The sequence below is a fragment of the Pseudoalteromonas sp. SR43-7 genome (assembly GCF_014163785.1).
GTDB lineage: Bacteria > Pseudomonadota > Gammaproteobacteria > Enterobacterales > Alteromonadaceae > Pseudoalteromonas > Pseudoalteromonas distincta.
On record NZ_JACJDY010000010.1, the window covers coordinates 57,672 to 115,342 of the forward strand.

Annotated in this window: 50 protein-coding genes (2 of these 50 cut by a window edge); 24 read left to right on the plus strand and 26 right to left on the minus strand. The window is 40.2% G+C overall.

Annotated features, from left to right (window positions below):
• From H5087_RS09485 to H5087_RS09500, 4 genes are all read left to right on the plus strand, one after another.
• Nucleotides 1-570, plus strand: partial view of an OmpA family protein gene (locus tag H5087_RS09485; RefSeq protein ID WP_182671867.1) — the 3' portion only. Its footprint begins 492 nt before the window's first position; only the last 570 of its 1,062 coding nucleotides appear in the window; its start codon lies beyond the left edge, outside the window; it ends in the stop codon at nucleotides 568-570.
• 292 nt (nucleotides 571-862) lie between these two features.
• Nucleotides 863-3,460 (plus strand): bifunctional aconitate hydratase 2/2-methylisocitrate dehydratase, encoded by a 2,598-nt coding sequence (acnB, locus tag H5087_RS09490; protein ID WP_039488618.1) that lies wholly within the window; start codon nucleotides 863-865, stop codon nucleotides 3,458-3,460.
• Between the two features lie 200 nt (nucleotides 3,461-3,660).
• Nucleotides 3,661-4,293 carry a 2OG-Fe dioxygenase family protein gene (locus tag H5087_RS09495; RefSeq protein WP_002958808.1) on the plus strand — a complete coding sequence of 211 codons (633 nt, stop codon included), beginning with the start codon at nucleotides 3,661-3,663 and terminating at the stop codon, nucleotides 4,291-4,293.
• Between the two features lie 11 nt (nucleotides 4,294-4,304).
• Entirely contained in the window at nucleotides 4,305-5,540 is a 1,236-nt protein-coding gene (locus H5087_RS09500) for a cysteine desulfurase-like protein (protein WP_182671868.1), read from the plus strand.
• 21 nt (nucleotides 5,541-5,561) lie between these two features.
• Here H5087_RS09500 and H5087_RS09505 read toward each other — a convergent pair whose 3' ends face one another.
• On the minus strand, nucleotides 5,562-6,266 hold the full coding sequence (locus H5087_RS09505; protein ID WP_182671869.1) for a 2OG-Fe(II) oxygenase: 705 nt from the start codon (nucleotides 6,264-6,266) through the stop codon (nucleotides 5,562-5,564).
• Between the two features lie 33 nt (nucleotides 6,267-6,299).
• On the opposite strand from H5087_RS09505, the gene H5087_RS09510 reads away from it, so the two are divergent.
• From H5087_RS09510 to H5087_RS09540, 7 genes are all read left to right on the plus strand, one after another.
• Nucleotides 6,300-6,698: a thioesterase family protein gene (locus tag H5087_RS09510; protein ID WP_182671870.1), complete on the plus strand. Its 399-nt coding sequence runs from the start codon at nucleotides 6,300-6,302 to the stop codon at nucleotides 6,696-6,698.
• A gap of 200 nt (nucleotides 6,699-6,898) precedes the next feature.
• Nucleotides 6,899-7,873, plus strand: coding sequence for an aldose epimerase family protein (locus H5087_RS09515; protein ID WP_182671871.1), 975 nt, complete (start codon nucleotides 6,899-6,901; stop codon nucleotides 7,871-7,873).
• Nucleotides 7,874-8,060: 187 nt separating this feature from the next.
• The gene (locus tag H5087_RS09520) at nucleotides 8,061-10,808 is read left to right on the plus strand and encodes a TonB-dependent receptor (protein ID WP_182671872.1); all 2,748 of its coding nucleotides are present in this window, start codon (nucleotides 8,061-8,063) and stop codon (nucleotides 10,806-10,808) included.
• 192 nt (nucleotides 10,809-11,000) lie between these two features.
• The gene (locus H5087_RS09525; protein ID WP_182671873.1) at nucleotides 11,001-12,527 is read left to right on the plus strand and encodes a tryptophan halogenase family protein; all 1,527 of its coding nucleotides are present in this window, start codon (nucleotides 11,001-11,003) and stop codon (nucleotides 12,525-12,527) included.
• 12 nt (nucleotides 12,528-12,539) lie between these two features.
• Entirely contained in the window at nucleotides 12,540-13,301 is a 762-nt protein-coding gene (locus tag H5087_RS09530) for a SapC family protein (protein ID WP_182671874.1), read from the plus strand.
• Nucleotides 13,302-13,354: 53 nt separating this feature from the next.
• Entirely contained in the window at nucleotides 13,355-14,833 is a 1,479-nt protein-coding gene (locus H5087_RS09535) for an SLC5 family protein (RefSeq protein ID WP_182671875.1), read from the plus strand.
• 326 nt (nucleotides 14,834-15,159) lie between these two features.
• Nucleotides 15,160-17,292 (plus strand): alpha-galactosidase, encoded by a 2,133-nt coding sequence (locus H5087_RS09540; RefSeq protein ID WP_182671876.1) that lies wholly within the window; start codon nucleotides 15,160-15,162, stop codon nucleotides 17,290-17,292.
• Between the two features lie 160 nt (nucleotides 17,293-17,452).
• Here the strand turns inward: H5087_RS09540 and recG are convergent, their stop codons facing one another.
• From recG to asnC, 3 genes are read right to left on the minus strand one after another with little or no spacing between them, the layout of a single operon-like run.
• Nucleotides 17,453-19,534 carry an ATP-dependent DNA helicase RecG gene (gene recG / locus H5087_RS09545; protein WP_182671877.1) on the minus strand — a complete coding sequence of 694 codons (2,082 nt, stop codon included), beginning with the start codon at nucleotides 19,532-19,534 and terminating at the stop codon, nucleotides 17,453-17,455.
• 58 nt (nucleotides 19,535-19,592) lie between these two features.
• A complete protein-coding gene (gene trmH, locus H5087_RS09550) occupies nucleotides 19,593-20,279 on the minus strand; it encodes a tRNA (guanosine(18)-2'-O)-methyltransferase TrmH (protein ID WP_007580009.1) in 687 nt (228 codons plus the stop codon).
• Between the two features lie 41 nt (nucleotides 20,280-20,320).
• A complete protein-coding gene (asnC, locus tag H5087_RS09555) occupies nucleotides 20,321-20,779 on the minus strand; it encodes a transcriptional regulator AsnC (protein WP_024595831.1) in 459 nt (152 codons plus the stop codon).
• 197 nt (nucleotides 20,780-20,976) lie between these two features.
• Between asnC and asnA the strand changes: the two genes are divergently transcribed.
• Nucleotides 20,977-21,972 (plus strand): aspartate--ammonia ligase, encoded by a 996-nt coding sequence (asnA, locus tag H5087_RS09560; RefSeq protein ID WP_182671878.1) that lies wholly within the window; start codon nucleotides 20,977-20,979, stop codon nucleotides 21,970-21,972.
• 39 nt (nucleotides 21,973-22,011) lie between these two features.
• Here asnA and H5087_RS09565 read toward each other — a convergent pair whose 3' ends face one another.
• The 5 genes from H5087_RS09565 to gmk form a co-directional block, all read right to left on the minus strand.
• Nucleotides 22,012-23,619 carry a DUF342 domain-containing protein gene (locus H5087_RS09565; RefSeq protein ID WP_182671879.1) on the minus strand — a complete coding sequence of 536 codons (1,608 nt, stop codon included), beginning with the start codon at nucleotides 23,617-23,619 and terminating at the stop codon, nucleotides 22,012-22,014.
• A 151-nt stretch (nucleotides 23,620-23,770) separates the two neighbouring features.
• The gene (locus H5087_RS09570; protein WP_002958826.1) at nucleotides 23,771-24,163 is read right to left on the minus strand and encodes a RidA family protein; all 393 of its coding nucleotides are present in this window, start codon (nucleotides 24,161-24,163) and stop codon (nucleotides 23,771-23,773) included.
• 12 nt (nucleotides 24,164-24,175) lie between these two features.
• Nucleotides 24,176-26,281, minus strand: a complete 2,106-nt coding sequence (spoT, locus tag H5087_RS09575; RefSeq protein ID WP_002958827.1) for a bifunctional GTP diphosphokinase/guanosine-3',5'-bis pyrophosphate 3'-pyrophosphohydrolase — start codon at nucleotides 26,279-26,281, stop codon at nucleotides 24,176-24,178.
• A 387-nt stretch (nucleotides 26,282-26,668) separates the two neighbouring features.
• On the minus strand, nucleotides 26,669-26,944 hold the full coding sequence (rpoZ, locus tag H5087_RS09580) for a DNA-directed RNA polymerase subunit omega (protein ID WP_002958829.1): 276 nt from the start codon (nucleotides 26,942-26,944) through the stop codon (nucleotides 26,669-26,671).
• Between the two features lie 124 nt (nucleotides 26,945-27,068).
• Nucleotides 27,069-27,689 carry a guanylate kinase gene (gmk, locus tag H5087_RS09585; RefSeq protein WP_024596677.1) on the minus strand — a complete coding sequence of 207 codons (621 nt, stop codon included), beginning with the start codon at nucleotides 27,687-27,689 and terminating at the stop codon, nucleotides 27,069-27,071.
• A 239-nt stretch (nucleotides 27,690-27,928) separates the two neighbouring features.
• Between gmk and H5087_RS09590 the strand changes: the two genes are divergently transcribed.
• Nucleotides 27,929-29,404 (plus strand): NAD(P)H-hydrate dehydratase, encoded by a 1,476-nt coding sequence (locus H5087_RS09590; protein ID WP_182671880.1) that lies wholly within the window; start codon nucleotides 27,929-27,931, stop codon nucleotides 29,402-29,404.
• A 22-nt stretch (nucleotides 29,405-29,426) separates the two neighbouring features.
• Here H5087_RS09590 and H5087_RS09595 read toward each other — a convergent pair whose 3' ends face one another.
• The 8 genes from H5087_RS09595 to H5087_RS09630 all read right to left on the minus strand — a co-directional run bounded on the left by H5087_RS09595 (nucleotide 29,427) and on the right by H5087_RS09630 (nucleotide 37,125).
• The gene (locus H5087_RS09595) at nucleotides 29,427-29,858 is read right to left on the minus strand and encodes a VOC family protein (protein WP_182671881.1); all 432 of its coding nucleotides are present in this window, start codon (nucleotides 29,856-29,858) and stop codon (nucleotides 29,427-29,429) included.
• A gap of 92 nt (nucleotides 29,859-29,950) precedes the next feature.
• On the minus strand, nucleotides 29,951-30,115 hold the full coding sequence (locus tag H5087_RS09600; RefSeq protein WP_182671882.1) for a hypothetical protein: 165 nt from the start codon (nucleotides 30,113-30,115) through the stop codon (nucleotides 29,951-29,953).
• 383 nt (nucleotides 30,116-30,498) lie between these two features.
• Nucleotides 30,499-31,239, minus strand: coding sequence for a retron system putative HNH endonuclease (locus tag H5087_RS09605; protein ID WP_008138819.1), 741 nt, complete (start codon nucleotides 31,237-31,239; stop codon nucleotides 30,499-30,501).
• Complete coding sequence (locus H5087_RS09610; RefSeq protein ID WP_182671883.1) at nucleotides 31,236-32,882, minus strand: AAA family ATPase; 1,647 nt, start codon at nucleotides 32,880-32,882, stop codon at nucleotides 31,236-31,238. The genes H5087_RS09605 and H5087_RS09610 overlap by 4 nt, the downstream gene beginning before the upstream one ends.
• Nucleotides 32,875-33,825, minus strand: a complete 951-nt coding sequence (locus tag H5087_RS09615) for a retron St85 family RNA-directed DNA polymerase (RefSeq protein WP_182671884.1) — start codon at nucleotides 33,823-33,825, stop codon at nucleotides 32,875-32,877. The genes H5087_RS09610 and H5087_RS09615 overlap by 8 nt, the downstream gene beginning before the upstream one ends.
• A gap of 736 nt (nucleotides 33,826-34,561) precedes the next feature.
• Nucleotides 34,562-36,202, minus strand: a complete 1,641-nt coding sequence (gene groL / locus H5087_RS09620) for a chaperonin GroEL (protein WP_182671885.1) — start codon at nucleotides 36,200-36,202, stop codon at nucleotides 34,562-34,564.
• Between the two features lie 48 nt (nucleotides 36,203-36,250).
• Entirely contained in the window at nucleotides 36,251-36,538 is a 288-nt protein-coding gene (locus H5087_RS09625) for a co-chaperone GroES (protein ID WP_002958836.1), read from the minus strand.
• 110 nt (nucleotides 36,539-36,648) lie between these two features.
• Complete coding sequence (locus H5087_RS09630) at nucleotides 36,649-37,125, minus strand: FxsA family protein (protein WP_002958838.1); 477 nt, start codon at nucleotides 37,123-37,125, stop codon at nucleotides 36,649-36,651.
• Nucleotides 37,126-37,303: 178 nt separating this feature from the next.
• On the opposite strand from H5087_RS09630, the gene cutA reads away from it, so the two are divergent.
• The 5 genes from cutA (at nucleotide 37,304) to accC (ending at nucleotide 42,004) form a co-directional block, all read left to right on the plus strand.
• The gene (gene cutA / locus H5087_RS09635; protein ID WP_149601987.1) at nucleotides 37,304-37,624 is read left to right on the plus strand and encodes a divalent-cation tolerance protein CutA; all 321 of its coding nucleotides are present in this window, start codon (nucleotides 37,304-37,306) and stop codon (nucleotides 37,622-37,624) included.
• Nucleotides 37,624-39,453 carry a protein-disulfide reductase DsbD gene (locus tag H5087_RS09640; RefSeq protein ID WP_182671886.1) on the plus strand — a complete coding sequence of 610 codons (1,830 nt, stop codon included), beginning with the start codon at nucleotides 37,624-37,626 and terminating at the stop codon, nucleotides 39,451-39,453. Before cutA ends, H5087_RS09640 begins: the two co-directional genes overlap by 1 nt.
• Nucleotides 39,454-39,681: 228 nt before the next feature.
• Nucleotides 39,682-40,134, plus strand: coding sequence for a type II 3-dehydroquinate dehydratase (gene aroQ / locus H5087_RS09645; RefSeq protein WP_002958841.1), 453 nt, complete (start codon nucleotides 39,682-39,684; stop codon nucleotides 40,132-40,134).
• Nucleotides 40,135-40,172: 38 nt separating this feature from the next.
• Complete coding sequence (gene accB, locus H5087_RS09650) at nucleotides 40,173-40,637, plus strand: acetyl-CoA carboxylase biotin carboxyl carrier protein (protein WP_002958842.1); 465 nt, start codon at nucleotides 40,173-40,175, stop codon at nucleotides 40,635-40,637.
• 26 nt (nucleotides 40,638-40,663) lie between these two features.
• Entirely contained in the window at nucleotides 40,664-42,004 is a 1,341-nt protein-coding gene (gene accC, locus H5087_RS09655) for an acetyl-CoA carboxylase biotin carboxylase subunit (protein WP_002958843.1), read from the plus strand.
• Nucleotides 42,005-42,375: 371 nt separating this feature from the next.
• Here the strand turns inward: accC and H5087_RS09660 are convergent, their stop codons facing one another.
• Entirely contained in the window at nucleotides 42,376-43,077 is a 702-nt protein-coding gene (locus H5087_RS09660) for a FadR/GntR family transcriptional regulator (RefSeq protein ID WP_182671887.1), read from the minus strand.
• Between the two features lie 199 nt (nucleotides 43,078-43,276).
• On the opposite strand from H5087_RS09660, the gene H5087_RS09665 reads away from it, so the two are divergent.
• Complete coding sequence (locus H5087_RS09665; protein ID WP_182671888.1) at nucleotides 43,277-44,035, plus strand: SDR family NAD(P)-dependent oxidoreductase; 759 nt, start codon at nucleotides 43,277-43,279, stop codon at nucleotides 44,033-44,035.
• A gap of 3 nt (nucleotides 44,036-44,038) precedes the next feature.
• Nucleotides 44,039-44,989 carry a 2-dehydro-3-deoxygalactonokinase gene (locus H5087_RS09670; protein WP_182671889.1) on the plus strand — a complete coding sequence of 317 codons (951 nt, stop codon included), beginning with the start codon at nucleotides 44,039-44,041 and terminating at the stop codon, nucleotides 44,987-44,989.
• 59 nt (nucleotides 44,990-45,048) lie between these two features.
• Here H5087_RS09670 and glpD read toward each other — a convergent pair whose 3' ends face one another.
• From glpD to galE, 7 genes are all read right to left on the minus strand, one after another.
• A complete protein-coding gene (gene glpD, locus H5087_RS09675; RefSeq protein WP_182671890.1) occupies nucleotides 45,049-46,554 on the minus strand; it encodes a glycerol-3-phosphate dehydrogenase in 1,506 nt (501 codons plus the stop codon).
• A gap of 211 nt (nucleotides 46,555-46,765) precedes the next feature.
• The gene (gene glpK / locus H5087_RS09680) at nucleotides 46,766-48,265 is read right to left on the minus strand and encodes a glycerol kinase GlpK (protein WP_033013631.1); all 1,500 of its coding nucleotides are present in this window, start codon (nucleotides 48,263-48,265) and stop codon (nucleotides 46,766-46,768) included.
• A 204-nt stretch (nucleotides 48,266-48,469) separates the two neighbouring features.
• The gene (locus H5087_RS09685) at nucleotides 48,470-49,795 is read right to left on the minus strand and encodes a dienelactone hydrolase family protein (RefSeq protein WP_182671891.1); all 1,326 of its coding nucleotides are present in this window, start codon (nucleotides 49,793-49,795) and stop codon (nucleotides 48,470-48,472) included.
• Nucleotides 49,796-49,824: 29 nt separating this feature from the next.
• Nucleotides 49,825-50,829: a Gfo/Idh/MocA family protein gene (locus tag H5087_RS09690; RefSeq protein ID WP_182671892.1), complete on the minus strand. Its 1,005-nt coding sequence runs from the start codon at nucleotides 50,827-50,829 to the stop codon at nucleotides 49,825-49,827.
• A 19-nt stretch (nucleotides 50,830-50,848) separates the two neighbouring features.
• Nucleotides 50,849-51,997, minus strand: a complete 1,149-nt coding sequence (gene galK, locus H5087_RS09695; RefSeq protein WP_182671893.1) for a galactokinase — start codon at nucleotides 51,995-51,997, stop codon at nucleotides 50,849-50,851.
• The gene (locus tag H5087_RS09700) at nucleotides 51,987-53,051 is read right to left on the minus strand and encodes a UDP-glucose--hexose-1-phosphate uridylyltransferase (protein WP_182671894.1); all 1,065 of its coding nucleotides are present in this window, start codon (nucleotides 53,049-53,051) and stop codon (nucleotides 51,987-51,989) included. The genes galK and H5087_RS09700 overlap by 11 nt, the downstream gene beginning before the upstream one ends.
• A gap of 1 nt (nucleotide 53,052) precedes the next feature.
• Entirely contained in the window at nucleotides 53,053-54,066 is a 1,014-nt protein-coding gene (gene galE, locus H5087_RS09705; RefSeq protein WP_149601995.1) for a UDP-glucose 4-epimerase GalE, read from the minus strand.
• 267 nt (nucleotides 54,067-54,333) lie between these two features.
• On the opposite strand from galE, the gene H5087_RS09710 reads away from it, so the two are divergent.
• A complete protein-coding gene (locus H5087_RS09710; protein ID WP_182671895.1) occupies nucleotides 54,334-55,164 on the plus strand; it encodes an SDR family NAD(P)-dependent oxidoreductase in 831 nt (276 codons plus the stop codon).
• Nucleotides 55,164-55,520: a putative quinol monooxygenase gene (locus tag H5087_RS09715; protein ID WP_182671896.1), complete on the plus strand. Its 357-nt coding sequence runs from the start codon at nucleotides 55,164-55,166 to the stop codon at nucleotides 55,518-55,520. The genes H5087_RS09710 and H5087_RS09715 overlap by 1 nt, the downstream gene beginning before the upstream one ends.
• A gap of 62 nt (nucleotides 55,521-55,582) precedes the next feature.
• Here the strand turns inward: H5087_RS09715 and H5087_RS09720 are convergent, their stop codons facing one another.
• Nucleotides 55,583-55,825 (minus strand): YdcH family protein, encoded by a 243-nt coding sequence (locus H5087_RS09720; protein WP_007580070.1) that lies wholly within the window; start codon nucleotides 55,823-55,825, stop codon nucleotides 55,583-55,585.
• A gap of 550 nt (nucleotides 55,826-56,375) precedes the next feature.
• On the opposite strand from H5087_RS09720, the gene H5087_RS09725 reads away from it, so the two are divergent.
• Nucleotides 56,376-56,957: an aminodeoxychorismate/anthranilate synthase component II gene (locus H5087_RS09725; RefSeq protein ID WP_024596662.1), complete on the plus strand. Its 582-nt coding sequence runs from the start codon at nucleotides 56,376-56,378 to the stop codon at nucleotides 56,955-56,957.
• A 43-nt stretch (nucleotides 56,958-57,000) separates the two neighbouring features.
• Nucleotides 57,001-57,671: the 5' portion of an HDOD domain-containing protein gene (locus H5087_RS09730; RefSeq protein ID WP_002958858.1), read on the plus strand. It continues 490 nt past the right edge of the window; 671 of the gene's 1,161 nt are visible here — the first part of the coding sequence; the start codon lies at nucleotides 57,001-57,003; its stop codon lies off the right edge, out of view.

The following is a 57,671-nucleotide window of genomic DNA, read 5'->3' on the forward strand; positions in this document are numbered from 1 at the left end:
GCTAAAATTGGTATTAACTACTTATTTGGCCAAAACTCTGCTCCTGTAGAGCCAGTAAAACCAGCTCCAGAGCCTAAAGTAGTTGAAGTAGCTGTAGCTCCTGTAGACAGCGACAACGATAACATTCTTGACGCAGATGATAAGTGTCCTAACACACCTATGACTGATGCTGTAGATGGTACTGGTTGTACTTTATATGAAGATAAAGAAGTAACAGTAAGCTTATTAGTGACTTTCCCTAACAATGCTTCTGCAGTATCTACTCAATACTTAAATGATATTGAAAAAGTATCTGCATTCTTAAAAGAGTACCCAGATACAACAGTACTATTAGAAGGTCACACTTCTGCTGTAGGTAAAGCAACTTACAACAAATGGTTATCTAAAAAACGTGCTGATGCTGTAGCTAAGCAACTTGTTGCTGATGGTATTGCTGAAGACCGTATTACTACAGTAGGTTTAGGTGAAGAGCGTCTTAAAAATGATGCAAACACTAAAGCTGCAAACGCAGAAAACCGTCGTGTAGAAGCGCATATCAAAACTATCAAAAACGTTAAAGTTTTACGTTAATTAAATAGTTTGTAATAAAGACCCAGCCAAGTGCTGGGTTTTTTTATGCCTGTAATAAATTAATATTAGTTAATGGTAATGATTCTTACTTAATAAGTATTCATGAAAATAGTTTTTACCACAACCACTATTCATAGTATTTATAATCGGTATAATCAGTTGCGCAACTGGATGGATTTTCATCTATCCATAAAAGCTTTATAATTACGCGTTAGAATACTATAAGTATTGGGTAACTTATTTGCGCCCAAAGCGCTACCGGATACTTTCACGTCACCAAGAGGGCAATATTGTGCTACAAGAATATCGTAAACACGTAGAAGAACGTGCCGCGTTAGGTATCGTACCAGCGCCATTAGATGCTCAGCAAACTGCTGATCTTATTGAATTAATAAAAAACCCACCTGCAGGTGAAGAAGAATTCATTTTAGATTTGTTCATTCAGCGTATACCAGCTGGTGTTGATGATGCTGCTTATATTAAAGCGGGATTTTTAGCAGCTGTAGCTAAAGGTGAAGCTAATTCTCCACTTGTTTCTAAAGAAAAAGCGGCAGAATTATTAGGTACAATGCTGGGCGGTTACAATATCGCGCCAATGATTGACCTACTTGATGACGAAACACTTGCACCAATCGTAGTTAAAGGCCTTTCAAATACATTACTTATGTTTGATGCGTTCTACGATGTTGAAGAAAAAGCAAAAGCGGGTAATACATTCGCTAAGCAAATTATTGAGTCTTGGGCAAATGCAGAATGGTTTACTAATAAACCAGCTGTTGCTGAAAAGATCTCAGTTACTGTATTTAAAGTAACTGGCGAGACAAATACTGATGACTTATCACCAGCACCAGATGCATGGTCTCGTCCAGATATCCCACTTCATGCTTTAGCAATGCTAAAAATTGAACGTGACGGAATTACACCAGACAAGCCAGGCGAAGTAGGTCCAATCTCTCAGCTTGAAGAATTAAAAACTAAAGGCTTACCACTTGCATATGTAGGTGATGTTGTTGGTACTGGTTCTTCTCGTAAGTCTGCAACTAACTCTGTACTTTGGTTCATGGGCGATGATATCCCATTCGTACCAAACAAGCGTGTTGGCGGTGTATGTCTAGGTAATAAAATTGCTCCAATCTTCTTTAATACAATGGAAGATTCAGGTGCATTACCAATCGAATTAAATGTTGATGAGCTTAACATGGGTGAGCAAATCGATATTTACCCGTACGAAGGTGTTGTTAAGAGCCACGGTACTGACAAAGTAATCTCAACTTTTGAACTTAAATCTGATGTAATTTTAGATGAAGTTCGTGCTGGTGGTCGTATACCACTTATCATTGGTCGTGGTTTAACTGATAAAGCACGTACATCACTTGGCCTAGGTCCAACTGATGTGTTTAAAGTACCAACAGTGACAGAAGTGTCTGAAAAAGGCTTCACACTAGCGCAAAAAATGGTTGGTAAAGCGTGTAACGTTCCAGGTATTCGCCCAGGCCAATACTGTGAACCTAAAATGACAACTGTTGGCTCGCAAGATACAACAGGTCCTATGACACGTGACGAACTTAAAGACTTAGCATGTTTAGGTTTTTCTGCAGATTTAACAATGCAGTCTTTCTGTCATACGTCGGCTTACCCTAAACCAATCGATGTAAACACTCACCATACGCTTCCTGATTTCATCATGAACCGTGGCGGTGTGTCACTTCGCCCAGGTGATGGTGTAATTCACTCATGGTTAAACCGTATGTTATTACCAGATACTGTAGGTACTGGTGGTGATTCACATACACGTTTCCCATTAGGTATTTCATTCCCAGCAGGTTCGGGTGCAGTAGCATTCGCAGCAGCTACAGGTGTTATGCCTCTTGATATGCCTGAGTCAATTTTGGTTCGCTTTAAAGGTGAAATGCAACCAGGTATCACTTTACGTGACCTTGTACATGCAATCCCTTACTTCGGTATTAAAGAAGGTTTATTAACAGTTGAGAAAAAAGGTAAAATTAACGAATTCTCTGGTCGTGTACTAGAAATTGAAGGCGTTGAACACCTAACTGTTGAGCAAGCGTTTGAACTATCAGATGCATCTGCAGAGCGTTCTGCAGCAGGTTGTGCGGTTAAACTTTCTAAAGAGTCTATCGCAGAATACCTAGAATCAAACATTGTTATGCTTAAATGGATGATCTCTGAAGGTTACGGCGATGTACGTACTATTGAGCGTCGTATTACTGCAATGCAAGATTGGTTAGCTAACCCAGAACTAATGGAAGCTGACGCTGATGCAGAGTACAAACATGTACTTGAAATCGATTTAGCAGATATTAAAGAGCCAATCCTTTGTGCTCCAAATGACCCAGATGATGCACGTTTATTATCTGATGTTACTGGCGAGAAAATCGACGAAGTATTCATCGGTTCTTGTATGACTAACATCGGTCACTTCCGCGCAGCAGGTAAGTTACTAGATGGCTTTAAAGGTCGTATCCCAACTCAGCTTTGGGTTGCCCCGCCAACTAAGATGGATAAAGATCAGCTTACAGACGAAGGTTACTACGGTATCTTTGGTCGTGTAGGTGCACGTATCGAAACTCCAGGTTGTTCACTATGTATGGGTAACCAAGCACGTGTTGCAGACAAAGCAACGGTTGTGTCTACCTCTACACGTAACTTCCCTAACCGTTTAGGTAATGGCGCGAACGTATTCTTAGCTTCAGCAGAACTTGCTGCAGTAGCGGCTATTTTAGGTAAACTACCTACTCCAGCTGAGTACCAAGAATACGCAGCGAAGATTAATGCAACGGCTGCAGATACTTACCGTTACTTAAACTTCCACCGTATGCCTGCTTACACTAAAAAAGCAGACAACGTGATTATTCAACAAGCTGTATAACTTTTAGAGTTTGTTTAAAAACCCGCTTCGGCGGGTTTTTTATTGGCTAAAATAAATATTAGATAGTTCATGCTTCTTTTTTTGTATTATTGTATTAACTCTAGTCTTAAATTGCTTTTAAAGTAATTAATCGCGCAAAAATTCCTATCAAAATGCATTAAAATCCTTATCAATATTCTCATTATTTTAGGCGAGATTTTATGACAGCATTAAACAACCAGAATTTATTGCAACTACGTTTTGTTAACCAAGCAAATATTGATTTGGTTAAACCTTCTTTTGATAACCTTCCTGCAAACCTTTATGCAGATGGTGCCTTTCGTAAACGTCGTTATTCAGTAGTAAAAATGCAAAATGGTGAAATAAAGCTACAGCAAGCCAAAGCATTTGTTCAAGATGATTCAATTAATACTTTTCAAGGTAATGTAGAGCGTACTTACGAAAATTTAGAGCAAAGTTTACTTGAGTCAGAGGGCATGAAAAGCATTGTAAATGAGTTTCGCCAACTTACCGGTATTGATGAGCAGCGTGATATTGAAATTCATCAGTTCCGTATGCTTGCCATCGATAGCGATACACCTGCAGCGCCAGAAGGCGTGCATCAAGATGGTTTTGACCATGTATGTATATGCGGTGTTTCTCACGAGAACTTAGAAGGTGGCGAACTGCTTGTATACGAAAACAAGCAAGCTGAGCCTTGTTTTAAAATGGAAATAAAAGACGGCATGTTTGCATTAATAAACGACCGTCAAGTGTGGCATAACGCAACACCTATGAACAAAATTGATGCTAGCAAACCAGGTTACCTGGATTGTTTTGTATTAACGTCTTAAGGAAGTTAGGCATGAACATAACGCAATTACGTGAGCAGTTTCCAGCATTAATGCAGAACGTTGATGGTAAATCGCCAATATTTTTAGACGGACCAGGTGGCTCGCAGGTACCAACATCGGTGCTTACTGCGATGACAGCTTATTTAGGTCATTATAATTCGAACTTAGGTGGCGCGTTTTTTTCAAGTGATAAAACGGTTGAGTTGATGGCGAATGCGCGCCAAGCCGCTGCTGATTTACTTAATGCACCTAGCTCACAACAAATTGTGTTTGGTCCAAACATGACCAGCCTTACGTTTAGTTTTAGCCGTGCAATTTCACGCGACTGGCAGGCTGGCGATGAAATAATTGTAACCAATGCCGATCACTTCTCGAATGTATCGTCGTGGCAACAAGCTGCAGAAGATAAAGGCGTTAAAGTCAATACGGCTTTAATTAACGAAGCTGATTGCAGCTTAGATATGGTGCAATTTGAAAGCTTATTAAACAGCAACACTAAGCTTGTAGCGGTCACTTATGCTTCAAATACCACAGGTTCAATTAATAATATTAAACGTATTGTTGAGCTTGCTCACGATGTAGGTGCACTTGTTTATGTTGATGCCGTACATTATGCACCGCACGAACTTGTTGACGTGCAAGCACTTGATTGCGACTTCTTAGCGTGCTCTGCGTATAAGTTTTTTGGCCCGCATTTAGGTATGGTTTACGGTAAAAAAGAACATTTAGACGGGTTTACGCCTTACAAGGTTGAGCCAGCTAAAGACGTAGCACCAGGTCGCTGGGAAACCGGCACGCAAAGCTTTGAAGCAATGGCTGGTTTTATCGCAGCTGTTGATTACATTGCGGCGATTAGCGAACTTGATGATAGCCATTCACGCCGCGAAAAGTTAAGCGTTGCTTTTGCTAAAACTAAGCAGCACGAAATGGCGCTTAGCGAACACTTTTTAACGCGCTTAGTTAATTATCCACGTATTAAGTTATTTGGTATTGATGATTTTGATCGCCTTAATGAGCGTACACCTACTTTTGCTTTAATTTTTGAAGGGCTTGAGCCGCGCGCCGTTTCAGAATTTCTAGGTAAGCAGCATATTTGCGTGTGGGATGGTAATTTTTACGCGCAAGGGTTGTGCAAGCAATTAGATGTGCTTGATAAAGGCGGTGTAGTGCGCATTGGTTGTATGCACTACAACACCATTGAAGAGCTAGATCAGTTGTTTAATTTATTTGATGAACTGCTTGGTTAAATAATACTGATTTTTGGTGCGCTAACTCTTAGGCGCACCATATATTTGTTCTGCACGGTTAAACAGTACCCACGAGGTTAAAATATACTTATCGTTTGATACTGGCTTATTGCCTCTATGAGTATGTGTAAAGTAGCCAGGTGCTATTACCATAGTGCCTTTTTGAGGGGCGATTTTACGGTTTTGATAATAAAACTCTGTTTCACCACCTTCTTCTACATCGTTTAAGTAAAACATAAATAACAACACGCGATGCAAAGCTTCATTGTGCTGTAGCTGCGGATAAACTTCACTATGCCAGTAAGGATAGCCACCTTTGTTTACTTCGTATTTTTGCGCTTGAATATTACCAAGTCTAAAAATTTGCTGAACTAGCAAAGGTAATTGCGGTTTACCCACTTCTTCAAAATTTTCTTGGGTTAAATCGACTACTTCGCCTGTTTTTGGATGATAAACCTTTAAGCCAAACGCCCCAATCATCATAAAAATATGCTCTTCAACATACTTAAAAACATGCTGTGCAGTCGTTTGTTGTATATGTTTTAATTGTTGTGCATATTCGGGGTGATTATTTAAGTGTAGGTCGTGGCTGTCTTTTTTCTTTAAGTCGACACCGCCCGATGTTACCCCTTGTCTTACATGCGGGCTTTGCGCGAATGTGGAAATAAATTCATCGCAAAACTCATCGCTTAATGCGTTATCAATAACGCGTATAAAGTCCGTCATGGTTTACCTTTATATAATTATTATTGGATTTTTATGTTTATTGAAAAAGTGATGCCGCGCTTTAGCGAAACAGATGCACTCGGACACATCAACAATACCGTACTCCCTGTATGGTTTGAAGTCGCGCGTGGACCTATTTTTAAGTTTTTTACACCAGACTTAAATCCACATGATTGGAAATTGATTATCGCCAAAGTTGAAGTGTCGTTTGTAGGCGAATTATTTTATGGCCACGAAGTGACAGTTAAAACCTCTGTAGAGCATATAGGCACTAGCTCTTTTACACTTAGGCAAGAAGCATGGCAACACGATAAATGCTGCGCAATAGGCAAAGCTGTGATGGTGAGGTACGATTTTATTGCTAAATCAAAGCAAGCGCTTAGCATTGACGAAAAAACGGCGCTTAACGAGCATATTTACCAAAGCAGTTAACTTTACGAGGCTTATATTTTACATAAGCCCATACTGAGCTGAATTATTGTAAATATATGATGGCAGCTGTAAATTTTTGTCGTGATTTTTTAACGCATTTAGATTGAGTTGCAGGCTCCAATTATATACTATTTATATTATATATTGTTGCGCCGTTATAACAGGAAATGTTAATTCGGTAATTTGATTGGAGAATGCGTGTGACATCTATTGCCAATAACCAACCTTTACAAGTTATTCAGCTCAGTGATGGTCAAAATTTAACAGCTGAAATTTTGCCATTTGGCGCAATAATAAAAAGCATTAAATTCAAAAAACATGAAATGACGCTTAGCGTTGACGACCCGCAATACTATCTTGAAAACCCATTTTACTTAGGCGCAACTGTCGGTAGATACGCTAACCGCATTGCTGGTGGACGTTTTAGTCTATCGGGTACTGAATATCAGTTAGATACTAATAACGGACCTAATAGCCTGCACGGCGGTGTTAAAGGCTTTAATAAAGTACTTTGGCAAGTAAGTAAACAAACTGAAAGTGAAGTTGAGCTTTATTATTGCTCGCCCGACGGAGAACAAGGTTTCCCCGGGGAGTTGCAGGTTTGGCAAACGATTAGCGCTAAAAACGGCGAGCTTACTCTGCACTTTAAAGCGATAACGAATAAAGAAACGCTCGTTAACTTTACTAACCATTGCTACTTTAATCTTGATGGCAGTGAATCAATTAATGAGCACCTTGTTCAAATTAATACCGATCGTTACCTTCCTATTGATACAACTAGTATTCCACTTAATGAACCCGCTTTAGCTACAGGCACCTGCTTTGATTTTACTAAGCCAGCTCAAGTTGGTGAGCCCTTAAGCGCCGTTCACCCTCAGCTAGAAGCTGGTAATGGCTTTGATCACTGCTATATTTTCAATGATGACAGCAGTTTAAAAACGATGGCTACATTAACTTCGCCACACACGAACGTTAGTTTAACCCTTAAAAGTACGCAGCCAGGCATGCAACTTTATACCGCAAACTTTGTAGGTGCGCCTTTTAAAGCACGGCAAGCTTTGTGTTTTGAAGCGCAAAATTGGCCAGATGCGCCAAACCGGACAAATTTTCCAAAAGCTAATTTATTGCCGGGAGAGGATTACGAACAGGTTATTATTTACTCTTTTTCTGAGTGAATACAGCATTCTAATGTTAATTTAAAGAAAATTAAAAGCAAAAATATAGTGATTAAATGCTATCCATAATTCAGGAAAAGGTTGCACTTTTTGCTGGTTTAAAGTATTTATAATATAAATAGTATTTGAAACTATATGCACTACCACAACGACACAACGACTACACACAATCAGGAGTTTTTAAAAAATGATAATTAACAATAAGTTATCGTTCAACAAGAAAACCGCGCTCAGTATTGCTATCACTGGTATATTGGCAAGCGGAAGCGTTGCAGCTCAAGGCGCTGAAGGCAATACGCCTACAGTAGTAAATGAAGATGTTGAAGTTATCGCAGTAACGGGTATCCGCAGCAGCTTACGTTCATCAATGTTAGATAAAAAAGCATCTAATGTTGTTACAGACGGGATTAAAGCAGAAGATCTTGGTAAATTTCCTGATTTAAACGTAGCAGAGTCTCTGCAACGTATTACAGGTGTAGCAATTGACCGTAGTGGTGGTGAAGGCCAAGCGGTAACTATTCGTGGTTTTGGTCCACAATTTAATACTGTACTTGTTAACGGCCGTCAAATTGCGACAGACAGTGCAGGTCGTGAATTCAATTTTGATGTATTAGCGGCAGATCAAATCACCGGTGCTGATATTTATAAAAGTAATACAGCAACGCTTCAAGAAGGCGGCATTGGTGGTACGGTTAACGTAACTACAGCACGTCCTTTTGATTTTGGCGGTTTACATGTTTTAGGCTCTGTTAAAGGCATGTACGAAAGCCTTTCTGAAGAAGTATCTCCATCAGCATCATTTTTAATTAGTAATACGTTTAACGATGACAAGCTAGGTGTGCTTTTTGCCATCACTAATCAGCAACGAAAGCTTCAAAATAACCAAATTTTAACGGCAGGTTGGCGCGGCGGCCAAACAATTTCTAACCCTACTGATGGTGTACTGTTTGAAAATGCATACATTCCACGTAACTGGGATCAAGTAGTTGATGAGCAAGACCGTGAACGTACAAACGCAAGTTTAGTGCTTCAATATGCACCATCTGACGATGTTACAATTACTGTTGATGGAATGATTTCAAAATTTGAAGTTGATTCGTCAGTGCGTGATTTAGCATCTTGGTTTGAACCAGACCGTGTAGGCAGTGCAACAATTGATGCTGAAACGGGTACGCTTTTAACTTTCTCTCAAGAAGCTGGCTTAGGCGCGCCAAGTGGCGACCCTGCAAGTGATTTTGTATCACACACGCGTAACTCACGTGATGTAACTAACAAAGCATTTGGTATTAATGTTGATTGGCAAGTAAACGAGTCATTAAAAGCAAAATTTGATGTATCTCGCTCAACAGCTGAAAACGACCGTGCAGGTAATGATCGTTTTAACGTAGTGGGTATTATTAACAGCTATACTTTTGACGGTACAGGCAGCATTCCTACCGTACAGCATGATGGCTTTGAAAATGGTTCATTGCCAGATCCAAGCCTAGCGCGTCTTCACTACAATGAAATTGGTAACCAATTTACTGATGAAGATGAAATCACTGAAGTAAAAGCCGATTTTGAATACGTGCCAGATAAAGGCCCAGTAGAGCGTATTAACTTTGGTGCTTATCGCCAAGAGCGTGAAAAATCTAGCTTCCAAATTTTTGGTAGCCAATGTCAATTTTGTGGTTACGGTACACAAGCACCGCTTGATGAAATTGATTTTGAAGCATACACAGCGAGTAATTACTTCCCTGGTTTAATCGATACATTTTATAGCTACGATGGCGATAAAATGCTTGATTACTTAGCCGATCAAGGTTTTCCAGTAGAGCCAACGCTACAAAATAACCGTTACACAATTAACGAAGACATCACTAGCTTATACATGGACTTTACGCTTGGTTTTGACCTAGCTGATATGCCGGTAACCGTTAATATGGGTGCTCGTTACTCTGAAACCGATATTGAAGTTGCTGCTATACAAAGCTTTATTAGCGATGTAGTTCCAACGTCAGATGCGACATTGTTTGCTAACGTATTTGGTCCTGCGACTAATATTGAACAAGGTACTAGCTACTCAAACTTACTACCGTCTTTCAACGTTAAGCTTGAGCTACAAGATAATATGATTTTACGTTTTGCCGCGTACGATAGTATTACTCGTCCAACTATGTCTCAGTTATCTCCTGCGACAAACTTTAACGAACCACGTCGTCAAAACTTAACGGCAAGTGGTGGCAATCCAGCACTTAAACCATTCCAATCAGAAAACTGGGATATCTCTTACGAGTGGTACTACAACGATGCTAACTTATTTAGCTTTGCGGTATTTAGTAAAGAAGTTGACGACTTTATTGTTACGTTAACGGGTGCAGAAACATACGAAATGTCTGACCGTTCGGGCCCTGATTTTGCGTGTACTACATGTACAGACCAAACAGATGACGAACTTATTGGTAGCTCAGAAGTTTACACTGTAAGCCGTCCTCAAAATGGTGAGTCTGCAACTGTAACCGGCTTCGAAGTGGGTGTTACTCACATGTTTGAAAATGGCTTTGGTTTTATCGCTAATGCGACTGTTGTGAATAGCGACATTAGTGTAGGTGATGATACAACTCAAACATTTGCACTTGAAGGTTTGGGCGATTCACAAAACTTAGTATTGTTTTATGAGCAAGACAACTGGCAAGCACGTGTTGCATTTAACAACCGTGAAGGCTTTTTACGCTTAGTTGATAACGGCTTCAATGGTGAACCAGTGAACGTAGAAACGTACGGCCAGTGGGATATTAGTGCAAGCTACGATATTAACGAAAACTTCACTATTTTTGCAGAAGGCATCAACATCACTGAAGAAGAGTTAGTACAAACGGGTCGTTTTGCTAACCAAATCTATTCAGTGGAAGATAATGGCTCACGTTACGCGTTTGGTATTCGCGGATCGTTTTAATTAATGTTTGAGGCGAACTTCTCGCCTCTTGTTTCATTGCAGTACATTAGTGCTAATACCAATTAGGTTAATTTAACAGTAATGTATATTAGTTAACCTAATTGGCTAAAATGGAACCACATTAAATCCAAATGCCCTACCGGGCATTTGTTGTATAAAACGTTATCAAAGATACTCAAAGAGTAGTCCATTATGAATAAAACAATAAAAACAATCGCAGTAATTGGTGGCGGCACAGCAGGATGGTTGAGCGCTGCAATTATAGCTTCGTATCACCAAGGTAAAAATGGTGATGGCTTAAAAGTGATGTTGGTTGAATCGTCAGATATTCCAACAATTGGTGTAGGTGAAGGTACCTGGCCCACGATGAAAAACACACTTCAGCAAATAGGTTTGCGTGAAGTTGATGTATTTAAAGCCTGTAACGCTACCTTTAAGCAAGGTGGTAAATTTGTAAATTGGACGCACGGCAACAACGACTTTTACTACCATCCATTTACTGTACCGCTAGGCTACGGCCGCATAGATTTAGCCCCTTATTTAGATAATGTTGAAGACTTTGCACAGCAAACTAATTTTCAACATGATATTTGCGAAGCAAGCTTAGCCCCAAGAGGTATAGCGCAAGGTGAATATCAAGGTAACTGTAATTACGCTTATCACTTAGATGCCGGCGCTTTTGCAGAAATGCTTAAACAGCATTGTAAAAGTAAGCTTGGCGTAGAGCATATTATTGGTACTGTTGATCAGGTAAAACTTGATGACGATGGTGCAATAAATGAGCTTACTCTAAAAGATCAAACCCGCATTATAAGCGCCGATTTATTTATAGACTGTACTGGTTTTTCATCATTGTTATTAGGCCAAGCGCTCAACGTACCGTTTAAAAAAATGGACCACGTGCTATTTAACGACAGCGCACTGGCGATGCAAGTTCCTTACGATGAAAACGATGACTCCTTAGCCAGCCATACCATAGCAACAGCTCAAAACGCTGGATGGATTTGGGATATAGGTTTAACGCATCGCCGTGGTGTAGGGCATGTTTATTCAAGCAAATTTTTATCAGACGATGAAGCAGAGCAAAACTTACGAAACTATTTAGGCGATGCAGCAAACGGTTTAACTGCCCGTAAAATTAGCTTTGAGTCGGGCTACCGTGAGAAGTTTTGGCATAAAAACTGTGTTGCAGTGGGTATGTCAGCAGGGTTTGTAGAGCCGCTTGAAGCAACCGCTATTATGCTTGTTGAAATTTCAGCACGCTTTGTAGCAGAGCATATGCCAGCAGATACACAAGTAATGCCTATTGTAGCTAAACGCTTTAACGAGCAAATGGACTACCGCTGGCAGCGCATTATCGACTTTTTAAAGCTCCATTACATGCTAACCAAGCGTCCAGAACCTTACTGGCAAGCGCATGTACATCCGGACACTATTCCACAAACCCTGCAAGAAGATTTACTGCTTTGGGGAAGCCGTGGCCCGCTTATTCAAGATTTTCATGGCGCATTAGAGTTATTCCCAGCCGCCAGCTACCAGTACGTTTTATATGGTATGGGCTTCAAACCAGACTTTACTAAACAGGCTTATTTGTATTCACAAGACGCTCAAGCCAAACAAATAATTGAACGTAACAGCCAGCTTACACAGCAGATGTTGCAAACTTTGCCGCCACACCGCGCTTATATTGAGCAGTGGTTAGCGGCTAAACCAGTTTAAGGATGTGTAACTATGGCTATTAGTGAACTAGTAAACACCAAACACCAAACATTAAAAATTAACCCTAATGCAGGTGTTGAATATGCAAAAACGCAGCATTTAGTTAATTTAAGAGCTAACGAAGTGGCAAAAGCTGCATGCGACTTACCTATATTTTTAGCGCGAAATGCGCAAAACGGCAGTTATACCGTATCGGGTTTAACAAGCTTTAGTGCTGGGCAAAGTTTATTGGTTAATAACAACCAGTGGCAGGCGCTTTACACACCGGTATGTATACAAACTCACCCTCTTTATTTAATGACCCGTGAAGCAAATAGCAGCGACTACTTTATTGCGATAGATGATCAAAGCTCAGCCGTAAATACGCAGCAAGGCGAGGCACTATTTGATGCTAAAGGTAAGCCAAGCTTATTTTTGAATTCACAGCAAAAGCTACTTGAGAGCGATTTAAAAAATGATTATCAAACGTATCAATTTACCCATGAAGTAGCGCGCTTAGGGCTTATTAAAAACATAGATATTATATTGCAGTTTGAACAAGGCGAAACCCAAACTATTCAAGGTTTGAGCACAGTTGATGAAGACAAACTGCAAACTTTAGATAGCGATACCGTTGCAAACTTACACAAGCAAGGTTACCTAAGTGTGCTTAACAGTATGCTTATTTCACTGTTTCAGTTAAATGCATTGGTAAAGCTGCACAACCAACGTCCCGAACTTATGCCTTTAAAGCAAATTAAGTTAGAACTAAGTCGAGATGCGCACGCGCTGTAGCGTGCACTTTTTTATTACACAGACATTGCGCGTAACGCGTAGGAGACACACACATGTCAGATAACATTTTACAGCTGGTGGTTTTTGTTTTTGTCACCGCTTTAATTGGTGGCCTTACTTATTGGAAATGCCGAGGCCAAAATCGTAATAACGGACAAAGCCAAACCAAAGAGTATTTTTTAGCGGGCGGTGGCCTTACTTGGATGTTTGTTGCAGGTTCAATAACACTTACTAACTTAAGTACCGACCAACTAGTAGGTATGAATGGTAACCAAATGGCTTTGCTTGTTTGGTGGGAGCTTGCGGCGATTATTGGCTTAATTATTTTAGCTAAAGTCTTCATTCCTGTTTATTACAAATACAATTGTACTACCACCACAGAGCTTTTAGAAAAACGCTACAACAACAAACATATTCGCGCTGTTATTGGGGGATTATTCTTTTTAGGTAATGCACTTATTTACATGCCAGCGGTAATTTACTCAGGTGCGCTATTTATGCAAACCATGTTTAAGGTTGATATTCCGCTAATGTATATTGCCACCGCATTTGCCATTGTAGGTGCTATTTATGCGTTTTTTGGTGGTCTACGTGCAGTTGCAGTGTCTGATACATACAACGGTTTACTGGTACTGGGTATGGCTGTTTTAGTGGTATTTTTAGCACTTAATGCGATTAATTATGACTTTACGGGTATTCCTGAGGAGCGCTTAACACTCATAGGCGATGCTGACTCACCTATTCCGTGGCCAACACTTTTAACCGGTATGATCTTTATTCAAATGTATTACTGGGGTACTAACCAAACAATTACGCAACGAGCAATGGCTGCTCCTAATGTTAAAGAAGCGCAAAAAGGTATATTTGCCGCAGCGGGTATTCGTTTTTTAATCGTTCCTGCAATTGTGGTATTACCGGGTATTATTTCGTTCAAACTTTACGGCGATATTGGCGACGCTGCTTATGGTCGAATTGTGGGTGATGTAATGCCAGCATGGTTAACCGGTGTGTTCGCTGCGGCGATGGCCGCGGCAGTGCTGTCTACTTACAACAGCTTATTAAATTCAGCTACAGCACTATACGTGTGTGACATTCACGAAGCTTACTTTAATAAAGAGCCAAGTGTGGTAAAGCTAAGTGGTTACGTAACATTGCTACTAACAAGCTTAACATTGGTACTTGTACCAATTTACCAGCAAGCCGATAGTATTATTAACTTGCTACAGCAATTAAATGGCTTATTAAGTATGCCTATATTCTCAATTTTTGTAGTGGGCTTATTATTTAAAAATGTTGATGCACGTGCAGGTATTGCAGCAGTAATTTTAGGTGTTGTAATGTACGGCATGCTTACGTTTGCAAACTCACCACTACATACTGACATTCATTACATTCACTTAATGCCAATTACACTGATTGTATGTGTAGCTTTTGCGTTAACTGTAAATAAAGTAGTGTTTGGTTTAAGCGCGCAATGGGCAGGTAAAACACCGGCACTTGATGACGCAGGCCAAGCACAAGTACAAAAATAGATTATAAATAGTTTAAGCTGACAAAATCGGTCATGGGGAAACTCTGGCCGATTTTTTTATATGTATTAAAAGCAACATGAGAACTTCAAAGCGAAGGTTAGTTTAATACTTTTTATTACAGTGGTACTTCCAGTGAGTTTATCTGACTATTTGCGATGTAAAGACTATCAAAACCTAATTTGTATGATATATACTATTATTATTGAGAGTCACCATCTGATTGATAGATTGTGGCTCAAGCAAAGAGATGCATTTAGTAAATAGTGTAGCTTACTAATTTTCGTTATATTTATAACTCACACAATGAACAAGAGGATAGGAAAATCATGGCCGACACTAAATCATTTTATCGATTAGACAGTGTAAACAGCACCGTTATTTTCGACTGCCAGAGCAAAACACCGGCATTACTGTACTTTGGTAAACGCCTATCTGAGCAAACAACTGAAACAATGCTTACTCAGCTCGCAACTCGTCAAGAAGTAAAATGTGCCGTGGTTGAAGAAGCGCCTATTTCTCTATCTCCTTTATTAGGCGAAGGCTTTACTGGCGCGCCAGGCCTTGAACTTGTAAACGACTCAATCGCATGGTCAGTTGGGCCAGAGCTTCAAGAAGTGCGTCGACCTTCAAGTGCGACCGTTGAGTTTGTAAGTGTAGATAAACTTCGTGGTATTGAAGTAGTACACAGCATCACGCTTGATAAAAACACTGACGTATTGAGCGCACATACTGTATTAACTAATTTAGGTGATTCGCCATTAAGTGTTAACTTTTGCGCGGCGCCAACATTTCAATTACCAGATAGCGTAAGCAAAATAGTGAGCTTTGAGGGTCGTTGGTCAAACGAATTCCAACGTCAATCGGTTGATTTAGTGCTTGGCAGCTTTGTACGTGAAAATCGTAAAGGTAAAACATCACACGATGTATTCCCTGGCTTATTAGTGCATAACGAAAATGCAGGCGAACAACACGGTGAATGTTACGGCTTTCATTTAGGTTGGAGTGGTAACAATAAACTACGTGCAGAGCTTTTAGCTGAAGGGCGCCGTTATGTACAAATGGGCGAGCTATTACTTCCTGGTGAGCTTACACTTGCTAAAGGCCAAACGTATCAAAGCCCGAGCATTTATGGCTCGTTTTCGAGTGAAGGTTTTAGTGCGCTTTCTCGTAATTTTCATCGTTTTGTTAAAGCTAATTTACTTAGCCAAGCACAGCGTGAAAAAACACGCCCTGTGCATTACAACACATGGGAAGGCATTTACTTTGATCACGACGTAGACACGCTTAAGCAACTAGCCGACAAAGTAGCGCCGTTAGGTATTGAGCGTTTTGTACTTGATGATGGCTGGTTTAAAGGCCGCCGTGGCGACAATGCTGGCTTAGGTGATTGGACAGTAGATTACAAAATTTACCCCGATGGCTTATCGCCAGTCATTGATCATGTTAATAGCTTAGGTATGGAGTTTGGTATTTGGTTTGAACCAGAAATGGTCAACCCTGATAGTGATTTATACCGCGCACATCCTGATTGGGTATTAGGCTCAGAAAACAACGAACAGTTAAGCTTTAGAAATCAGCTGGTACTTGATTTAACGCGCTCTGAGGTTGTTGAGTACCTATACAAAGCGATTGACGATATTTTAGTTGAATACCCAACTATTAAGTACATTAAATGGGATATGAACCGCGATATTAACCATGCGGGTAATTTTGATGGTAAGCCAGCAGTGCATCAGCAAACATTGGCACTGTATCGTTTAATTGACCGTATTAAAGCGGCGCACCCAGGGCTTGAAATAGAAAGCTGTTCGTCAGGTGGTGCACGTGTAGATTACGGCGTACTTGCTCACACAGACCGTGTATGGACGTCAGATTCAAACGATGCGCTTGATCGCCTTGAAATACAGCGTGGATGTTCGTTCTTTTTCCCATCGTCGGTAATGGGTGCACACGTAGGCCCACGCGATTGTCATATCACAGGGCGTAATGTAAGTATTGAAATGCGTGCTGCGGTATCAATGTTTGGCCACATGGGTATCGAAATGGACCCACGAGAGCTGACCGATCACGAATACAATGCACTTAAAGCGGCAATAGCACTTCACAAAGAGCATCGTGAGTTTATTCATGCTGCCGATTTATACCGCCTAGATAGCGACGATTTATCAATTAACTTTGGTTTAATCGATGAGCAAAAAACAAAAGCGTTATTTGCTTATAACAGCGTTCGCGAAACACCGCGTACAGCGCCTAATAAGCTTCGTTTTGTTGGCCTAGATGCTGATGCGCAGTACACACTTAATTTAGTGTGGCCGGTAAAATTTGAAGAGTATCGCCCATCTTCTATTGCTGCGGTAAATGGTCAAACATTTACCGGTGAAGCGCTAATGCAGTTTGGTTTACAAATGCCAATTTCATTCCCGCAAACATCGCTTATATTTGAGCTTAACAAAGCTTAAATTTAACTAAGAGCAGTAAAGGGTGAAAATCGCTTTTATGCTGCTCTATTGAGATATTAGTAGTCAGCTTTATATTGTTTAGAGCTGACTTTTTTATATCCTTAGTAAGCTAATTTAGTAAATTAACTTAGTAAACTCAAAAGTATAGAAAATAAAGTGGTTACGCTTGCGCGTAATTTTGCTTGTTACCCAACCAACGTTGAATTAGTGGGTCAACAACCTCTGGATGTTGCTTAAGCATTTGCTGTGCAATTGGCCTTACTTGATTAAGTATGTGCTTATCGCGGGTAAGATCGGCAATTTTAAACTCGGCTAACCCTGTTTGTTTTGTACCGAGTACTTCACCAGGGCCACGAATTTCTAAATCGCGCTCTGCTATCACAAAGCCATCGTTACTATCGCGTAGTACACCTAATCGCTTTTGAGCGGTATGAGACAGTGGTGCGTGGTATAAAAGCACGCAATGCGATGCAGTAGCGCCACGGCCAACTCGCCCACGTAACTGATGCAGCTGTGCTAAGCCTAAGCGCTCAGGGTTTTCTATAATGATTAAGCTCGCATTAGGGACATCTACACCAACTTCAATAACCGTAGTGGCTACTAAAACATGTATATTACCTGCTTTAAACTCGCTCATAATGGCTTGTTTTTCAGTTGATTTCATTCGCCCATGTACTAAGCCTACGTTTAGCTCTGGTAGCGCTTCTTTTAACTGCAGTGCGCTGTCTTCGGCGGCTTGGCATTGCAGTACTTCAGATTCATCAATAAGTGTACACACCCAATAAACTTGGCGGCCTTGCTCGTTACACGCTAATTTAACGCGGGCAATAATATCGTCTCTGCGAGTATCAGGAAGTGCCACTGTTGTGATTGGCGTACGCCCAGGTGGCAGCTCGTCAATCACAGAGGTTTCTAAGTCGGCATAGGCGGTCATGGCGAGCGTACGTGGAATGGGTGTTGCGGTCATGACTAGTTGATGAGGGTAACAATCACCAAACTTACCTTTTTCACGCAGTGATAAACGCTGGTGGACACCAAAGCGGTGTTGTTCATCAATAACGATAAGCACTAAGTTATTAAACTTAACTTCATCTTGAAATAAGGCGTGAGTACCTACAATCATTTGCGCTTCACCAGAGGCTATTTTTTCAAGTGTTGCTACGCGCTCTTTGCCTTTTGTTTTACCGCCAAGCCAAGCAACTGTTATACCTAGTTGATTAAACCACGTTGTAAAATTAACACCATGTTGCTCTGATAAAATTTCAGTAGGAGCCATTAAAGCGACTTGAAAGCCCTGCGCAATGGCTGTTAGTGCACTAAGTGCTGCTACTAGGGTTTTACCAGAGCCTACATCGCCTTGTACTAAACGCATCATGGGATACGCGTGTTGCATGTCACCTTTAATCTCAGCAACTACGCGGCTTTGCGCATTTGTGGGTGCAAAAGGAAGTTGCTCTAAAAATTGGCTTTCTAATGTGTTTACCGGATTTAATGCCACGGCTTTAACTTGTTGCCCTTGCTCTCGTACTTTTAATAAGCTGAGGTTTTGAGCAAGTAACTCCTCAAATACAAGGCGCTGTTGAGCAGGGTGAGTACCTTGCTCTAATGCAGTTACATCAACATCATTTGGTGGGCGGTGCAGTAATAATAGTGCGTCACTTAGCGGCATATTTGATGGCTGCCACTGTGAAGGCAGTAGTTCTTCTACTGAGTATTTATTTAGTAAATCAATAGCCTGTTCGCTTAAAGCTCTAATCGATAGTTGCTTTAAGCCTTCGGTTGTTGAATAAACGGGCGTTAATGTTGTCGCTACCGGCTGCTCGTTAGAGGTATCGTTGATGCTGTATTCAGGATGACTCATTTCAAAGCCAACACGGCCACGGCGCACTTCACCAAAACAACGTATTATTTTACCAGCGCTAAATGCGTTTTTTTGTGCGGCGGTAAAATTAAAAAATCGTAGTGTTAGCCTGCCAGTACCATCATTGATTTGGCAAACAAGCATGCGCCTTTTTCCAAACGTGATTTGGCTTGTTTCAATTGTTGCTTCAACACTCACATGGCTGTGCAGTGACAACTCATTAATCGCGTATAAGCGAGTGCGATCTTCGTAGCGAAGTGGCAAATGAAAAAGCATATCTTGCACAGTTAAAATACCTAGCTTTAACAAACGCTCAGCCATTTTTGGGCCGACCCCTTTGAGCTCTGTAATTGGGTATTGATTTAAGCTAGGTTTAGACAAATTATATCAATCTTATTATTTGTGAATAAGTTAAGTGTACTTACAGAGCTTTAGTCCATCAAGTATGTTTTAAAGCTTGCCAAAATTGCTCGTCAGCGACTATTTCGCCGTTTTCATCAAGTGCAGGATAAGGTAATTTTTTTTGTTTACACTGCCTTGCGATAATAGGGTGGCAGCCTTCAAAGTAGAGTGGATGTTTAACTTCGGCGCTCAACATATCTCTATTATATAAACCAGCCAGCTCACGTTGGCGCTGTGCTTCAAACAATATTAGCGCAGCAGCAACTGAAACATTTAGCGATTGCACCATGCCTTGCATTGGAATAATAATATTTTGATCGGCATATTCTAGGGCTTTTTCTGAGATCCCTGTTTTTTCTTGTCCAACAATAATAGCCGTTGGCTTGGTGTAATCTACTTCTCTAAAATCAACGGCATCTTCTGATAAGTGAGTCGCGAGTATTTGTATTTCTGGATTGCGTTCACGCATTGCAGTAACAGCATCATCAATATTTCTATGTAAGTGCGTCTCTAGCCAGTTTTTACTGCCACCTGAGGTGTTATTAGTTAGCCATTTTTGCTTTTCAGGCCATACAGCATGTACGTGATGACAACCAACCGCATCAGCACTTCGTACTATTGCAGATAAGTTATGGTGTTTGTGCACGTCTTCTAAGCACACGGTTAAGTCTGTTTGACGGCGCGAAAGTACGTCTTCGATTCTTTGGTAGCGAGTTTGCTGCATGGTTATCCTCTTTTTTCGGCAATTATACGAGATTTTTGCAGTTAAGGCATTACCGTACGGCTAATTGGATTTTGTAGAGAAATCAGTGTTTCTGTTGATTGAATGGCTTCTATTGCTTGTATCTTATTAATCAGCACATCTTGTAAGTGATCAATGGACTTTGTCATTACCTTTATAAATATACTGTAGTTACCTGTTGTGTAATAAGCCTCTACCACTTCCTCCAATGCTTCTAGCTTTATAAGTGTTTGTGGGTAATCACGTGCGTTATTTAAATTAATACCTATAAAGCAACACACATCGTAGCCTAACTGTTTAGTATTAATCGTTAATTGGGTGCCTGTAATGATCCCTGCTTGCTTCATTTTTTCAATTCTTACGTGAATTGTCCCTGCGCTTACATTAAATCTTTTTGCTAATTCGGCGTACGCAGTACGGGCATTTTCCATTAATGCATGAAGTATCTGTTTATCGAGATTATCGATTAAATAATTTTCCATTATATTTTTCTCATAAAATTATCGAATATATGAATTTTATACTACTTAATTGATGGTTTTAATATGTTAAAGCTATTTTTGTTATGGGATATTGAATTAATTAATCAAATCGTTACATTAACCTCATTAAAGGCGCTCATTAGGGTGCTTTTTATCAATTAAGCAAGTAACAATAACTGGGAATGAGGCCAATTATTATGAGTTCACACTATGTGCAGCAACAGCAGCAAATAAGTAAAGTTAAGCAATTTTTTTCACAGCAACTAGAAACGCAACTTGGGCTGGTTGAGGTTCAAGCCCCTATTTTGGCTAAAGTAGGTGACGGCACGCAAGATAACTTAAGTGGCCATGAAAACGCAGTTGCTGTAAATGTAAAAGCGATTACAGATAGCCGCTACGAAGTGGTGCATTCATTGGCTAAGTGGAAACGTAAAACACTCGCAACTTATGGCTTTGGTGTTGGTGAGGGTATTTACACTCAAATGAAAGCTTTGCGCCCAGATGAAGATTCATTAAGTCCTATTCATTCTGTATATGTTGATCAATGGGATTGGGAAAAAGTAATTAACGAAACCACAGAGCGTTCGCTGGCAACACTAAAGCAAACTGTTCAATCTATTTATAAAGGGATAAAAGAGACGGAAGCTTTTGTAAGTGAGTCTTATGGTTTGACGCCTTTTTTACCGGACGACATTAAGTTTGTGCACAGTGAAGAGCTACGTAAAATGTACCCTGACTTTAGCGCTAAACAACGCGAAAAAGCCATTGCACAAGAGTATGGTGCTGTATTTTTAATTGGTATTGGTGGCGCGCTTGGTGATGGCAAAATCCATGATGTAAGAGCCCCAGATTACGATGATTGGTCTACGCCGACATGCGAGCAATACATGGGTTTAAATGGTGATATTTTAGTATGGAACCCAGTACTTGAAGACGCCTTTGAAATTTCATCAATGGGTATACGCGTAAGTCCTGAAGTTTTAAAAGCGCAGTTAAGGGTTACTGGAGATGAAGAACGCTTAGAGTTTGATTGGCATAAAGCGCTACTACAAAGTAAATTTCCGCAAACAATTGGCGGTGGAATAGGGCAGTCGCGCTTGGCTATGCTCTTGCTACAAAAGCAGCATATTGGTCAAGTACAAGTGGGTGTATGGCCGCAGCAAACACATGCTGAGGTAAGCGGTTTACTTTAAATGTGAATAAATTTGAGTGCTCAATAGAGCACTCAGTTATTAGCTTGTTTTGAACTCTATTTCAATTTTGTTATTCAAAAGCTTAACGTTGCACGGAGGGTAATTGCGGATTGTTTTAAGTACTTTATCAAAAATATGAATCTCTACACCTGAATGCAAAACAGAATTTACCGCTAAATTAGCGTCGTTAAGTAAATCGTGTAAGTCGTGATCTAAGTTTGAAAGACGTTTTTCTAATTGCTCCGCCTGCTCACAATAATGCTTTTGAGTAGCACCAATTTTAGTAATTAATAGTTTTTTCTTTTCGGCATCTTTCACTAAATCAGTTTTTTCTAGTGCTGCTTGCAACGTGTCTAGCTGTGCATCTGTTTTAGCTAAGTCTTTAAAGCAATTATCAGTATCAGCGGTTATTTCGGCGCCAGAAGCCGCTAGGTTAATAATCATTTTAGCGCCTGATTCATTCCCTATTTCGCCAGCAATGAGGGTCGTTGCATCGAGTATTTCGCCACCAAATATTTTACCCTTAGGTAAGTCGGATTGACCAACTTGCAGTAAGCGTTTAGCTTTCATTACACAGTGGCTTGTTTGGCGATCAATAAAAATATTATTTGCTTCTAGGTAGCAATACTGTGAATGAGAGACGTGAATATCACCTCGTGCAATAAGCTTACAAGACAGTGATTGTTCGTCGGCTTTTTGATGGCCAATAATGCCTTGTTTAACGGTGATGTTTCCGCCTGCGGTAAGCTCTCCTGATTCAACAGTGCCAAATATAGTAATATCGCCTTTGGCTGTTACTTTCATTCCAGGGTCTATATTACGGGTAACAATAACACTGCCTTGAAAGTCAATGTGGCCGCTTTTTACGTTTACATCTGAAATGGTAAAAATATCGTCGACACGCATACCATTATTAATTTCAACCGGAACACCTGCAATAGTAGAGACTAGTTCAAGCGGATTCAGCTTTGATATTTCGGTGCCTTCGCCTGCCACTAATTGTTTATTTTCTCCGGGTTTTGCGGGCAGTATGTCACCTATTACGGTGAAGCCTTCTTTACCAGGGGTTGCTGGTTGTTGGCGAATAAGCACAGAGCCTGGCTCTACGCTTGCAAGCTTGCCAAAGTCGCGCATATCCACGCTGCCATCTTCTTTGAGCTTGGGGGCTTTTAAACGGTCTTTTAAAGTCTCTACGGTTGTTATTAGTTTAGTGGCCAAACCATCACTTGGTAGCCTACCTTTAGCTAATACTCCCTTAACGACAGAACCCGCTGTATGCTCAAACTGTTTTTGCAGTAGCAACTCTAAAAATGCTTGCTTATAGCCACGCACAATTCCTGCTTTAACGAGTTGTTTTTTTGCATCTTCTAAACTTAATAATTTTCCGCCTTGGGCAAGGGTTAGCTCGCCAATGGCCAGCATTTTATCGTCGCTAATTGTTACATTTAAAGTGGCATTGTGTTTTGTTGCTACAACCAGAGTGTGTTGTGTGTTTTCGTTTTTAAAAAAATCATTAATAGCGTCATGATCTATTTTGCAGTCGCAAAAAGCTGACTTTTCGAGAGCCTCTAAAATAAATGCAGCGCTGGGAGGAATATGTTCTTTTACATCAAGTAAAACATTTCCATTGTTGGCAAGCTTAAACACGAGTTAATCCTTTTTTACTACTTAAGTTAAGTTTGTTTTTTAAAACACAACTACAGATTGCTAGAAATTTACATTTGAGTCAAGAAGTCACAGAGAACGAAGTGCTAAGAGGGAAAGAAAGGCTATAGAGAGGCTCTATAGCCTGTAATACTTAATTGGTAGAAGGAAGTTCCATTATTCCATCTATTTCAACTTGTGCACCTTTTGGAAGTGCACGAACACCTAATGCAGCTCTCGCTGGGTAAGGTTGCTTAAAGTATTGGCTCATAACTTCATTTACAGTGGCGAAGTTAGATAAATCAGTTAGATAAATATTTATTTTCACTAAATCTTGAATTTGCCCGCCAGCTTCTTCACATACCGCAGTGATATTTTTAAATACCTGATGCGTTTGCTCACTAAAGTCTTCTGAAATCATTTCCATCGTTTCTGGCACTAATGGAATTTGACCAGATAAATAAACAGCGGTGCCTACTTTAACTGCTTGGCTGTAAGTGCCAATGGCAGCAGGTGCTTTGTCGGTAGAGATAAATGCTTTATTCATGTGTTTCCTATTTTACTTTTTACGATAGACTTTTTGTACATCAGGCATAACGCGAATGCGGCGCATGATGTTAGCAACGTGGATACGGTTTTTGACGGTAACCCCTAAATCTATCACGTATAAATTACTTTCTTTTTCATCGGTGGTAATTTCTACAATATTGGCTTGGGTTGTAGTAACAACATTGGTTAATTTAGCCAGAGCCCCCTGATGATTAATAATTTCAACTCTCAGAGCTGCAATATATTCTTTCTCTGGGTTATCGTCCCATTTTACAACTAAGTATTTAGAGCGCTCATTTTCCCAGCCACGGATGTTTTTACATTCTTGGCGGTGAACGGTCAGGCCCTTACCTTGGCTTACATGAGCTGTAATAGCATCGCCAGGTACAGGTCGGCAACACTTAGAGTAATTAACTAGCATGCCCTCAGTACCAATAATGGTCGCTTTGGCTTGGCTGGTAATATCAGTTAAGTCGTCACTGTCATTTTGTAATAGGCGTTTGGCAATTAACATGCTCATTAGGTTACCAGAGCCAATTTCTACAAGTAATTCAAGAAGCGTTGTTAGTTCGTGCTCCTCAAGTACTCTCGCTATATTTTCATCAGCAATGCTATCTAGTTTGTTTTCACCTAATGCTGAATCAAGTAAGCGGCGCCCTAAAAGCATAGCTTCTTCATGATGCTGGCTTCTAAGGTAGTTACGAACGCCCAAACGCGCTTTACCAGTAACAATAAAGTTTAGCCATGTTGCATTAGGGTGAGCACCTGAGCTTGTTATTATCTCTATAGTTTGCCCTGTATCTAAGGGCCTACTTAAAGGGTGCGGCTTGCGATTAACGCGCGCGCCTACACAGGTGTTGCCTACATCTGTATGCACGGCATAGGCAAAATCGACTGCGGTAGCACCCATCGGTAGCTCAACAATACGCCCATCTGGTGTAAATACGTAAATTTCTTCTGGGAATAGCTCAGTTTTTACATTTTCAATAAATTCAAATGATGAACCCGCACTTTGTTGAAGCTCTAATAAGCTCTGCATCCACTGGCGAGCACGTTGCTGCGAAGTATTACCTGCACCATCACCTGCTTTTTTATACATCCAATGCGCCGCTACACCTTTGTCGGCCATATGATCCATATCGTGAGTACGAATTTGAATTTCAACAGGTATACCGTGTGGACCAACTAATGAAGTATGAAGCGATTGGTAACCGTTTGTTTTTGGTACTGCAATATAATCTTTAAAGCGTGTTTCAATAGGTTTATAAAGACTATGAGCTACACCTAATACACGATAACACGTATCCATAGAGTCAACTGCAATTCTAAACGCGTAAATATCCATAACTTCGTTAAATAGCAGTTCTTTATTAAGCATTTTTTTATAAATACTATATAAATGTTTTTCACGGCCTGACACAGTTGCTTTAATGCCTGATTCTTCAAGACGTGCTTCTATTTCATGTTGGATATTAGTAATAACCTCTTTGCGATTACCGCGTGCTTTAGCAACTTCCGATTTAAGTGCGCGATGACGCATAGGATATAAAGCTTGAAAACCTAAGTCTTCAAGTTCATTTTTAATATCGTGAATACCTAAGCGGTTTGCAATTGGTGCGTAAATTTCTAGTGTTTCACGCGCTATTCTGCGGCGCTTATCTGGGCGCAAAGCGCCCAAAGTACGCATGTTGTGTGTTCTATCGGCAAGCTTGATTAAAATGACTCGAATATCCTGAGTCATTGCCATAATCATTTTGCGGTAGTTCTCAGCTTGGAATTCTTTTTTATCTTTAAAGCTAAGCTTATCGAGCTTACTCACACCTTCAACTAGCTCTGCAACAGTTTCGCCAAATATCTCGGCTAAATCTTGCTGACTAAAATCAGTATCTTCAATTACATCATGCATTAGCGCGGCCATGAGCGTTTCATGGTCAAGATGCATGCCTGCAAGAATTTGAGTTACTTCTACTGGGTGCGTTATGTAAGGTTCGCCACTCGAGCGAGTTTGTCCTTCATGGGCCTCTCGGGCAACCACGTAAGATTTTTGAACCAGCTCTACATCAGCAGCGGGCAAGTATTCTGATATTTTCTTTTTAAGACCTTCAAAAAGATACATTCACACTCCAATGATCTAGGGCCTGTTGACCTTTCAGGATTAAAATTTGTTCAATCTAGGGGCGACTTAATTGCGGCGCGAGGTTTTTAGCCTAGCGGGCTAAGTAAAAATCGAGCAACAAAGAGTAAAGTGCCCCTAGACAGAACCCTTTAGGCAGCGCATGTTTTGCATTTATGCTGCGTTATCGCCTATTTATGGGGAATAACCACACTACATAGGCTCTGCCTTGCCTAAATACCAAACATACTACTGCAAATTTAACCTCGAAAGATAAACAGCCCTAGTGAAGCAAATTAGGTAAGTTACGAATATACGATGAAAAGAGAGGATTGCCAACGGCTATAGTAGAAATACTGCGCCGTTGGCTAAATCAGACCGGGAGGTCGATTATTGGTTGCCACCAACAATAGCAGCAACAGCAGCTAATTCAGCTGCTTCTTGGTGTTGTTGTTCTTCACGGTCAATTAAGTCCATTGAAGAGCTATCAACTAAACCTAGTTCAATTTCACGTAAAGCAACTACCGTTGGCTTATCGTTTTCAGGGTCTACTAGTGGAGTTTTACCACCAACAGCAATTTGGCGGGCACGACGAGCCGCAACTAAAATTAAGTCAAAACGATTACCAACTGCATCTACTGCATCTTCAACTGTTACGCGGGCCATCACAGCACTCCAAAAATAATTTAAATCAAAGACGTAGTTTACTGCAAGCAGCCACTTTCGCCAATAGCCAGTGTTCAATTTTTATCAGTTTTACTTGTCTAAGCCTGATTTAAATAGACTTAAATTATTTAAGCAGGCTATTTAGTAAAACTTGATGGCGTTCTTCTTGCGCTTTTAGGGTTAAGCGCTGAGCCATTACAATCATTTCTATATCGCCAAGCGCGCTCTCAAAGTCATCATTAACAATTACATAGTCGTATTCGTTATAATGTGATGTTTCAGATTGTGCTTTTGCCATACGAGAGGCAATAACCTCAGCCGAATCTTGGCCACGATTATTTAAGCGTTGCTCTAACTCTTCTTTTGAGGGAGGTAGTATAAAAATAGTTTTCACGCTTGGCATTATTTCGCGCACTTGTTGCGCGCCTTGCCAATCAATATCTAAAAACACATCAATACCCGCATCAAGTTGCGACTCAATAGCCTGCTTTGATGTGCCGTAGTAATTGTCAAACACTTGGGCCCATTCAAAAAAGTCATCTTTGGCAATAAGCGCTTTAAACTCATCTGTAGATGCAAAGTGATAATGCACACCATTTTCTTCGCCTGGGCGAGGGGCGCGAGTTGTATGTGATACAGATACTTTCATATCAGCGTGTTTTTTTAATAACGCATTGATTAAGCTTGATTTACCAGCACCTGAAGGGGCTGATAAAATAAATAAGTTACCGCGAGTTTGTGCCATGCTTTTCTCTACCTAAAAATAAACAGGCTTGGATTACAAGTAAACCAAGCCTTTAATTAACTGCATTGTACTTTAATTAGCTCACCTTGCTCAAGTTAGACGTGCTCAAGTGAGCCATGCTTAAATTGAAGTGGCAGTGTTAGACTTTAAATAAAATTGCAATTTAAAATTGCCAACAGAACTAGCCGCTAGATATAAGTATTTGATAAGGTGAACTATCACCTATTAAAGGAGCCTTTATGCTTAATAACACCTTATTTACCGCACAACAAGTAAGAGATAATGAAGCTTTAGCGGCTAAAAATAGTCATTGCGATTTATTTACCCTAATGCAGCGGGCAGGAGAGGCTGTATATAAGCAATGGCAGTTATTTGATGCGCAGCATACATTAGTCATTGTTGGCCATGGTAACAATGCTGGAGACGGTTACGTTGTAGCTAGGCTTATTATGCAATCAGGTAAAAAGGTAACAGTATGCGCTGCTGAACCCGAAAAAACATTAAAAGGTGATGCTGCAAAAGCGCAGCAGCTATGGATAGAAGCGGGTGGGGTGGTTTCTCATTTTACAAAAGATGCTCTTAATGAGTGCGATATCGTTATTGATGCGCTCCTTGGTACTGGGCTTAATAGCGCCGTGCGCGATAATTTTGCGAATATAATTAACGCTGTAAATAACAGTGGTAAGCCCGTAATAAGCATTGATATTCCATCAGGCATTGAAGCAAATACAGGACAGCCTTTAGGGTGCGCAGTACAAGCTACTTCAACCGTTACTTTTGTAGGTATAAAGCAAGGGCTCACAACGACGGCAGGTAAACAACATAGCGGTAAGTTAGTTTTTGATGATTTAGCAATTGGCGATGCGTTTACTTGTATAGCTCAATCATCAGGTACCTTGATAAATATTAATAGCTTTAAAGGAATTGCCACGCGGGCAATCAATAGTCACAAAGGCAGCCATGGCAAGCTTTTATGTGTTGGTGGCAATCAAGGTACTGCAGGTGCAATTAGGTTAAGTAGTGAAGCAGCTCTTAGAACGGGTGCTGGTATGGTAAGGGTGTATACACACGAAAGCTCAATAACACCTATTAGTATTGGCAGACCAGAACTTATGGTAAGCAGTAATAACTTACATCAAGCGCTAGAGTGGGCAAGCTGCGTTGTTATTGGCCCAGGGCTTGGGCAAGACGAGTGGGCACAACAAACATTCGATGAAGTAATGCAATATTGCCAAAACAATAAAATGCCATTGGTTATAGATGCAGACGCCCTTAATTTACTCGCTAAGCAAGCTTCATCGTATATGTTAGAGCAATGCGTACTTACGCCACATCCAGGCGAAGCTTCGCGTCTGCTAAGTGTTAGTACTAGCGACATAGAATCAGACCGTTTTAATTATGCCCGCCTTTGCGCCAAGCGCTATAACGCGACTTGTGTATTAAAAGGTGCTGGAACATTAATAGCTAATGCCCAGCACACGTGGGTATGTGAAGATGGCAATCCAGCACTGGCAGTTGGCGGCAGTGGCGACGTACTCACTGGTATTATTGGGGCATTACTTGCTCAAGGTTTAACTATTGATGAAGCAGCACGCTATGGCGTAACACTGCACGCTAAAGCCGGTGATATCGCAAGAGAGAGAGACGGGCAAAGGGGAATGCTACCCAGTGATCTATTCCCAATTGTAAGAGAGTTAGTTAATAAAGTGACGTGAGTTTAAGCGTCACTCTACATAATTAATTATTAAGCTGTAATAAATCCCATTTTGTACCATGTAGGTCTTCAAAAACCACTACGGTGCCATAGGGTTCTACTCTAGGCTCTTCGTTAAATGTAACGCCTTTAGCAAGCATTAAATTATAATCTCGCCAAAAGTCATTGGTATGTAAAAATAAAAACACACGACCACCCGTTTGATTACCAATAGCGCTCATTTGTTCCGGCGTTGTGGCTTTAGCAAGCAGTAGATTAGTTCTGCTCGAATTAGCTCTGTTTGAACAAGCCCCGTTTGAATTTGGTGGTGAAATTAACACCCAGCGTTTACCATCACCTAAGTTAGTATCCTCTACTAACTCAAAGTTGAGCTTTTGAGTATAAAACTCAATGGCATCGCCGTAGTCCTTAATAACTAATGCAATGCTGCTTATATGCTGTTGAACGTTAGCCATGTTTGGTTTACTCCGTACTATTAAATAAATGTACTTTTTATTATATTAGTTAGCGACTTCGCAGCGTATATGCCCGCAGTATGTAATGTGAATTAACTTGCGAGTTCGTCTTCATCATCGGGTGGATCACCTGAGTCTTCTTTGCGTTTTCTTTGTTCTTGTTTTGCTTTTTGTACATTTTCGTAGGTAGGTGGCGGAATAGGCATCAGTGAAATAAGCGGAAAGAATGCTAAAAATAAATAAGCCCCCTTAGACATACTTTTACCCCACGTGACCATTTTGAGCATAGCCCAAACTACGAATGAAAATAACCCAGTCACAAGGGCAATAAAAACAAAGAAGATGAATATTCCGTTATTACTTAATAAATCCATTTAATATAAATCTTAGTTATACGTAACTTAGATGTGGGTATAAATTAAACAATACCAATGGTTTTTATACTAAAAAGCAAAAAACCAGCCGAAGCTGGTTTTTTATATAAGCGAGGTGCTTAGGGATTGATTACATCGCGTTGCCCTAAATTATTTATATTTTTGATTTTAAATAAGTAAAACAAAATATTATTTACAAGTATCCCGCTTTATGACCCAGTATATAATGAGGTCTACTCAAAAGTTAGCTATCATCGCACTAACACTCATAGCCCATTGTCATGACAAATTCTCTCTCCAATTTTTCCAAATAACCCTCTTTGCGCAGAGTGAAATGGCCGTAATAACCCATTAATAGGAAGTAATTCAGTTTCTGCAATTAGAGACAAAGAGGCTTCATCAGATTCATCAATAATCTCCTCTAAAGCTTTCAACCAAACATTACGCCAATTTACTAATATTGGGGCGTTTAAGTTTAATTTATGAATCGTAAGTCTTGCTTTGGCTTTTTCCCTTCTAGTAGGTAAGCTTTCTTTAGGCACAACTTTTCCTGTTGTCTCATAATGAAAGTAATCACAACAATTTTCTAAGAGTGGTGATATAAAAGATATTTCATTAAACCATTTCAACTTGGCATGCCCGCCAAAAACATCTTTTTTGATTAAATTGTTTGCTTTGATGTCCTTAATTGCTGATGCAATTAAGTTAGTATGATCAAATGTTCTTTGCGGATTAATATTTTTAGGTTCAACATGCTCTATATGAATACCAAGGTTACGGCTAATTTCATAATTTGAATCGTCAATTATTGGAAAAATATTATCTAAACTAATTTCACTATAGCCACATAATCCAAATTGCTCTTCATAGCATAGATTCTTTGTTGCACGTTTTCTCTCTCCTTGAAAACGATCCCAAGCCTTAGTTGCTTGTTCATGAGTTTGTGGAGGCTCCATATGACGACTTTCTAGATGTCTATTTGCAACACCTTTCTTTATTCTCCTCATTCTAATCGCTCCCTGCGTCGCTTAGCCATAGCTAACCTAACCATATCAGGATGTTGTTCGCCTAATACTCCATTTAGCTGTAACTGTAACTTATTTATTTTATTGGCTACCTCTTCGGATTTTAAATCGCCTTGCTCTATCAGTTTCCTATATTTTATAAGAATATCTGACTCTGCGATTATGGGAGTTGGTTCCACCCCCATAATTGTATGCATAACATCAGAATTAGGATGACCATAACTGTCTGCTATAGGGATCGCTGCAACGGCATCACCATAAATATTATTACCTAGAACTCGAATATTGTGTTTATGCACAGTAGATAAGACCTGTGGACTGTGAGTAGTTAAAATAAACTGAATATTTTTAAACGTAGTAAGCAACTTACTTACCACTTGTTGTTGCCAGCGAGGATGTAAATGTAAATCTATTTCGTCAATTAAAACGATGCCATTACCATCAAATGGGTTATCTCTAGATGGATTTAACATGATCATACGTTTTGCTAGATCTCCTACCAAAGCGAGCAGCGACTTTTCGCCTTGTGATAGCTGAAATACGCTAATCATTGCACCTGACTTTTCGATCTTCATATCAATACCACCATTAGCATGTACAATCGAGATGGAATTTATTTCGGGAATAAATGTGCAGATAGCACTGATAACTTGATTAGTCATGTTCAAACAAAGACCGGCTTCACTATTAACTACTGATAGTTCTAGTTCAGATAGCTCTTTCTGTTTTTTTTGACGGTCTTTTTCAAGGTAAGTTAATAGGTTACCGTCGGCCTTAAGAATATCTTCATTTATAGTTTTTAGCTCATCATGCAATTGTGTTATGCGTGCCAGAGGTACTTCGGCCTGTTTTGCCATTTTGTCGCAAAGTATAAACCATGCTAAAAAATTGGTGAAATTTTGTGAATTTTTAAGCGCATCTGCATAACCATCAAATTTAGACCAACTAAGTTTTTCTGCTTTTTTTTCTGCTGTTTTAGATATATCAACTGCTATTTCATTTGCTCGATCAATCGAATAATAGGCAATGACAGGTAAGTTGGATTGATTGTTTACACGATCAAAGTTGCGATAAATATCACCAAGTATTGTAATCGGTGCATGATTAGATTCACCTTTTGAACGCTTTCCTTTCGATAACGTGTGTTCAAAATATTGGCCATCTTCAACAGCTAATAAATTAATAGCCGTAGCAATATCAGCTAACTCATCGACATTTATATCTCTATCATCTAATGAAGAACGCGAGGCGTTTTCCTTAATAATAGTTGCAGCTAAGTATTTTAAAGATTTAGCAATAGCATCGATTATTGTCGACTTACCTGAACCGTTATCACCAACTAAAATGGTTACTTGTGGTTCAAATTCGACACTTATTTTTTCAAACTGACGAAATTGAGATAAATTCAATTTCTTCATTACCAATTTAAAATGTTCAACTGATGCATAAACTTGATCAAAGTAATACTTCGCCTTTATAGCATCTTGCTTAACATGTATGCCTTTCTCATACTTGTTTGCCATTTCAATAGATGCTAAATAATCTCCGCTATCTGCTTTTTCTATCAAGTCTTTCGTAAGTCTAGCAGGAGGAACAAACGAGTTATCAGGATTGTTTTTATTCATGGTTATGGACTCTATCGTAAGCAAGTAATTGTTGGATAACTTGTGACGAATATTTTTTTGTCATTCTGGCTTTAAAGTCAGATTCAATATGATTAGCGAAAGTTAATAAACCACGCAAAGAGAGAATATCTTCTGTACCTAATAAACCAAGCGAAAATTTATGCAACAATAAAGATATATGGCGTTTACGCTTCCGGCCAATTGATAGTAGACCTTGGTTTGTTAATGTAATACCTGTGACATGTCGGTTATGTTTTTTAGAAGTAAATATCGTCTTGACATCATTAATGACAATGCCACCATCTAATTGTTCGCGCAAAATAGATTTGATTTGTTTAGGTATTTTGTACAATACATTTTTCTTATTAGTTGAGAATGTCAGGTCATCTGCATAACGCGTATAAACAATATTTTCTTTTCGGCACAATTCAAATACAATTTTATCAAACCCATACATAATCCAGTTTGAAATAAATGGTGAACTTGGTGCGCCAACACTTAAAATTCGTTTACCCCCTGTTTCCTTGCTTGGACACCAAAAAGCTAAATGCTCAATTAAAAAGGTGTCTTGAGGTGAGATTTTGATACTAAGTTTATCTAGCATACGGACGAACAATGGCGCAGTTATGCTATTAAAAAAGTTTTGAAAATCCATTTTCAATAAATACTGGTTGTGGCAATGTTCCTGTGCATTGAGCTTAATACTAAGACCTTCCTGATAAGCAAATGCACAATGATGGATAGGAAATATGACTTTCATTTGCCTTAATAAAGCATGCTGAGCAACCTTAACCCGTTTTGCTGGATGAGCAATGATGCGTTTACCTGAGGTTCGTTTGGGAATAGCATAAACCTTATACATTTTCGGGGATTCTAAAGCAAAATCAATAACCTGAGTCTTATCTAACTTCAGCTCAGCACATAATGCTTGGCATATATGCATACCCCTTACTCCATAAATATCGAACAAAAAAGCCCAAGAATAAATATACTCTTGGGCTATAGACTCTTTACTTAAGAAAGCGAAGGTCTCGCATTTCTTATTGAGGAACGAGATAATAAATGCGAGGCTTTCGCATTCATAATACCGTTCAATAAATTACAGTCTGGCGTATCGCCCGACTAAGCTGAAAAGCAGCTCAAAAACGCTAAAGAGTTCAAATATAGTAACAGCCCATGAGGGTCGAATCAACAAGCAGAAACACCAAAACTAATGTACGCATCGACTACATCTACATATGAAAAATTCACAACATTACTCCAGTTAAAGTTATCCTTTAGGTGAACGAAATTCAGACAAATTTAACTCAGCAGTACGATTTATTAAATCCAATTTTGTAAGTGTGTCGATAATTAAATATAAATGAGCTTTCCTTTATACTTAGCTACCAGAGAAAAAAGATAGGACATCCATATTGTAAACTCTATAAAAAAACTCTAATAAAAAAATGGGACTCTTTTTAGCAGGAGTTTAAAACAACTATTCAATTTGTAATGGCACAGTAATTTGGCCACCTACTAAGAAAGAAATGTTATGCTACCGGCATACATATATGTGGTTGTAAAGAGAGGGAATCTTGACTTCAAGCATCATATTGCGGGTTTTAATATACTAAAAAGCAAAAAACCAGCCGAAGCTGGTTTTTTATATAAGCGAGGTGCTTAAGCGGTGATGTTTATCACATCATTCCGCCCATGCCACCCATTCCGCCCATATCAGGTGCACCAGCAGATTCGTCTTTAGGGATTTCAGCTACCATTGCTTCAGTAGTGATCATTAGACCCGCAATAGACCCTGCAAACTGTAGCGCAGAGCGTGTTACTTTAGTAGGATCTAGGATACCCATTTCAATCATGTCGTTGTATTCGCCAGTTGCTGCGTTGTAACCGTAGTTACCATCGCCGCCTTTAACTGCGTTGATTACAACTGATGCTTCGTCGCCTGCGTTTGTTACGATTTGACGAAGTGGTGCTTCCATCGCACGAAGTGCAACTTTAATACCGTGGTTTTGATCTTCGTTGTCGCCAACTAAATCAGCTAGCTTGCTAGCAGCACGTACAAGTGCAACACCGCCGCCAGGTACTACGCCTTCTTCAACCGCTGCACGAGTTGCATTTAATGCATCTTCAACGCGGTCTTTTTTCTCTTTCATTTCGATTTCAGTAGCAGCACCTACTTTGATTACTGCAACACCGCCAGCTAGTTTAGCCATGCGCTCTTGAAGTTTTTCTTTATCGTAGTCTGATGTAGCTTCTTCAATTTGTGCTTTAATTTGAGAAACACGACCAGTAATACCAGCTTCTTCGCCAGCACCGTCAATGATAGTTGTATCATCTTTAGTGATAATTACGCGTTTAGCTGTACCTAGGTCTTCAACTGTTGCTTTTTCAAGCTCTAAGCCGATTTCTTCAGAAATAACAGTACCGCCAGTTAATACAGCGATATCTTGTAGCATTGCTTTACGACGATCGCCAAATCCAGGTGCTTTAACAGCTGATACTTTAACAATACCGCGCATGTTATTAACTACTAATGTAGCTAGTGCTTCGCCTTCAAGGTCTTCTGCAATGATTAGTAGTGGTTTACTTGCTTTAGCAACCGCTTCTAATGTTGGCAATAATTCGCGGATGTTAGATATTTTTTTATCTACAAGTAGAATAAATGGGTTATCTAGCTCAACAGTGCCTTTTTCTGGGCTGTTGATAAAGTAAGGAGATAAGTAACCACGGTCAAACTGCATGCCTTCAACAACATCTAGTTCGTTTTCAAGTGATTGACCTTCTTCTACGGTAATAACACCACTGTTGCGGCCTACTTTTTCCATTGCTTGAGCAATGATATTACCAATCTCTTGATCAGAGTTAGCTGAAATAGTACCTACTTGTGCAATTGCTTTAGTATCAGAACAAGGAACAGATAACGCTTTAAGCTCTGCAACAGCAGCAATAACTGCTTTGTCGATGCCGCGCTTAAGATCCATTGGATTCATGCCTGCTGCAACAGCTTTAAGGCCTTCATTAACAATAGACTGTGCAAGTACTGTAGCGGTAGTTGTACCATCGCCGGCTGCATCATTTGCTTTAGATGCAACTTCTTTAACCATTTGTGCGCCCATGTTCTCAAACTTGTCTTCAAGTTCGATTTCTTTTGCTACAGATACACCATCTTTAGTGATAACTGGAGAGCCAAATGATTTGTCTAGTACAACGTTACGGCCTTTAGGACCTAATGTAACTTTTACTGCGTTTGCCAGGATGTTTACGCCAGTTAGCATTTTAGCGCGTGCGTCACCTGCAAAAAGTACTTCTTTTGCTGCCATGTTTTAAATTCCTCTAAATTCTTAAATGTTTATAAACGAAAAGTAGGTTTAGCCTACAATGCCTAAAATATTATCTTCACGCATGATCAGGTACTCTTGACCTTCGATCTTTTCAACTTTTTCAACATATGAGCCAAATAACACAGTGTCACCGGCTTTAACTTCTAACGCTCTCACGTCACCGTTATCTAAAACGCGACCATTACCTACGGCTACAACTTCTCCGCGAGTTGATTTTTCAGCTGCAGAGCCAGTTAATACAATACCGCCAGCAGATTTTGTTTCTTCTTCTAGACGTTTAACGATTACGCGATCTTGTAAAGGACGAATGTTCATGTTTTTTAGTTCTCCTAACAGTTTCTGAACAGTACAGAAAAAAGCTTTTCTAATTTGCATTCATTAATGGGGGTAGAGTGAAAAATTCCAAGAGAAAAAATGATAAATTTTTAATCTTTTCTCTCATACTCGCCATCAATAGTCGTTGGTCGTTCCATTTGCCCTTGCTCTCGTTCAGCATGTTGCTGCCCAGCAAACGGCGATGGCCCTTGTTGCCTACCTGCGCTCATTCTAACAGTTGCTTGACTAGCAAGGCCTGCGGCCAGTTTGTTACGAATTGCAGGCGTTAATAATAGTAACCCAAACACGTCGGTCATAATGCCAGGAGTAAGTAATAATACCCCTGCAATTACAACGCATATTCCGGTAAATAATTCTTTGGCTGGCATTTGCCCTTGCGCCATTTGCGCTTGTACGTTTTGCAGCGCACCCATACCTTGTGTTTTAACCATTTTGGCACCTAAAATCGCGGTAATAACAACAAGTGCAATTGTTGCAAATCCGCCTATCACATCGCTTACTTGAATCAGTAAGGCGATTTCGATAATAGGGATGATGATAAACAACACAAATAAAAATCTAAACATAGCGCTCTCTAAATAATGACACTCAAAAGAGTTGATGAAATATAAATGAGGGTGACTAGGTCTCTTTTCAAGGTTAGGGCATAGGTATAGTCATTTTACTGATATTTAAGCGTCTACACATTGTATCGGCTATCAGATACTATGAAGCTAGACACTGTCCAATAAGAATAGGTTCATAATGACTACGCATTTTAAAATGATTTTTACGACCTGCAAAGACGAAGCAGAAGCACGCAGCCTAGCAAGGGCGTTGGTAGAAAAAAAGCTAGCAGCTTGTGTAAATATTTTACCTAACATGGGCTCTATTTATATGTGGGAGGGCGAAGTAGCAGAAGCAACTGAAGCCAAGCTACTTATAAAAACAAAAGCAGATAAAATGAACGATGTATTTTTAACAATAAAAGATCTACATAGCTACGAAGTGCCGGAGATTCAGGTTGTAGAAGTTTCAACAGGTAATTTGGCATATTTTAATTGGATGGACGAGGTACTGAATTAATGCGTTTTTTCTTTTTATTGTTGGTTACATTATTAACCGTACCCGTAAAGGCTGCGACTAATAATGTGCTTGGTGATCTACTTGGGCCTCCGCAACAGACTTTTTTACCTGTAGACCAAGCGTTTGTTTTTGATTTTGACCAACAAGGCAGTACCTTGTTTGTAGGTTGGGATATAGCACCAGACTATTATTTATATAAAAAGAAAATAGAAATTATCGCCAAAGGTGCAAACATTCAAGTAGGCGACTCTGGCAGTGGCGAAATTATTGAAGATGAATTTTTTGGTAAAACAGAGGTTTTTTTTAACTCCGCGAGTGTTATTAGTAAGCTAAGTAATGTAACCGAAGGCGCCGTGGTTAAAGTTCGTTACCAAGGCTGTGCAAAAGCAGGGCTTTGCTATCCACCAGAAGTAATTAGCATCCCACTTAGTGTTATTAGTGGCGCACAGGTTAAAAATGTAGATCAAAATAGCGCTACCGATGAAGCGGCAACAGCGCAAAGTACATTTGCAGCACTAAACGAGCCAGCTACTGAACCTACAACAAATTCGGATGATACCGAAAAAGAACTCACCTTTACTGAACAGTTAGCAAGTCAGGGCTTAATAACTAATTTACTTATATTTTTTGTTGTTGGTGTAGGCCTTGCTTTTACGCCGTGCGTATTTCCAATGTTTCCTATTTTGTCGAGCTTAATTGCGGGTCAGCAAAACCTTTCAACTAAAAAAGCGTTTGCGTTGTCGTTTGTATATATACAAGGCATGGCAGTTACTTATGCAGCACTAGGCTTAGTTGTTGCGGCGCTTGGTGGGCAAGTTCAGGGGTATTTACAGCATCCATTTGTATTAGTTAGCTTTAGTTTACTATTTGTATTATTGGCTATGTCGATGTTTGGTTGGTACGAAATAAAACTGCCAAGCAGTATGATGAGCAAGCTAACTCAGGTAAGTAATAACCAAAAAGGCGGCAACTACGTTGGCGTATTTTTAATGGGTGTACTGTCGGGGTTGATTGCATCACCGTGTACTACTGCGCCACTGTCGGCGGCGCTCTTATTTGTAGCGCAAAGTGGTGATTACTTAGTAGGTGGTTTAACGCTATACGTGCTTAGTTTAGGTATGGGGTTACCACTTTTATTACTTGGGACATCTGGCGGTAAATTGCTGCCTAAAGCAGGTGGTTGGATGGAGCAAGTTAAAACTTTGTTTGGCTTTGTAATGCTTGTTGTGCCGCTTATATTACTTGAGCGACTAGTGAGCGCCGACATTATATTATTAATGGCTGGTGTGCTTGCATTAGCAACGGCACTTTACCTACATCACTGGCAAAGTAGCCAAACACAAAGCAAGTTAAAAACTGTATTATGGTTTGCTGCAACGCTATTAGTTATGACAGGGTTTACGTTAACTAAAAACTACTTTTGGCCAGTACAAGCTGTGCAAGTAAGCTCACAAAGTAATGAGTTTAAAAAGGTGGCGGATTTAGCTGAGCTAAAAGAAGCCGTAGCGCAAGCGAATAATGAAGGTCGAATGGTTATGGTCGACTTATATGCTGACTGGTGTGTGGCGTGTAAAGAGTTTGAGCATTACACGTTTCCAGATGCCAAAGTGCAAAGTGAATTTAGCCATTATCAGCTAATTCAAGTTGATTTAACAAACAGTGACAATAAAACAATTGAGTTAATGGAAGAGTACACCGTGTTTGGTTTACCTAGTATTTTGTTTTTTAACACCCAAGGTAAAGAGCTAACTACACAACGTGTAACCGGCTTTTTAAACGCAGAAGATTTTGCTAAACACCTTGCTACAGTGCGCGCCAGCGCACAATAATAGTGCAATAGAGCCACTTGGATATACCAAGTGGCTTACGACTCCCTCCTAGTTATTCGTTCCCAAAATAGAGATTGGACCAGTATTTTGCTGCTATTTACATCGAAATCACTATAATAGTTGGTTAACGTGAGAATTTGTTGCTACATTACTTTTTTCTGCTTGCTTAAAAGCGAAAAACTACTTAGCAACCGCTTAACTCATTACTTATAGGATATATCGCGTATTATGGCTGCAAAATTTAACCTTTTAGTTATAAATGGTCCAAATTTGAACATGCTTGGCAAGCGTGAACCGGATAAATACGGTTTTCAAACGCTAAGTGAAATTATGAGCGAACTAACCAGTGCCGCTGATAGTCTAGATGTTGAGTTAGCACATTTTCAAAGTAATAGTGAGCAAGCCCTCATTGAGCGAATACACAGTGCTTGGCAAGCGGTTGATTACATAATAATTAACCCTGCTGCATTTACGCATACAAGCGTTGCATTACGTGATGCATTGCTAAGTGTTGATATTCCGTTTTTTGAAGTGCACTTAAGTAATGTGCACGCACGTGAAGCCTTTCGTCATCATTCGTATTTTTCTGATGTGGCACAAGGCGTGATATGTGGATTAGGTGCAATGGGTTACCACGCAGCATTAAATGCCGCTGTGAGCCGGTTGAAAAACTCGATTTAATTTTAAATTAACACACAAACAAACAGGCGGGTCGTGTAATGGATATTCGCAAGATAAAGAAGCTTATCGAATTAGTAGAAGAATCAGGTATTGCTGAGCTAGAAATCACTGAAGGTGAAGAATCAGTACGTATTAACCGTAACAACATGAGCGCAGGCCCTGGTTACCCGCAATTTGCTCCACAGCAATATGCACCAGCGCCAGCAGCCCCAGCTCCAGTTGCAGCAGCTCCTGTAGCAGTTGAAGCAGCAGCTCCAGCAGAACCTACTGGCCATCAAGTTAAATCACCAATGGTTGGATCTTTCTATGCAGCAGCGTCTCCTGAAGCTCCAGCGTATGTAGAAGTTGGTCAGCAAGTTAAAGTTGGCGATACGCTTTGTATTATCGAAGCTATGAAAATGATGAACCAAATTGAGTCAGATAAAGCCGGTACAGTAAGAGCTATCTTAGCTGAAAATGGCGAGCCAATAGAATTTGATCAACCTCTATTCATCATTGAATAATAGCGTAACCTAAAAGGCCAACTCTAATGTTAGATAAAGTAGTCATTGCAAACCGAGGTGAAATTGCACTTCGTATATTGCGCGCCTGCAAAGAGCTTGGGATCAAAACGGTTGCTGTGCATTCAACGGCGGATCGCGATCTTAAGCATGTATTGCTTGCAGATGAAACCATCTGTATTGGTAGACCATCAGCAACTGAAAGTTATTTAGATATCCCGCGCATTATTGCTGCGGCTGAAATAACTGACGCTGTAGCGATTCATCCAGGTTACGGTTTCCTTGCAGAAAACGCTGATTTTGCCGACCAAGTTGAGCAAAGTGGTTTTGTATTTATTGGTCCAAAAGGTGACACTATTCGCCTTATGGGTGATAAAGTTTCTGCTATTTCAGCAATGCGTAAAGCAGGCGTTCCATGTGTACCAGGGTCTGATGGTCCGGTATCAGATGATAAAGAACGTAACATGCAAATCGCTAAACGAATCGGTTACCCAGTAATCATCAAAGCCGCTGGTGGCGGTGGTGGTCGTGGTATGCGTGTTGTTCGTAGCGAATCTGAACTTATTGATTCAATTGCATTAACACAGCAAGAAGCTAAGCAGTTCTTTGGTAATAGCATGGTTTACATGGAGAAATTCCTTGAAAACCCACGCCATATCGAAGTTCAAGTATTAGCAGATGGCCAAGGTAATGCAGTACATTTAGGTGAACGTGATTGTTCTATGCAACGTCGTCACCAAAAAGTAGTTGAAGAAGCACCAGCGCCAGGTATTACTGCAGAAACACGTAAATTTATTGGTGAGCGCTGTACACGTGCATGTATCGAAATCGGTTACCGCGGTGCAGGTACGTTTGAGTTTTTATACGAAAACGGCGAGTTTTACTTCATCGAAATGAATACACGTATTCAGGTTGAACACCCTGTAACTGAAATGGTTACTGGTATTGATTTAATCAAAGAGCAGTTAAAAATTGCTGCCGGTCAACCATTATCATTCACGCAAGACGACGTTGTTATTCGTGGTCATGCTATTGAGTGTCGTATTAATGCTGAAGACCCTGAAACGTTTATCCCTTCACCGGGTAAAATTACACGTTTCCATCCTGCTGGTGGCTTAGGTATTCGTTGGGACAGCCATATTTACGCTGACTATACGGTTCCACCACATTACGATTCAATGATTGGTAAGTTAATTACTTACGGTGAAAACCGTGACGTAGCTATTGCCCGCGCGCGCAATGCACTTAACGAGCTAGTAATTGACGGAATTAAAACTAATACTCCTTTGCATAAGAGAATTCTTGCAGATGAAAACTTCCAAAATGGTGGTACTAACATCCACTATCTTGAGAAGAAATTAGGATTGTAATTCTAGCCTGTAAAAAGGCGTTTTATCTTAGTTAATAACCCGAGTTATTAAGCTGATTTAAATAATTAAAAATCCGATATCAGGAGACTGATATCGGATTTTTTAATGTCTGTAATTTATACCAATTCGCTTAATTAAATGATCTATTTTGAGGGCGGAAAAACGTGTTGATAGCTAGGCAAAAAATTCGCTATTTAGTTGTTCTAAATGAGAATTTTTTAACGCAGGTAGCGACAGGTTTAGCCCCGCAAAATGATTAAGTATTATTGCGGATTGGTATTAAACCTTATAGGCAATAAAAAAGTCCATAAAATATATTGCAAAGAGTAAATTCGATGGACTCAATATTTATACAATATGTTGAACTAACATTACACTAATTTAGATTCAATTAACTGTAGTGCTTCTTCTAAAATTGTTTCTACTGCTTTTTTAGCGCGCTCAGGATCGCGTGACTTTATAGTCTCTAAAATATCAGCGTGCTTAGCAACGTCTGCGCCCGGTACACCTTTAATATGGTTTGTATAACGAATACTTACTCTAAGGGCTGTACTAATAAACTCAGTTAACTGCACAAAAAAGCGATTGTTACTGGCCACTAATATGCTGGTATGAAAAGCAATGTCGGCTTCTAATGGGTCGTCTAAGCCTTCGTCTGCTTCAGCCATACGGGCTAAGGCATTATCTATATCAGCGAGTTGTTCTGCATTTGCATTTAGTGCTGCAAGAGCGGCCGCTTGTGGTTCAAGGGCAACGCGTACTTGAGTAAACTCTTTTAATAACGACAGTGATGGCTTGCTGCTTAAAATCCAACGAAGTACGTCGGTATCAAACATGTTCCAGCTACTTTCAGGTAATACACGAATACCTTGCTTAGGACGCGATGAAATTAACCCTTTAGCAGAGAGCATTTTTACCGCTTCGCGGGTAGCGCTGCGACTAACATCATACTTTATACATAAATCGGCTTCAGAAGGCAGGCCTTCGCTTACAGGGTAAACACCACGCACAATAGCAAAACCCAAATCGTGGGTTAATTGTTGTGTTAAATTTTGACGGGGTTGGCTTTTCATTGCGCAGGATTCCGAGTTGATATATTGCTTTATTATATATCATATATCATATTAATGTACTTAAGGATATGATATAAACTTTTAATTAGTTAAATATTTTAGCACAGCAATAACAACTTAGTTTGGCTCTTTATACTGTAAATGTAAGTTTATAAAGGGTTTAATTAAAATTGAAAATGCGCTGTATGGAGAGTTGAATTTGAACACCCTAGCTCAATATCATAGTCTTTCTGGTAAAGTTATTTTTATTACAGGCGGTGCATCAGGCATTGGTAGAGCAATGGTTAAATCCTTTGTAAACCAAAATGCAAAAGTGGCATTTATCGATATTGATGATAAGGCAGCGCAATCGCTTATTCGTGATTTACCCAATGCAAAACTATGGTATAGGCAAGTTGATGTAACTGACTCTCATGCACTTCAGCAATCACTTGTGGATGCATGCGCCGCTTTTGGTGCCATTAATGTACTAGTTAATAATGTAGCGAACGATCGCCGTCAAGCAAGCGAAGACGTTACAGTCCAAGACTGGGATCAATGCTTACAAATAAACTTAAACCCTGCATTTTTTGCCTCTCAAGTTGCTATGTCTTTTATGAAGAGCAATGGAGCGGGCAGTATCATTAACTTTAGTTCTATTAACGCTATTATGGGGCAACCTCAAATGGCAGGCTATGTAACCGCAAAAGCAGGCCTAATTGGTATGACTAAGGCATTGGCTCGCGATTACGGCGAGTTTGGAATTCGTGTTAACGCTATTTTACCAGGGTGGGTGGCTACCGACCGTCAACTAGCAAGCTGGTTTACCGAAGAAGAGCAAGTTAAGTGGATGGAAGCCATGGCGCTTAAAAAATTAGTAACACCTGAAGATGTTGCTAATTTGGCACTCTTTTTAGCTGCCGATGAAAGCAGTATGATCACCGGGCAAAGTATTAAAATTGACGGTGGGAGGCTTTAAAGCTTGGCTACTTCATCTCTTTTTATTGCTGTTGACTGGGGCACGAGCCATTTACGCGCTTATTTGTGCGAAGTAAAAGCGCAATCAACACTTAAACTATTAGCACAACGTGATGGCCCTGGTGTTGTTAAGGCAAATCAAAATTTTGAGCAAACCCTAATCGACACCATTGCGGTGTGGAAGCAAGAGTATGGCATCTTACCTATATATATTGCAGGACAAATTACCTCAAGCATCGGCTGGCACGAAACACCTTATTTAGAATGCCCAATTAATCCCGAAGGGTTACTTAATGCTGCTGTTAGCTTTGATTGCGATGGACATATTACTAAAGCGTTACCTGGCACAAAGTGTACGCTGCAAAATGGCTTGTTTGATGTAATGCGCGGCGAAGAGCTGCAAATTTTAGGGTTTTTAAAGCAAAATACAGAGTATCAACAAGGTAAAATATTACTCTGTTTGCCTGGCACACATACCAAATGGGTGCTCATAAACAATGGCGAAATCATTTGCTTTAAAACAGCCATGACCGGTGAGTTATATGATTTGTTATGTCATCAAAGTGTTTTAATTCCTAACGACTGCGTAGAAGGTGAGTTTGACTTTAAAGCATTTGAGCAAGGCTGTGAGTTAACTTTAGGTAGTGATAGCGGTAACTTGGCACATGGTATTTTTAGTGTGCGTACCCGCCAGCTTTCAAAGGAGTTAACGCCAGTACAAGCTAAAGCCTATTTGTCGGGGGTATTAATTGGCAGCGATGTACGAGCAGCTCGCCACGCTAGCGAATGGCAATTATTAAGTGATACGCAAGTTGTGGTGATTGGCACAAAGCAGCTGAATAAGTGTTTTACTACGGCGCTTAACCAAATAGGTGTGAAGTGTGTTGAGTTTGATATTAAAACAGCGACGCTTAGCGGCTTTAATTATTTATTTAATTTAGAGTCAAAAAAATAAACCCCTTTATAACGGTTAAATTATAAAGGGGTTAACAGGAAGCTATTATAACTTGATAGTTAAGCGCTTTTAGCTGCTTGGTTATGCTCAATATAATCATTAAGCGCAGCAACTTGCGCCTCATTAAAACGTAGTCCTAATTTACTGCGGCGCCATAATATATTGTATGCGTTTTCTGCCCACTCTTCATTTAGCAAGTAATCTACTTCTGCTGCAAATAAGCCATGGCCAAAGTCTTGGCCTAAATCACTGAGCTGTGTTGCACTACCTAAAATTAGTTTTGCACGAGTTCCGTAAGTACGTACAAAGCGTTTAAGAGTCACTTCTGGCAACCAACTGTAAGCAGCGCTAAGTTCAGACTTAAGCTCTTCTACCGAGCTAAAGTCTCCACCAGGAAGCGCACTGTGTTTCGTCCACGCTTCACTCATTTGTGGGTAAAAGTCTTCAAGCTTATTAACCGCAGCTTCGGCAAGTTTGCGATAAGTTGTAATTTTTCCGCCAAACACACTCAGTAGAGGTGTTTGTTTAGCATCACTCGAAAGCTCTAATTTATAATCGCGAGTAACGGCTTGTGCATTAACTGATTCGTCATCAAGTAATGGGCGTACACCAGAAAAGGTATGTACTATGTCTTCGCGTTTAATCGGTTGTTTAAAGTAGGTATTAGTAATATCAATTAAGTAATCAATTTCTTCATCACTAATTTTAACGTCTTGTGCTTCACCTTTGTGCTCTACATCGGTTGTGCCAATAAGTGAGAAGTCATCTTCAAACGGAATAACAAACACAATACGCTGATCTTTATTTTGTAAAATATAAGCTTGTTTTTCATCGTGAATACGAGGCACTACAATGTGGCTACCTTTTACAAGGCGAATATTTTGTGGTGATTTTTCTGTTAGTGCTTCGTCAAATAATTTAGCAACCCAAGGACCCGCAGCATTAACAATCCCTTTGGCAGAAATGGTGTATTTAGCTTTGCTCTTTTGCTGCTCAAGGGTTACCTGCCATTTACCTTGCTCACGTTTAGCATTTACACACTTAGTTTGCGTGGTAATAACAGCACCTTTTTGCTGCGCTGCTAGGGCGTTTAAAACGACTAGGCGAGAGTCATCAACCCAGCCATCTGAGTACTCAAAACCTTTAGTAATAGAGGGTTCTAAAACGCTATTTTCACCAAATTTAATGCTTCGAGAACCCGCTAGTGTTTCGCGTTTTGCTAGGTTGTCATACATAAACAAGCCAATGCGAATAATCCACGCAGGGCGCAGGTGTTTTTGATGCGGCAATCTAAAGGTTAGCGGCCACATAATATGAGGTGTGTTTTTAAGTAGCACTTCACGCTCTGCTAGCGCTTCTTTTACTAATCTAAATTCGTAATGCTCAAGGTAGCGCAGACCGCCGTGGATCAGCTTAGAACTGTTTGAAGATGTTGCACAGGCAAGGTCTGATTGTTCGCACAATAGAACTTTTAACCCTCTGCCAGCTGCATCAGCTGCTATTCCAGTGCCGTTTACACCGCCACCGATGACTAGTAAGTCATATTCGTTATCTGCTAATTCCACCGAGCTAACCTTTTTATTTGTAATATAAATAAGACATAAGCATCATAAAGCTGCAGTTTTCATTTGACAATAGAAAACCCAGTTTTTTATTCGTTAATTTTGACGCCAATCCATTTTCAATTTTAAGCAGTAAAGCATGCCTTTTAAATCTAGCATTTAGCTAAGTTAAAAAAGCAAAGTGGCTAAAGTACTGGCCTTAGCCACTTGGTATTTACTGCGGGCAGTTTTTATTCGTTAAGCAGACTTGAGCTACGCAGTGCTGCCATTTTGCGTATAGATCGTTACGCTCGTCGGCACTCATGGTGGGCTCAAAGCGACGGTCGCATGTCCACATTTTAGATAACTGTTCAGTCGACTCGTACACACCTGCTTGCAAGCCTGCTAAATAAGCGACCCCTAAAGAAGTGGTTTCGGTCACTGTTGGTCGCTCAACTGTTGCACCTAAAATGTTTGATAAAAAGGTCATAACCCAATTATTTTTTACCATACCGCCATCTACACGAAGCACACTTGGGCGAAGGCCATCACGCTCCATCGCTTTTTGTAAATCTTTGGTCTGGTAACCAACTGATTGCAAAGCAGCCGCAACAATAGTGCTAATACCAGAGTCGCGTGTTAGCCCTAAAATAGCGCCGCGTGCATTAGGGTCCCAATAAGGAGCGCCTAAACCAGTAAACGAAGGCACTAAAAATACACCATGATCGAGCGGTACATCTTTAACCATCGACTCACTTTCGCCAGCATGGCTAAGTAGTTTTAAGCCTTCAACAATCCACTGCATAGTTGCGCCAGCCATAAATATACTGCCTTCAATGGCGTAAGTTGGCTTGCCGTTTAATCTATAAGCAACAGTGGTCAGTAAGCGGTTTTCTGAGGTCAGTGCTTTTTCGCCAGTGTTAAGCATTAAAAAACAGCCTGTACCGTAAGTACTTTTAGCCATGCCTTGTTCAAAACATGCGTGTCCTACAAGCGCAGCTTGTTGATCGCCTGCAATACCACAAACACGAATTGGCGCGCCAAAAATATCAGCGCTGGTTGAACCAAACTCGTCAGCTGAATCCATTACTTCTGGCAGCATAGATTCTGGAATATCGAATAACTCTAAAAGCTCTTGATCCCACTGCTGGGTGTGAATATTAAATAACATGGTGCGCGATGCATTGGTTGCATCGGTGCGGTGCTCTTTACCGCCAGTTAGCTGCCAAAGTAGGTAAGTGTCAACCGTACCGAAGGCGAGCTCACCTGCAAGGGCTTGTTCGCGTGCGCCTTCAACGTTATCTAAAATCCAACGAACTTTAGTGGCCGAAAAATAAGGGTCGAGCAGTAAGCCTGTTTTATCGCTTATTGTTTGGCAAAGCTCATCAGTTGTTAGGCTTTCGCAATAGTCACTGGTGCGACGGTCTTGCCATACAATAGCGTTATAAATTGTTTTGCCTGTTTTTTTGTTCCATACCAAAGTGGTTTCGCGCTGATTGGTGATACCAATGGCAATAATTTCTTCAGGCTTTACATCGTTTTTAGTTAAGACTTCGCGACTAGTGCTAAGCACTGTTTGCCAAATATCGTTAGGGTCGTGTTCTACCCAACCATTTTGTGGAAAGTGCTGCGAAAATTCTTGTTGTGCTGTACCAAAAACGTCTGCATCTTTTGTAAACAAGATGGCCCGAGAGCTTGTGGTTCCTTGATCAATTGAGAGTATGTATTTGGACATGATATTTATGTTATTTATCTTATCTTATATATGACTAGATTGCCTTTAACCGAAGTTAATGGCAATGGTTTTTTCTTAAAATAGCAGATTAAAAAATAAACACGCTAATATTTGCTGGTAACTCTTTTATATAAAAGGCGTTTTATTTTTGCATTATTTTAAGGGCGTATGCGGCTATTGATTAAAACAACCGCTTAAAGTTTATTATTGCTTGGTGTGAGGTTTAGCTTGTTGCCAATCCATACCGGTAGAAAAGCGATTATCAAACCCGCGCCACTGTGGCAGCGGCTTACCATCAACAACAGCTTGGTCGCCGTTTTGTGGTAAATCTAAGTATTTACACTCGCGGTCTATGCCTTTTACGTGGCAATCCATCATGGCAAGTACAAAGTGTTTGTTGGTCTCGTTTAGTGTGCGCATAGACCACGAAGGCTCATAGTAATGGCCTATATCTAGCTCACTGCTGCTTTGTGCAATAGCAGGGGCTGGGTGTGGTGCTATATTATGGCGTGCATTTTTGTAAGTAAGCATGTACTTATCTTTGCTGCCTGTTTGTTCATAAAGACTTTTAATGCCTTCATAGCCTGAAATGTCATCTAAGTCACCGGCCACATAAAGCGAAGGTACTTTAATATTTTCCATTGCTTTGGCATCAAATATAGCGTGCTGTCCGCCCCACGGTGCAAAGGCCACCATGGCTTTTATACGAGGGTCTACTTTTGGATTTTGGTATTGTCCACCAGCGCAGCTGTTTAGTAATTGCTGTACTTGTTTAATTTGAGCTGGGTCTTTCATACCCGTAAACATAGCCGTAGTTTGCTCATTAAAAGCGTAACAACCACCTATTGTATTTACCGCGCCATAGCCACCCATTGAGTAACCAATTACACCTGCGCTTTTGTTATCTACCTGCTTGCTGGCAAAGTTGTTTTGCTCATTAAAGTAATTAATTACAAACTGCTGATCGCGTGAGCGATTTATAAGCGTGCTAAAAAAACCAGAAAACGGTGCGTTTTTAAAATCAACATCGGCATTGGTTGAGTCAGTATGGTCAATAGCTACCACAATGTAACCGTGCGACGCTAAATGCTCGCCAAGGTAGTACATAATTGTACGGTAACCGGTATAACCGTGCGAAAGCACTATCACAGGGTAGTGTTCTTTATTATTAATGGCGACATCACGCATTGCATCGGCTTGCAAAGTAAACTCTTTACCTGAGCGAGTTTCATCTGTGTAGCTGGTAAGTGGCGCTTTTGCTGTATTTTCAGCCGGATACCACACCTCTACCTTTAAAGGACGATCTTTACGGCCTTGTGTAGCGGGGTCAAATTGCGCAGGGTTAACTAAATCAAGTGTTTGCACACCTACATTGTAGCTACCTTTAGCTGCAAGCTCTGGCAGTACTTCGCTAGTGATTGGCGGGTATAGCTGCTCTGGTTTATTAGATTCAGCAACAGCTACACTGGCAGATAAACTGCACGTTGCAAGTAATATGGCTTTTGAAAGCGCCTTGAGTGTGTGTGTCATTGTGTGTCCTTGTTGTGTATTTTTATTTTTTAATTTGTCAGTTCAGCCGACTCGACGACATTGCTATATTGCAGCTGCCACTGTGCTCGCAAGGTATCCATTATGTTCATAACTCGTAAGCTAGTACCGAGGGGCAACACGCTGCTTTGAGTTTGTTTTTGTAATATACACTGCGTGACATGTGCAATTTCAAACTTAAAGTTTTCATCGTCACTAAAGTCGTATTCAAAGTACTGAGGGTCTTGGTCTTTTATGTGTAGCTCTAGCGTTTTTGCACCTACAAACTGAGGTATTCGAATATAGCCAAGCTCACCATTAATACATGCTTCTGTTGGGCCATTTTGCTGCAGTGCGCTGGCAAGAGATGCAAATTGCCCGTTACCGTAATCAACTATAGCAGTGCTTCGCTCATCAACGCCGGTTGTGCTTTTATGTACAAAGGATTTGATGTGTTCAGGGGTTTTATTAAATACCACATCAGCAATCGAAATAGGATAAATACCTAAATCGAGCAGGGCGCCACCCGCTGTTACAGGGTTCATTAATCGGTGAGTGTCGGCAAAGCTGCCTGGTAAACTAAAGTTGGCATTAACACTGTGCACATTACCAATAACACCTTCACTTAGGAGCTGTTGTAATTTTACTATGGCGGGTAAAAATCGCATCCAAACGCCTTCCATTAAAAAGCAGTTTTGTTGCTTGGCAAGCTCAGTGAGACTTTGCAACTGCTTAGCATTAACGGTAATTGGTTTTTCGCTTAACACGTGCTTATTGTGTTTTAAGCATTGGGCGATAGTTTTAAAGTGTTGATCGTGCGTATTGGCAATATAAATAGCATCTATATTTGGGCACTGCATAAGAGCTTGATAGCTCTCGTAGCCTTGAATATTGTACGGTGTTGCAAATTCTTTAGCGCGCTGCATACTCGTTGAAGCTGCGCCAATAAGCTGTGCATCACTACAATGCGCAATGCTTTTAGCAAAGGTGTGAGCTATATTGCCACACCCAATAATTCCCCAATTAACCTTTGCCATGCTTATTCCTTAAGTTTATTTAAAAAGACGTAATTTGTAATCCTGAACCCGCTGAACATACGTAAATATCAGCATTTAAATTAAAGCGTTCAAAGTAATGCTTTTCTACCGCTGCTTTAATAAGAGGTACTTCAGCATCACGACACAAACATACAATTGCGCCACCAAAGCCGCCACCTGTCATACGAACTGCGCCAAGCTCGCCCATCGCTTCTTTACAAATTTCTACTAAGCCATCGGTTGCAGGTACGGTTACTTCAAAGTCGTGTTTAAGTGATTGATGCGATGCAGCCATTAGCGTACGAAGTGCATCCATATCGTTATTTTGTAGTGCAGTAGTTGCTGCAATTACACGGTCGTTTTCGCTAATTACGTGGTGTGCACGTTTATATTCGTTTTCGCTTAATGTCGCTTTTACTACTTGCAGGCCAGCCATGGTGGCTTGGCGAAGTGTTTCTACACCCATTTTTACAGCAGCTTGTTCGCAGTCAATACGGCGCTGGTTGTATTCGCTATCAACCAACTTACGCGGGTAGTTTGAATTAACAATAACAATATTTAAATCATCAGGAACTTTAACTGATTTAGTTGCGAGGTTTTCACAGTCGATTAATAGCGCATGACCGTTCTCGCCTTTAGCTGAAATAAGCTGATCCATAATGCCGCATTGGCAATGCATAAAGTCGTTTTCGGCTTCTTGACCAAATAGCGCAATTTGCTCTGGCGGTAAACCAAGCTGTGCAATATGGTTAAACATACCGCCAACTGCAACTTCTAGTGCGGCCGATGATGACAAGCCACTACCTTGCGGTAAGTTGCTGTCAATAAGTAGGTCGGCGCCACGCAGTGTGTAGCCCGCTCTTTTAAGAACATAAGTAACAGCACGAATGTAGTTACCCCATTGCGACTGGCCTTCAGTGATTTCTTCATCAACGCTAAAGCAGTCTTTTTCGCCTGGGTAATTTAAAGAATGCACAGTAATAATATTGTCGTCGCGTTCTTTAAACATCACTTGGGTACGAAACTCTAACGAACACGGTAAAACAAAACCGTCGTTGTAGTCGGTAAATTCGCCAATAAGGTTTACACGCCCCGGTGCTGCTGCAATACCTTGAGCAGGCGCGCCATACAGTGACAAAAATTGTTGTTGGAATTCGTTAAGCTTCATCTGTGTGTCCTGCTGTATCTTTATAGTGTGTTGTACTGGCTGCTTTTAAAATAGAAGCAGCGGTTTCTGCGCTTAAATCGCGTTGGCTTTCGCCTAGCATTTCGTAGCCTACCATGTGTTTTTTAACAGTAGCAGAGCGAAGTAGCGGCGGATAAAAGTGTGCATGCAAACGCCAATGTTGCTCATCAGAGCCTCTGTTAGCCGGTGCATTGTGCCATCCCATTGAGTATGGGAAGCTGCAATTAAATACGTTGTCGTACTTAGTAGTTAATACTTTAAGTGCTTGAGCCAAAGAGTCGGTTTGGACATCGTTTAGCTGGCTAAAGTTTTGAATATTATCTTTAGTTACTAGCATTGTTTCAAACGGCCACGCAGCCCAAAATGGCACAACAACAAGCCAATGTTCGTTTTCAAATACAACACGTGTTTGATCTGCTTGCTCTTTTTGTGCGTAATCGGCAAGCATAGCTGTGCCATGCTTTTTATAATAAGCAAGCTGCTGGGTATCTTCGGCTTCTATTTCGGTTGATAAATGCGAGTGGGCCCATACTTGGCCGTGAGGATGAGGTTGCGAACAACCCATTATCTCGCCTTTATTTTCAAAAACTTGTACGCATTCGTACTGCTGTGCAAGCTCTGTGTAATTTTGTTTCCAGGTTTTCACTACTTCGTGCAATGCGTTTTGGCTAAGCTCTGGTAGTGTTTTATTATGCTCTGGAGAAAAACAAATTACGCGGCATTCGCCACTGGCTTCGTCGGCAATAAATAAATCACTGTCTGACTCTAAGCTTTGTAATTGCTCGCTGGCATTAGGCGTTAATGCACCAAAGTCATTTCTAAATACGTGTGTGTATTTATAATCAGGGTTACTGTCGCCATTTGCACGGGTATTACTTGGGCAAAGTGGGCAGCCTTCATCGTGTTTTGGTAATACGTTTTCGTTAACGGCTTCTGTTGCGCCTAACCATGGGCGGTTATTACGATGTGGTGACACTAATACCCAACGACCCGTTAGCGGATTTTTACGTCTGTGAGTACTTTCTAATAAAGCCATGTTAACTCTCCAACCCACTTGGGTAATTAGTTTGCCAGCGCCATGTGTCGTTTGTCATGTCGCTAAGTGTTAGTTCTGCGTACCAGTTAAGTGTGTTTTGCGCTTTTGTAGCATCGGCGTAGTTACAGGCAATATCACCTGCTCGGCGCGGTGCAATCTTATACGGAATATCTTTATTGGCTGATGCGCTAAATGCGTTGATCATATCAAGCACAGAATAACCTTGCCCTGTGCCTAAGTTGTAAGCATGAAAGGCGGTATCTGTTTTATGCTGCATAAATGCCGCAACATGACCCTTAGCTAAATCTAAAACATGAATATAGTCGCGTACGCCTGTGCCATCTTCGGTGTCGTAGTCGTCACCAAAAATATTAACCACGTCACGTTTACCTACTGCAGTTTGCGCAATAAATGGCATTAAGTTATTAGGAATACCATTAGGACTTTCACCTAATAAACCACTTGGGTGTGCACCTACTGGGTTAAAGTAACGAAGCGCAATACCCATAAATTGACTGTTGGCATTACATACGTCTTGCATGGCTTGTTCAACCATGACTTTAGTCCAACCATAAGGATTAGTTGCGCGTATAGGATGCTTTTCGTCAATAGGGAGGTAGTCTGGCTCGCCATATACTGTAGCCGATGAGCTAAATATAATATGGTTAACGCCTTCATCTTGCATGTTTTGTAGCATGCTTAATGTGCCCGACACGTTATTTTGATAATAACGCAGCGGTTGCTCGGTAGATTCGCCAACGGCTTTTAAAGCTGCAAAGTGAAAGACAGCTTCGGCTTTAGTATGTTTTAGAGCGAGCTTAAACTGTTGCTCGTCTTGTATGTCGCCCAAAATAAACTCAAACCGAGTACCCGTAATCTTTTCGAGTTGGTCAAGTACCCGCGCACTTGCATTAGACAAGTTATCATAAATAACAGGCGTAATACCTGCTTCATGCAATGCAATACATGTGTGGCTACCTATGTAACCCATGCCGCCAGTAACTAAAACTTTCATGTTATTTCTCGAAAAGTGTATTTATATGATAAATACTACTATTAAGGTGATTTAAAAACAATAGTTATGATTGTTGAGTAATTCAAATAAAAGCATAAAAAATATTCAGCTTAAACACGCATCTGCCTTTTAAAGGAATGCTTTTATATTAACTAACATAGGCTTAGCTTTATCAATTAATTCTATAAACTGATTCAACTATTGGCCTAATTATCAGCAGTAAGTGGGGGTGCTAATATAGCGAAAATAAAGTAAGGAGAGATCAACATGAACAAAACAATTTTACTTACCGGCGCAACCGATGGCATTGGGCTAGAAACTGCAAAGATGTTATTAGCACAAGGTCACACCGTATTATTACATGGCCGCAGCCAAGCAAAGCTCAATGCGCTACAAGTAGCTTTAACCGAGCAATACCCAAATGCAAGTACACATACTTATATTGCTGATTTAAGCGATATGAGCCAAGTTCAAACTTTGGCAAAAAATGTATTAGCCGATTTGGCCGAAAATAATAACCAGCTTGACGTACTTATTAATAATGCAGGCGTTTATCAATTAGTTGATGCTACAACAATTGATGGCCTTGATGCTCGCTTTGTTGTAAACACGATTGCGCCATATCTTCTTACAAAACTATTATTACCTGTTCTTGGTCATGATTCGCGAGTGGTTAATGTGTCATCAGCTGCGCAATCAAGCGTTAACTTAAATGCACTTATAGGTAACACTGAACTTTCTGATAGTGCGGCTTATGCACAAAGTAAATTGGCTATTACTATGTGGTCGCGTCATTTAGGGCTTGAGCTTAAAGATACTGGGCCATTAGTTGTATCGGTAAACCCTAAATCTTTACTGGGAAGCAAAATGGTAAAAGACGCTTACGGTATAGATGGTGGGGATTTAAAAATTGGCGCAGATATTTTTTGTCGCGCAGCGCTTAGTGATGAATTTAAAGATGCCGCAGGCCTGTATTTTGATAACGATACAGGACGCTTCGCGCCTCCTCATGTTGATGCACTTAATAATGCGAAAAATCAACAACTAGTAGATACGTTAGACAGTATTTTAGCACAGCTTAAATTAGGTAAAGCATAATGAAAAATCATGTTACTTGGACAGTACAAGGCCAAATTAAAGAAGGTAAATACGATGAGTTTTTACTGGTAATGGCACGATTAGTTACTTTGGCTAAAAGTGAAGCGGGCACTTTAATGTATGAGTGGACAGTAAGTGAAGACAAGCGCAATGTACATATTTACGAGCGTTACCAAGATGAAGATGCTGCTAAAGCGCATCTTGCTGGTTGGGGCGAAAGTGGCCCACTATTTTTAAGCGTAGTTGATATGGATAAAGTAACGGTATTTACTCAATTATCAGAAGAGTTTGCACAAGCCTTTGCAGGCCCAAGCAGTGTATTTATGAAACCTGTGGGTGGCTTTGTAAAGTTTTAGAGAAAATACCCATTGTTGATCTAAAGAGCTCACCTCATCAGTGAGCTCTTTTTTTAGTTGCATTACTGCTCTTGCTGCAAGCGTTCGTATAGCCAATCTTTTAGTTCTGTACGTTCGTGTTTTAGTTGATGCATTTGCTCATCGCTTATGGGCGCATCTTTGAGCTCTAATACTCTAATCTCTTTATCTAGCTTGTCGTACTTATCTGCTTTTTTTGCAAATTCAGTATCGCTTTCATTTAACTCGGCAATGGTCTTTAAGTACTCTGGAAAGTCATTTGTTAATGAGTGGTCTTCGCCTAACATATTCGCTCCTTAGTAGGATATAAATGAGCTCACAAGTAAGTGAGTTGTATAAGTGAATTACTGCCTTTCATATAATACACTGGGGCTTACATAGATATAATTCAACCATCGAGCCGCTAATTTGATGTAGCACAAACAATCTGTTTATTTTGCTCAGTAAGGCATTTCACCAAAGTATTTAATAGTGTGATCAATAAATGCACGTACTTTAGAGGTCAATAATTTATTGTTGGAGTATACAGCCTACGCAGGTGTATTAACTAGTCGTGAAAAGCTTAGGGTTCGATATTATTGCTCAAGGTGCAGGGAATCTCTGGCTAGAGAAAATAAATTTAAACATCATCATGATTCAATACGTTAGTAAATCTCTTAACCAAAGTTTAGGTTAAGTAAACCAATACCCGCTAAAGGCTTTTAAGCATTTTAGCTAAAAGAGTTAATTTTTAACGCTTTTTGCTAATTTATGTTGGTTAATTAATAGTGGTAGAATGCAGCGCTTAGTACCACTTGTGTAAAGTAGTGGTCAATAATTTATAAGGTCTGTTGTGTAATGCTGTTAATGATCGATAACTACGATTCGTTTACTTACAACTTAGTGCAATATTTTCAGCGTTTAGATCAAGACGTTTTAGTAAAACGTAATGATGAGCTAAGCATTGCACAAATAAAACAGTTAAACCCGCAGCACATCGTGTTATCGCCAGGGCCATGCACCCCTAACGAAGCGGGTATTTCACTAAATGTTGTTGAGCAACTAAAAGGGCAATATCCTATTTTAGGAATTTGCTTGGGACATCAAACTATCGCGCAAGCTTTAGGAGGAGATGTAATTCGTGCTAAAAAAGTAATGCACGGTAAAACATCACCCATAGTTCATACTAATAAAGGGGTGTTTAAAGGCTTAGCTAATCCGTTAACGGTATGTCGTTATCATTCTTTAGTGGTTAAAGCGCAAACTTTGCCTAAAGAGCTTGAAGTAACCGCATGGACTCAAACTGAGCAAGGAGAGTTTGACGAAATTATGGGGTTGTTACACAATGAACTTGCTATCGAAGGTGTGCAGTTTCACCCCGAAGCTATTTTAACTGCTCAAGGCTTAGAACTGCTTGATAACTTTTTAACTCGCTTCTAATGTTATAATACACATAGCATTTTATACTTTATTAATGGATGTCATGACTGAACTTGTAGCCCAGCAGCGTACTGCCAAAATACTAAGCCAACGAGCTCATGACTTATTGCTTGGGCATAGCTTTGCGCATCAGCAAATTGGTTTCATTCATACATTAGATATAGATTACGGCGAACCCATGAAGCAGCGCACCTTGCTTCAGGTTGAAGTGGCCGCACAGAATAAACGCCAGCAAAGTAGTACTGCACATCATAAGTACCGCGCTCAAGCGAGTGAACAGCTGCACAAAACAATTGAAACAGCTATATATAAGCAGCTCGAAGATATAGATGGCGTAATTCATAGCACCATAGGTATTGAAGATGGCATTGCCAATATACTCGATATATTAGCGGTAAAGTCAGCGTCGGTAGGGCGTTTAGAGCCATTGGTTAATGATATAAGCTGGTTAGGTAGGGAGTTAGTAACGCTCGTTAATTTACCTTACTATCGTAATCAACGTAGTAAAAACACGTCTGTAAAAGTAGATAAGCCATCGCTCGCCCTTCGTTATATTGGCCTTGATAACTTACAGCTAGTGATTCCTACATTTGCTGCGCGTCATTGGATGCCACATAGCACCGAACCATTTTCGTTATTAAAACGTCGTTTACGTGACAGTGCCATGGCAAACGCCATTGCTGCGCAAAAAATTGCACAAATTAATAATGTAAA

Excerpts from the sequence above, each read along its gene's own strand:
- H5087_RS09520 (WP_182671872.1), top strand. The coding sequence starts at position 8,061 with ATGATAATTAACAATAAGTTATCGTTCAACAAGAAAACCGCGCTCAGT.
- H5087_RS09525 (WP_182671873.1), top strand. The coding sequence starts at position 11,001 with ATGAATAAAACAATAAAAACAATCGCAGTAATTGGTGGCGGCACAGCA.
- asnA (WP_182671878.1), top strand. The coding sequence starts at position 20,977 with ATGAGTTCACACTATGTGCAGCAACAGCAGCAAATAAGTAAAGTTAAG.
- H5087_RS09600 (WP_182671882.1), bottom strand. The coding sequence starts at position 30,115 with ATGTCTAAGGGGGCTTATTTATTTTTAGCATTCTTTCCGCTTATTTCA.
- H5087_RS09530 (WP_182671874.1), top strand. The coding sequence starts at position 12,540 with ATGGCTATTAGTGAACTAGTAAACACCAAACACCAAACATTAAAAATT.
- rpoZ (WP_002958829.1), bottom strand. The coding sequence starts at position 26,944 with ATGGCCCGCGTAACAGTTGAAGATGCAGTAGATGCAGTTGGTAATCGT.
- H5087_RS09590 (WP_182671880.1), top strand. The coding sequence starts at position 27,929 with ATGCTTAATAACACCTTATTTACCGCACAACAAGTAAGAGATAATGAA.
- H5087_RS09500 (WP_182671868.1), top strand. The coding sequence starts at position 4,305 with ATGAACATAACGCAATTACGTGAGCAGTTTCCAGCATTAATGCAGAAC.
- accB (WP_002958842.1), top strand. The coding sequence starts at position 40,173 with ATGGATATTCGCAAGATAAAGAAGCTTATCGAATTAGTAGAAGAATCA.
- H5087_RS09505 (WP_182671869.1), bottom strand. The coding sequence starts at position 6,266 with ATGACGGACTTTATACGCGTTATTGATAACGCATTAAGCGATGAGTTT.
- groL (WP_182671885.1), bottom strand. The coding sequence starts at position 36,202 with ATGGCAGCAAAAGAAGTACTTTTTGCAGGTGACGCACGCGCTAAAATG.
- H5087_RS09710 (WP_182671895.1), top strand. The coding sequence starts at position 54,334 with ATGAACAAAACAATTTTACTTACCGGCGCAACCGATGGCATTGGGCTA.
- H5087_RS09685 (WP_182671891.1), bottom strand. The coding sequence starts at position 49,795 with ATGACACACACACTCAAGGCGCTTTCAAAAGCCATATTACTTGCAACG.
- H5087_RS09610 (WP_182671883.1), bottom strand. The coding sequence starts at position 32,882 with ATGAATAAAAACAATCCTGATAACTCGTTTGTTCCTCCTGCTAGACTT.
- galE (WP_149601995.1), bottom strand. The coding sequence starts at position 54,066 with ATGAAAGTTTTAGTTACTGGCGGCATGGGTTACATAGGTAGCCACACA.
- H5087_RS09595 (WP_182671881.1), bottom strand. The coding sequence starts at position 29,858 with ATGGCTAACGTTCAACAGCATATAAGCAGCATTGCATTAGTTATTAAG.
- H5087_RS09625 (WP_002958836.1), bottom strand. The coding sequence starts at position 36,538 with ATGAACATTCGTCCTTTACAAGATCGCGTAATCGTTAAACGTCTAGAA.
- H5087_RS09640 (WP_182671886.1), top strand. The coding sequence starts at position 37,624 with ATGCGTTTTTTCTTTTTATTGTTGGTTACATTATTAACCGTACCCGTA.
- spoT (WP_002958827.1), bottom strand. The coding sequence starts at position 26,281 with ATGTATCTTTTTGAAGGTCTTAAAAAGAAAATATCAGAATACTTGCCC.
- H5087_RS09540 (WP_182671876.1), top strand. The coding sequence starts at position 15,160 with ATGGCCGACACTAAATCATTTTATCGATTAGACAGTGTAAACAGCACC.
- H5087_RS09720 (WP_007580070.1), bottom strand. The coding sequence starts at position 55,825 with ATGTTAGGCGAAGACCACTCATTAACAAATGACTTTCCAGAGTACTTA.
- H5087_RS09510 (WP_182671870.1), top strand. The coding sequence starts at position 6,300 with ATGTTTATTGAAAAAGTGATGCCGCGCTTTAGCGAAACAGATGCACTC.
- H5087_RS09690 (WP_182671892.1), bottom strand. The coding sequence starts at position 50,829 with ATGGCAAAGGTTAATTGGGGAATTATTGGGTGTGGCAATATAGCTCAC.
- H5087_RS09725 (WP_024596662.1), top strand. The coding sequence starts at position 56,376 with ATGCTGTTAATGATCGATAACTACGATTCGTTTACTTACAACTTAGTG.
- H5087_RS09615 (WP_182671884.1), bottom strand. The coding sequence starts at position 33,825 with ATGCATATATGCCAAGCATTATGTGCTGAGCTGAAGTTAGATAAGACT.
- gmk (WP_024596677.1), bottom strand. The coding sequence starts at position 27,689 with ATGGCACAAACTCGCGGTAACTTATTTATTTTATCAGCCCCTTCAGGT.
- accC (WP_002958843.1), top strand. The coding sequence starts at position 40,664 with ATGTTAGATAAAGTAGTCATTGCAAACCGAGGTGAAATTGCACTTCGT.
- H5087_RS09535 (WP_182671875.1), top strand. The coding sequence starts at position 13,355 with ATGTCAGATAACATTTTACAGCTGGTGGTTTTTGTTTTTGTCACCGCT.
- H5087_RS09660 (WP_182671887.1), bottom strand. The coding sequence starts at position 43,077 with ATGAAAAGCCAACCCCGTCAAAATTTAACACAACAATTAACCCACGAT.
- H5087_RS09570 (WP_002958826.1), bottom strand. The coding sequence starts at position 24,163 with ATGAATAAAGCATTTATCTCTACCGACAAAGCACCTGCTGCCATTGGC.
- glpK (WP_033013631.1), bottom strand. The coding sequence starts at position 48,265 with ATGTCCAAATACATACTCTCAATTGATCAAGGAACCACAAGCTCTCGG.
- H5087_RS09700 (WP_182671894.1), bottom strand. The coding sequence starts at position 53,051 with ATGGCTTTATTAGAAAGTACTCACAGACGTAAAAATCCGCTAACGGGT.
- H5087_RS09630 (WP_002958838.1), bottom strand. The coding sequence starts at position 37,125 with ATGTTTAGATTTTTATTTGTGTTGTTTATCATCATCCCTATTATCGAA.
- cutA (WP_149601987.1), top strand. The coding sequence starts at position 37,304 with ATGACTACGCATTTTAAAATGATTTTTACGACCTGCAAAGACGAAGCA.
- H5087_RS09605 (WP_008138819.1), bottom strand. The coding sequence starts at position 31,239 with ATGAGGAGAATAAAGAAAGGTGTTGCAAATAGACATCTAGAAAGTCGT.
- trmH (WP_007580009.1), bottom strand. The coding sequence starts at position 20,279 with ATGCAGCAAACTCGCTACCAAAGAATCGAAGACGTACTTTCGCGCCGT.
- H5087_RS09715 (WP_182671896.1), top strand. The coding sequence starts at position 55,164 with ATGAAAAATCATGTTACTTGGACAGTACAAGGCCAAATTAAAGAAGGT.
- H5087_RS09495 (WP_002958808.1), top strand. The coding sequence starts at position 3,661 with ATGACAGCATTAAACAACCAGAATTTATTGCAACTACGTTTTGTTAAC.
- galK (WP_182671893.1), bottom strand. The coding sequence starts at position 51,997 with ATGAAGCTTAACGAATTCCAACAACAATTTTTGTCACTGTATGGCGCG.
- asnC (WP_024595831.1), bottom strand. The coding sequence starts at position 20,779 with ATGGAAAATTATTTAATCGATAATCTCGATAAACAGATACTTCATGCA.
- aroQ (WP_002958841.1), top strand. The coding sequence starts at position 39,682 with ATGGCTGCAAAATTTAACCTTTTAGTTATAAATGGTCCAAATTTGAAC.